This window comes from Candidatus Omnitrophota bacterium (genome assembly GCA_021735655.1).
Taxonomy (GTDB): domain Bacteria; phylum Omnitrophota; class Gorgyraeia; order Duberdicusellales; family 4484-171; genus JAHKAJ01.
Genome location: JAIPGM010000007.1, coordinates 1 through 57671 on the forward strand (window position 1 = coordinate 1; position 57671 = coordinate 57671).

Genomic DNA, 57671 nt, shown 5'->3' on the forward strand with positions numbered 1-57671 from the left:
TCCTTTACGGGGTCAATTAAGCCCCAGAAAAACAATACAACCTATAACCTATCTACTCTGTGACTATCTATTTATTCTACTGATAATCCAGAGTTTTCACCAACTATCATTGAACAATTATCGTATCATCTCCTTATTTTGTTTCTTTTTTAGAATTTGCTGTTCGATCCACGGATAAGTCTTTTTTAAACCCTCTTCTAATCTAGTTGAGGGAGCCCAACCCAGTATTTTTTTAATTAAGGTGTTGTCGGAATTACGCCCTCTAACACCTTGAGGTTTTGAAATGTCATATTCTTTCATAATCTTCTTACCAGAAATTCTAATAACCATATCAGTTAACTCATCAATGGTAACCAATTCATCAGAACCAACATTCAAAGGGTGTATATAATCTGATTCCATTAGTCGGCAAACACCTTCTAAACAATCATCAATATAGCAAAAAGACCGCGTTTGCTTACCATCGCCCCAAATATCAATGGTGCCCAAATTTTCAGCCATGATGATTTTTCGACACAAAGCAGCCGGTGCCTTCTCTCTGCCACCATCCCAAGTTCCATAAGGGCCAAATATATTGTGGAATCGTACAACCCGCGTATCCAGTTTATAATCTTTACGATAAGCTTCGCAAAGTATCTCGGAAAATAACTTCTCCCAGCCATAAAATTGATCAGGTTGAGCCGGGTAGGCGTCTTCTTCCTTTAAAGCGGTAACTTTTGAATCGAGTTGTTTGTATTCCGGATAAATACAAGCTGAAGAACTAAACATGAAGCGTTCAATCTTATTCTCTACAGAAGCCTGAAGCATATTTATATTAATTAAACCACTATTATGCATAATATCAGCACCAACAGTCCCGATATAGCCAATACCACCCATGTCAGCCGCAAAATTAAAAACATACTCAATATCCTTAGTGGCCTTAAGGCAACTATCGAGATCCCTTAGATCCAAAGTTAATTTTTCTGAATAATACCTATCGGGCATATAATCATCCCACTTAATATCAACTACTCTTACAAAGACACCTTCTTCGTAGAGACGCTTAGCTAGATGAGATCCAATAAACCCCCCAGCTCCGGTTACTAAGACTTTTTTATTTTGCACCACTTTTTTCTCCTTTTACTTGATAGAATAACTCATTTTTATTTTCTAAATTAACTTCTGTTTTTTCGCCATTGTTTTTTAGTTGGTCTTGAAGTTCAACCCACTCATTTCGGATATGGTTATATTCAATTTCTTTTTTCTTTAGAAAATGATACATAAGGTGCACTTTTTCCTCTAGGCCTTTTTTAGTGAGGATATACCTTACCTTTCCTAACTTTCCGGGATTTTTGGAAAAGTTCATCGCTTTTATCAGATTTTTTTTGATCAGGGATTTTAAAAGATAATTGGTTTTACCCAAAGAAATATCTAAATAAGAAGATACATCTCTCTGAGTCAAATTATCTCCTGAGGATAGAAGACGAAGGACATTGAAAATGTCCTCTTTCAAGGTGTGTTTATCTATCTTTTCCATTAATTATATAACCCGTTAAGAAAACTGAATAAGTATAAGTAAAACAGGACTTATTCTATGTTCATCAATTGAACATATTATAAACCTTGGCCTATATATGTCAACAGCTTTTATGGGAATTGAATGACTAAAGATATCTGGGGCTTAGATGCATAAACCCTTGTCAATAAACTAGTTAGATATTTAAATTTAAATTAGCAAAATTACACTTGTCTATTTAAGGCTTAATTAGTCGTGTTGCTCTTAGCTTTTTTTCGATAAAGATAGCCTAAAGGACCACGGTCATGAAAGCGACTTTTAAAATGAAGGGCTGAAATAATCTTCGGTATTATTGTTTTTTCCAAATCAGAATTAAACTCATAAACTAACCGTGAAATCTTAGACAAAGCATATATCATCGTTCTTTTGATTCGCCCCGGAGAGGTAGATAGTAAATTACGCTTTCCAATTAGAAAAGCCATAGTACCTACTTTTTTCTTGTACGCTCTAGTATAAGGGAAAAAAACTTCTTCCCAAATTAAGGTATCATCATAAAGCATACGTTGATAAAAAGTGCTATGTTTATAAGGATTATCGGCGTTCTGATGAATCTGTAAACCGTAGTTTTGATAGTCTTCTTTTAGCCACCAATCTTTAAAACCATATTGCTCTTTATAGGTCTCATAAATTATAGTGCCAGGATAAGGTACGATAGCACCGGAAACCTGATAAATATGAACTTGATCAAAATGCCTTTTAATATATTTAATATTATTAACAACTGCCAATTCATCTTCCCAAGGAAAGCCAGTCATCAGATTGACATAAATACGAAATCCTAATTCAGCTGAACAATCAACTGCCTTATGGGCTTGCCCCAAAGTAATACCTTTACGAATTCTTTTTAAAGTTTCAGAATCTCCACTTTCAATCCCATAGCTAACCATATAACAACCAGCTTCCTTCATCGTTGATAACATTTCAGAATCAACGATATTGGCTCGAGTTGAACAACACCAAGCTATATCCAACTTGTTATCCTTTAAGGACTGGCAGAAATCTCGGACATATTTTTTATTAAAAGTAAAGGTATCATCAGCAATAACAAAAGACTTAATATTATGAGCGTCTTTTCGATGTTTAATCTCTCTAATTACCTCATCGACCGGATGATACCTAATTTTTTGACCAAAGATAGCCCGATCACAAAAAGTACAGCCGGCCGGACAACCCCTTGAACAATAAATACGATGAAAACCTTTTAGCAATCCCATGGAAGTACGAAAACGCTCTTGATCAAAACAACTAAAATCCAATTTTGGTAAGTCGTTGAGATTAGCTATATACTCGCGTGAAGGATTATGCACTACACATCCTTTAGGATCTTTAAAACTAATTCCTTTTATTGATTCTAAAGATAGGCCTCTAGCCCCGCTCCAAAAATCACATAATTCTGAAAGGGTTATCTCGCCTTCGTTACGGACTACAATATCTACTCCATTATCGAGTGCCTCATCAGGGCATGAAGTAGCATGCGGACCACCAGCAATTACAGTTAACCCTGGTTTCTTAATTCGTTTAATAGTTTTATAAACATCTGGGACGCGATAAGTAGAAAGGTGAAAACCGACAAAGGTTGGTTGATAAACCTCAGTTGCCTCTGCCAAATCGTCCCATCCCAAAAAATTATTAAAAGAATTAACAATAGCTTTGACCTCATAACCTTTTTCTTTCAGAACTGATGATAGGTAGGCAAAACCAGTTGGCATTTCCGAAATCGGATTGGGAAAAATTAAAATGAACTTCTTAGCTTTAGTTAACATATATCTTTTCTCTCATTTAAAAGTTTATATTTTAAAATCATAACAGGGCTGGTTCCAAAAGTCAATTAGCTTTCTTAAGCGAAAGACTCACCCTCATCATTAATAAGTTTAAATATTTTTTGCCCTTAACTAAAATTGACCCTCATCTCAAAGTAGGATGCTTTTTACTTAATTGAGGCTGAAAAAATTATCCATAGGTTAAAACAAGGTATAAATAAAGGGCGTCACGGCTGAACTTTCAGTAAAAACAACTAAAACCCCTAATAATAGTAAGATAATAACTATTGGCAGAAGCCACCACTTCTTACGAAGTCTTATAAAACTCCAAAACTCCTTTAAAATTGTCAACTTACTCATGTTTGTCTCCTTTAAAACTGATTCTCATAGTATTTTTTATCTAAATCAGCCTCAGGCTTAAGAATCCAATAGCTATCTCTTTTTTGGTTAAATTCTGAATCCAAAAACTTTTTACCGAATAATCGAGAAAAAACCGCAATCGGAGTAACCACCAAATAAAATAAAATAGATAAAATTAATCCGGTCAAAGCCCAACTGACAATAATGAATAGAGCTCTTAAAATCTTATGTAATGGTTTCAAAGCTAAAGGAAAAATAAACGAGAATCCAAAAAGAAAAAACGAAACTACAAAAAACTGAGGGTAAAAAATTCCTTTGCGCCATAAAAATAATAAACCCCACAAAATAAAAACTACGCTTAAAGTTAAGCCAAACCTAGCGAGTTCCCTTTTGTCGCTTTTTATGCCTTTTATTTCTTCAATCATAATTAGTCCAACCCAAACTCTCTAAGCCAAGTAATATCTTTATCTAAAGGCTTTTGTTCTTTTTTCTCCAACAAATAGTTTCCGACAATAAGATAGTCCATATTAGTACACATAAAACACAAATAGGCATCTTCGGGGGTGCAAACTATCGGCTCACCACGCACATTAAAGGAAGTATTAATGATAACTGGACAACCATACTTTTGATCCATTTTCCTTAATAACCGGTAATACAAAGGATTATCCTCCTCTTCCACGGTCTGAACCCTTGCTGAATAATCCACATGAGTAACTGCCGGAATTTCTGAACGCTCAATTTGCAATTGATCCAAACCAGAAAGACTCTCTTGCTCTTTAGTTATTGATTTTCGAACTCTCTGGCTAACCGGAGCAACCAAAAGCATATAGGGACTTTCGACTTCCAGCTCAAAGTAATCAGAAGCCTTCTCTTTAGTTACTGAAGGCGCAAAAGACCTAAAAGGCTCCCGAAACTTTATTTTAAGGTTTATTATCTCCTGCATCTTGGCTGAACGAGCATCGCCAAGAATAGAGCGGTTGCCCAAAGCCCGGGGTCCAAACTCCATTCTCCCTTGAAACCAACCGATTACTTTACCAGCGGCAATTAAATCAGCTACTTTTTCGGGAATTTCATCATCATTCAAAAAAGTGTAAGGGACATTATTGCTCTTTAAATACTCTTCAATACAATCCCTATCAAAGCTAGGCCCCAAATAAGAACCTTGCTGAAAGTCTTTTTTCCGATCAACTTCTCTTTTATTTCCTAGACATTGATACCAGGCAAACAAGGCTGCCCCCAAGGCGCCTCCGGCGTCTCCGGCAGCCGGCTGGATCCAAATATTTTTAAAGTTGCTTTCGCGTAAAATTCGACCGTTAGCAACACAATTTAAAGCTACACCTCCGGCTAAACAAAGATTTTCCTGATTAGTCTGTTGATATAGATGATTGACCATGCGTAACATTACCTCTTCAGTTACCGCCTGAATAGATGCTGCTAAATCCATATGTTCTTGACTAAATTTAGACTCTGGTTTACGAGGCTCTTGGCCAAATAACCTATGAAAACGGCGGTTAGTCATAGTCAAACCAAAGCAATAGTTAAAATAGTTCATATTTAATTTAAAGGAACCATCTTCCTTTAAATCGATCAATTCACGAAATATCAACTCCTTATATTTAGGCTCACCATAGGGAGCTAAGCCCATAAGTTTATACTCTCCGGAATTAACTTTAAACCCAAGATAGTAAGTAAAAGCTGAATAAAGTAATCCTAAAGAATGCGGGAAATGAATTTCAGCTAAAATCTTTATCTGGTTATCTTTACCAACTCCATAACTAGCCGTAGCCCACTCACCTACCCCATCAATGGTTAAAAAAGCAGCTTTCGAAAAAGGTGAAGCGAAAAATGCCGAAGCAGCATGTGACTGATGATGTTCAGTAAAAATAATTTTTCCTTTATATTTAAGTTGACTACCGATAAAGTCCTTTATCCAAAGCTTTTGTTTTATCCATAAAGGCATTGCTTTTAAAAAAGAGCTAATCCCTCTCGGAGCATAGGCTAAGTAGGTTTCTAAAATACGCTCAAATTTAATAAAAGGTTTATCGTAGAAAGCAACTAAATCTAATTCCTTAGAAGTAAGCCCACTATTCTCTAGGCAGTAATTAATGGCATTTTTAGGAAAGGAAGAATCATGTTTTTTGCGGCTGAATCTTTCTTCTTGGACAGCTGAAACTATTTGCCCGTCTTGGATGAGACAGGCGGCACTATCATGATAAAAGGCAGAAATTCCTAGAATATTCATAAATAATTCATCTAGCGACTCTGTTCAATTGATGAACAATATTATAGATTCTTACCTATATATGTCAACCCTTTTAATAGCAGTTATAGAATCAAAAACGAAGGGTTATTCCTGAGCCGAAATAGAGGTCTTGATGAGTTTTCTTGATTTGAATAAAATACTCTAACTCGTTTTCAGTAAACAGCTTATGATTAAAAGTAAGGGCTAAGCCCAATGATTTATCCTGAACGTCACGGAGACTAAAAACTAAATCCTTATTTTTAGCTATTTTAACCTTTGCTCCAAGATAGACTTTTTTTAACTGACCAGACCCATAGTCAACAATGAAGCTTAAACCCAATTTACGGCTAAAGTTCCAGCGGCCGTATAGACTAATAATCTTTTCCCTTTTTAAATCACCCACCCCAATCCCTAAACGGTATTTTATGGCTCCCTTTTTAGGATAAATGTTAGGCGATTCAACCTGAACTTTAAAATTAAAAACACTCCCTCGGCCTCCCGATAAAATATACTTAAGTCTATTACGTTCGTTAATCTGCCAAAATCCATCAAAAACAATAGACTCTTTTACCCTCTTTTTTGTCTTAAGTTTTGCCTTCTCATAAGAGTAAACTATTTTCTGCTGCTTGTTTAACTGCCAAATACCACCGAAAGTAAGCGTCTCGGGATTTCGCTTTCTTTTAACTTCAAAGCTAAGACGATTAAATTTATCAGCCCGCCACAAGCCCTTCAACTTCAAAAAAGAAACTATCTGCTTATTCTTCTCTGACTTGGTTTTAACTTCAAAGGTTATAAAATCAGCTCCGGCCTCAGTAATCTTTCCCTTTAGAGTTAGCTTATTATCTATGGAACTCTTATCTTCCTCGGCCTTAAAAACTAATTCATGGTTTGAAGTTAGCTTCCAACGACCATCAAAAGCAGAATTTCCAATAAACAAAAGATTATCCTTATCTAAAGAAAGTTTTGATTTAGTTTTACTCATCTTAGCTAACTAAAATACCTTAATCTAACTAAATTTGGTTTGATTTAATTAATTGACTATAACTTACTATTTTCCAATAGGTTATGTAAAAGGGTCCTATTGGAGGCGCAGATAAATCCGGGGTTTTTCAAGCTTTCCTTGTTGTAACTAAAAGGAGTCCCGTCTAGGTTAGCAACAACTGCTCCTGAAGCCTCAGCTATCGCTTGTCCAGCAGCCGTATCCCACTCCATAGTTGGACCACTACGCAAATATAAATCAGCTTGGCCTTCGGCAACTCGGCAAAATTTTAGTGAACTTCCAGCATGAATAACAACAGGATTAGTAAATGAAGAAATCATTCTATCCTCTTCCTTGCTACTATGCGAACGGCTTCTAACCACGGTTATTTTATCAAGCAAAGGTTTCCTGGTTCTGATTGGTTTAGATTTACCGCCCTTATCTTGCCTAAAAGCTCCTTTGGATTTTAAGCCAAAATATAGTTGATCATAAGCCGGTAGAACAACTACCCCAAAAACAGGAATGGTTTTTTCAATTAAAGCAATATTAACCGTAAACTCGCCGTTTTTTTGGATAAACTCTTTAGTCCCGTCCAAAGGATCAACCAACCAAAAACTATCCCAACCGCTTCTTTGAGAAAAAGGTATTTCTTTAGCCTCTTCTGAAATAATCGGAATCTCAGGAAAAGCTTCTTTTAAACCAGCGGCGATTACTTCTTGAGCTAGTCGGTCAGCTAAAGTTAAAGGGCTATTATCTTTTTTTAAATTAACTTCGAAATCTGAAGATTTGTATACTTCTACTACTCTTTGTGAGGCAAGTGAGGCTATCTCGAGGATTTTTTCAATCTGAGAATCAGAAAAGTTCATGCTTTTAGATATAACCTTTTTGAGATAAATAATTTAAAATGCTCTTTGCTGCTTCTTCCTTGGTTAGCTTACCAGTATCAATAACTATTTCAGCCTGCTCTGGTTCTTCATAGGGAGCAGAAACCCCGGTAAACTGCTTAATTTCACCACTGCGAGCCTTTTTATAAAGCCCCTTAGGGTCTCTTTGTTCGCAAATTGCAAGATCAGCCTTAACAAAAACTTCAATAAAATCACCTTGCTTCATAAGGCTCCGGGCCTTATCTCTGTCTTTTCTGTAAGGAGAAATAAAAGCAGTTATAGCTAAAGTTCCGGCTTCAGAAAATAATTTTGCCACCTCACTAATTCTTCGAATATTTTCTTGGCGATCTTCCGGAGAAAAACCCAAGTTACTATTTAAGCCGTGGCGAACATTGTCACCATCTAGAAGATAAACCTGGTGTTCCTTCTCAAAAAGCATTGCCTGAAGCTCAACAGCAACTGTAGATTTACCGCTTGAAGGTAAACCCGTAAACCAAATAACTGCCCCCTTGTGCTTATTGCGCTTTTCTCTGTCCTGTTTAGATATCCCTGATTCATGCCATGTAATATTTGTGCTCTTTCTTTGTTCTTGATTCATTTTTTACCTCTTACTATAATATTTAGCTAATATTTCAGAAACTGGTTTACGCATTACTCGCTCGTCAACTACTTCTTGATTTTGTAATTTTTTTCTTAATTCTTTTCCGGAAATTAAAATCTGTTTATATCCTTTACCTTTAGACTCTTCAACTAAACCAACTCGACCTAACTCTTGAAAGTAAGCAGCAAATCCAACCTTAATCGGCTCTATTATCAGTGCTCCGTTTAGGTTGGAGAATTTCTCTTGGGCGTCGAAATCACCCCAAGCCGGAGCTCCATCATCGAAAGGAGCGTCAGCGTGCTTGCGACCAATAATAATATTACTAAAGCCATAGTTCTGACGATAGATAGCATGCATTATTGCTTCTTTTGGTCCGGCATAAAACATCTTCATATCCAGACCAATCAGCATAAGTTGCTGACCTAAATCATAACCCTTGCTCTTCCAAAGTTCTGAATCCTTATCACCCTGGCCTAGAAGTTTATTCTCGATTAAAACCTCATAAGTTTTCATTCTTATGTCCGCTGGAACATCATCAGATTTAGTAGCGCCAACCAAAGGATTCAAAACAACTCCGGTAAAAAACCCTTCTCGAGTAAGTTCCTCAGCTCCGTGGACCAAGGCATATTCGTGAGCCCGGTGTAAAGCATTCCTGGTTTGAAAAGCAACTATTTTTTGCCAGCCCTTCTTTTTAAATATTTCTCTGGTTTCAGAAGGAGTAAGCATGTATTTTCCATATTCAGGATGTAATTTCTGAGGTAAGGCTAAAATCTTGCCGCCTAAAAGATAATCACGCTGATCATCGCTAAATATACGCGGACCAGGATGATCAATGCGTTCAGTTCCATATACTGACTTATTGTAAGCGGTTTTGTCAAAAGGATAAATATCAGATATCTCTAGAGACCCAATTATTTCCTGAGACTCATTCCTAACTACTACTGTCTCACCAACTTCTAAATTATCAGCCTCGGACTTAGATATTGCAAAAGCTAAAGGTATAGTCCAGGCATAAGGCTTACCATTTCTTTCTATATATTCATCAGCTAAAACTTTATTGAACTCAAGCCTAGCCATCGGACCTTCAAGCGGAGATAGACCACCGTCAGCAATTCGATAAAATATTGATAAATCAGCATTAGAAATATTATAAACTTTTAATCTAGATATCTTATCGAGAAAAACTTCTCTCTCTAATTTAGGAATAAATCGATCAATTAAGCCGCAACCACCATGAGCTAAAATACTATTGCCATCCATTATTTTCTTCCCCCTCAATTCGCCTATTCTTTCTTAAGATATAGTCAAATTGGTTGTTCTTTTAACTTAAAAATTTATTAACTTCTAAATATTTTATTATTTTCTTTGCTGCTTCCTCAGGTGAAATATCTTTGGTGCTAAGAGTAATTTCGGGGTTTTGAGGCGGCTCATAAGGATCATCAATACCAGTAAAAAGTTTCAATAATCCCTGCCTTGCTTTTTTATAAAGACCGCGAGGATCTCTCTTTTCACACTCCTCAAGCGGTGTATCAACATATACTTCAATAAAATTATTACACATTTTCCTCACAAAACTTCTTGATTCTTGATAAGGTGAAATAAAAGAAGCTATAACAATAACTTTATTTTTCTCAAGCAAGCTAGCTAATAACCCTACTCGCTTGATATGTCTATCTCTCTCAGACTTAGTAAAACCGATCTTAGGAAATATTGCTCTGATTTTTTCACCGTCTAAGCGTTCAACATTAAAAGACTTAGCCGTAAGTATCCGATAAAGATTCTCAGCAATGGCTTTTTTCCCTGCGGCAGAAAGTCCGGTTAACCAAATCACACAAGGAATCGCCTCTCTACGACCAAAAGAAATTTTATCCCAAATTCGTTCATGAAAAAAATAAATCGCCATCTTGCTAACAAATTCCAAAAAACCAACCGTAAAGGCTAAACTTATTTTTCTTGTAAAAATAAATACAATGATTGATGTGGCTATAGTGCCGGCTGATCTCCAAGTAATAGCCTTAAGTATCGAACGTGCCTTTGTCTCTCTAAACATAAGTTATTTATTAAAAAACCTTCTAGTTGTTGATATTACATAGTTTATTTGCCGGTCAGTTAGCCAAGGATGGATCGGAAGGCTCAAAATTCTAGTAGCCATACTTTCGGCAACTTTAAGCTTACCACTTATCTTTACCCTCTTAAAAGCCTTCATCTTATGAAGACAAACCGGATAATAAATTCGTGAATGTATACCCTTGGAATTCAAGTAGTTAAGAAGTTTATCTCTTTTTGCCGAAATTCTCAAGGTATAAAGATGGTAAACATGTCTACAAGCCTTAGATTCACTGGGAATTTTAAGCTCTTTAATATCTTTAAAAGCATTGTTATATTTTTGAGCGACACTTCTTCTTAAATCATTAAACTTATTAATATGTTTTAACTTAGCTAAAAGTACTGCTGCCTGCATTGAATCAAGGCGCGAGTTATAGCCGATATAAGCAGCTCTATACTGGCTAGTTTGACCGTGATTGCGCAAGATAGTTAAAAAAGAAAACAACTTGCTATCATTAGTTGCAATCAAGCCACCGTCACCAAAAGCACCGAGATTTTTAGAAGGAAAAAAACTAAAAGCTCCACAATCGCCCAGAGAACCTGCTTGTTTGCCATTAAACTTTGCACCAAAACTTTGAGCCGTATCTTCAACCACAAATAAGCCACGGCTTTTCGCTAATTTTGTAATTTCGCTCATATTAGCTGCCAAACCATATAAATGCACCGGGATAATACCTACTGTATTCTTATTAATCGCTTTTTTTATTTTTAAAGGATCAATATTGTAACTTTCCGAATCAATATCAACAAATACCGGCGTGGCCCCTGAGTGTACAATACTTTCAGCAGTAGCAATAAATGTAAAAGGCGTAGTGATAATCTCGTCTTTCTTATCGAAATGCTCCTTACCTTTTATCTTTAAAGCCAAAGCCTTTAAAGATAAAATTAAAGCATCGGTTCCTGAAGCAACACCAAGGGCATGCTTTGTTCCTAAATAGTCTTCGGCCTTAGCTTCAAAATCCGAAACTGCCTTGCCTAAAATCCATTGCTGAGACTTAAGGCACTGTTTAATATTCTGATCAATCTCTTTTTTTAAAAAAGAATACTCTTTCTTTAAGTCTAGGAGTGGTATATTAAAATTTTTCTTCATTTGCTATCCTATGTAATTGTCTTAAAATAAGCTATTGTTTTTTCTAAGCCCTCTCTTAAGCTGACTTTGGGCTTCCAAGCCAGTATCCTCTTTGCCTTATCTATATTCGGTTGCCTCTGCTTAGGATCATCTTCAGGAAGCGGTAAATATTTTAACTGCGCCTTTGAACCAGTCAACTTTAAGACTAAACTAGCTAGCTTTTTAATTGTAAACTCAGAAGAATTACCTAAATTCAAAGGAAGCTTATAATCTGTCTGCATGAACTTTACGATACCTTCAACTAAATCGTCAACATAGCAAAAAGAACGAGTCTGGTTACCCTTTCCGTAAATCGTTAAATCATTACCTTTTAGGGCCTGAACGATAAAATTAGAAACTACCCGGCCATCATCGGGTTGCATCCGCGGCCCATAGGTATTAAAAATGCGCACTGTTCTTGTATCAATATTGTGCTTGCGCAGATAGGCAAAAGTTAAGCTTTCGGCGGCTCGTTTACTTTCATCATAACAGCTGCGGACGCCGATTGGATTAACATTGCCCCAATAACTTTCTGACTGAGGATGTATTTTAGGATCCCCGTAGACCTCTGAGGTTGAAGCTAAAAGAAACTTAGCGCGCTTGGCCTTAGCTATGCCCAAACAATTATGAGTGCCGAGAAGCCCGGACTTAAGTGTCTTTATCGGGTAATTAAGATAGTATTTAGGTGAAGCTAAAGATGCCAAATGTAACACCCAATCAATATCTTCTTTTAAATACAACGGATTAGAAATATCCTGCTCAATTAATTTAAACTTCGGATTATTAAAAAGCTCGACTATATTTTCCTTTGAGCCAGTAATAAAATTATCAACACAAACCAAAGAATTACCATCGTTAAGCAGCCTTCGGCATAAATGCGAACCAATGAACCCTGCCCCACCGGTTACTAAAATTTTCATTTCGAGTATCTCTCTTTCTTATACCAATCAATTACCTGTTTAAGACCCTGGTTAAATTTAACTTTCGCTTTAAATCCAAATTCACGTTTGGCTTTGCTAACATCTAGAGTTCTCTTTGGCTGACCATTGGGTTTTGAAACATCCCAAATTATTTTACCTTTAAACCCGGTCAGCTTAACAATTAAATTAACTAAATCTTTAATCGAAATTTCAAAACCTGAACCTAAGTTTATCGGTTCCGAACCATTGTATTTCTCAGCTGCCAAGACAATTCCTCTAGCAGCATCTTCAGCATATAAAAACTCTCGAGTGGGCTTACCAGTACCCCAGACAGCTATCTCTTGATGATTGTTATCAATAGCATCAAAACACTTTTTTATTAAGGCCGGGATAACATGTGAAGTTTTAGGGTCAAAATTATCGCGCGGTCCATATAGATTAACCGGTAAAAGGAATATTGAATTAAATCCGTACTGTTTGCGATAGCTTTGTGATTGAACCAAAAGCATTTTCTTTGCTAAGCCATAAGGAGCGTTGGTTTCTTCGGGGTAACCATTCCAGAGGTCCTCTTCTTTAAATGGAGTTGGTGTAAATTTAGGATAACAACAAATAGTGCCAATAGCCACAAACTTTTCTATTCCTAAGTTTTTTGCCTCATCAATTAGCTGAACCCCCATCATCAAATTATCATAGAAAAATTCACCGGGCCTTTCCTGATTAGCGCCAATGCCTCCTACCTTAGCCGCAAGATGTATAACTATATTTGGTTGGACATCTTGATAAACTCTTTTTACTGCCTCACTCTTAACTAAATTATAATCCTTAACGTCAGGAACAAATACATTTTTAGCGCCTTTAGCTTTTAATTCACTAACAACGTAGGAACCAAGAAATCCCTTGCCGCCAGTTACCAGCACCCTTTTACTAGGCCAAAATTGCTTACTTTTATCCATTAAATTAATCGATATTCCACCATTTATTAGAAAATTTTTGCTGCAAAATTCTATCGCCTTCACCAATTGCCTTGAGACCAATTGCTCGCATATCAGCATCAACCATTATCTTAACTAAATCACTAAAGTTAACTTTTGGCTTCCAATTTAAGGTTAACTTAGCTTTGGTTGTATCAGCAAGTAAATCCTCAACCTCAGTAGGACGAAAATAACGCTTATCAATTTTAACGTGTTTTTTCCAATCTAGGCCAGCATAAGAAAAAGCCTCTTTAACAAACTCCTCTACTGAATGATGCTCGGATGCACCAATTACAAAATCGTCAGGCTTTTTTTGCTGTAAAATTTTCCACATTACCTCAACATATTCAGGGGTATAACCCCAATCTCGTTTAGCCGCTAGGTTACCTAAATATGTATAGTCCTGCCGTTTAGCTAAAATATTAGCTATTGCTCGAGTAATCTTACGAGTAACAAAAGTTTCACCACGCCGAGGGCTTTCGTGATTAAAAACTATCCCATTCGAAGCAAAAATACCATAGCCATCGCGATAGTTTTTAGACATCCAATAACCATAAACTTTAGCTACAGCATAGGGACTGCGTGGCATAAATGGAGTATTTTCATTCTGGGGACTTTGAGCTGCTCCAAACATTTCGCTTGAAGAAGCTTGGTAAAACTTTATTTTAAGATTGCTTCTACGTATAGTCTCTAAAAGACGGGCCGTACCTAAAGCGGTTATGTTGCCGGTATATTCTGGAATATCAAAACTTACCCGCACATGACTTTGAGCTCCTAGATGATAGACCTCATCCGGCTTAATATTATAAATTATATTTGAAATTGCTTCGTTATCAGAAAGATCCCCATAATGAAGAAAAAAATTATTCCTGTTTAAATGAGCATCTTGATAAATATGATCAACACGACTAGTATTGAAAGTGCTGGCCCGGCGGATAAGCCCGTGCACTTGATAGCCTTTTGAAAGTAAAAATTCAGCTAGATAAGAGCCATCTTGACCAGTAATTCCAGTAATGAATGCTTTTTTCATTTATAAGCCTCCCTAAACCAATCTACTGTCTTCTTTAGACCTTGGGCAAAATCGACCTTTGGAGAAAACCCTAATAATTCTTTTGCCTTTTGTATATCAGCATGGGTCTTCCTCACATCTCCAAGTCGAATAGGACAATAGTTAGGCTCTAACTTGCTTCCGATAATCTCCTTTAAATTATTAAATAAATTATTCACCGAATTAGGTATTCCTAAGCCAACGTTAAATGCTTCCGAACCAACGTTATCCTTCTCAAGACACCGAATATTCATATCAACCACATCGCTAATAAAAGTAAAGTCCCTCTCCTGATTTCCGTCTCCATATATCGGAGGACTCTTCCCTTCGAATAAACAATTTATGAACTTCGGAATAACAACTGCGTATTCATCCTCTAGAGATTGACGCGGACCATATACATTAAAATACCTTAAATTTAAAATTTTCATATTATAAATTTTACTAAAAACATAGGAATATTGTTCAACGATCAACTTTGTGGCAGCGTAAGGTGAAATTGGTTTTGCAATCTCATTTTCTTTCTCTGGAAAATCATCCCTCTCTCCGTATATAGAGCTTGAAGAAGCACAAACTATCCTTTTTATACCAGCTTCTTTAGCCGCTAAAAAAAGATTTAAAGTTCCGCTAACATTAACTTTATGATAATCAAGTGGAGCCTCTACTGACTTCGGAACACTGCGTAAGGCTGCCTGGTGAGAAATAAGCTCTACTCCCGGTAAAACCTGATCCAATATTTTTTGATCGGCAAAGTCACTTTTAATAAACTTTATTTTACTAAAACTTTGTTCCAAATTGTCAAGATTACCAGTTATAAGGTTATCTACTACAGTGACCTCAGCGCCTAATTTTACAAGTTTATCAACTATATGTGAACCAATAAAGCCAGCACCACCAGTAACTAAAACTTTTCTATCCTTAAGGCTATTAGACATATTTAAAGCACCTCCAAATTAAGATATTTTCTTTTATATACGTTGCGAGTATCAAAAACAAACTTTGAGTTCTTTCTAATAAGTTCATAGTCTAGATAAGAGTGATCAGTAACAATAACCACACAATTATATTTTTGCAAATTACTCTTACTAAGAGCTACCGCTTTTAAATTAATTCCGTTTATCTTTAAGTATGGTATCAACGGATCATAAAAGCTCACCTTGGATTTTTTGCTTAGCTTTTCAATAATATCTAAAGCCGGAGACTCTCTTAAATCTTTAACATCTTTTTTATAAGTAACCCCAACAATCAAAATCTTAGCTTTTCTTAAAGAAACGCCCCTAATTTTAAGTGATTTCTCAAGCCGCTCAACTACATATCTAGGCATAAAGTGATCAATGTAAGCAGCTGAATCAATCATCTTGGTCTTAAAACCCATCTTTTTTGCCTTCCAGGAAAGATACATTGGATCAGCCGGAATGCAATGGCCGCCAACGCCTGGCCCAGGATAAAAAGGCATAAAACCAAAAGGCTTTGTCTTTGCAGCCTCAATTACCTCCCAAATACTTATCCCTAGCTTATGAGCTACAATAGCAAACTCATTAACCAGGGCAATATTTACCAAACGAAAGGTATTTTCGAGAAGTTTTGCGCTTTCAGCTACCTCAGGACTAGATACTGAAAATACCTGTTTAATAATCTTAGAGTACAAAGCTTTGGCTAGACTGGTCGATTTAGGGGATAACCCACCAACGACTTTTGGTATTTTTGCCAAAGTATGTTTTTTATCTCCCGGGTTTATTCTTTCAGGAGAAAAACAAAGAAAAAAATCTTTTTCGCTCTCCAAACCAGACTTCTCAAGAATTGGTAAAACTACCTCTCGAGTAGTTGTCGGATAAGAGGTGCTCTCCAAAACGATTAGCTGAGACTTCCGTAAATACTTCTTAATTAACTTACTAGCTGCAACTACATAAGAAATATCCGGTATCTTTACCTTACGCAAAGGCGTTGGCACGCAAATAATTAAAATATCAGAATCAGCCAAAACTCGCCTTTCAGTGGTCGGTAAAAACTTCTTAGCTTTAATCAACGCTTTAATCGTCTTTGGGTCAATATCAACGATATACTGCTTTGCCTCTTTCAATTTGTTTACCCGTAAAAGATTATTATCGAAACCGTAAACAAAAAAACCTCGCTTTGCAAAATCTACCGCCAAAGGTAAGCCAACATAGCCCAGGCCGATAATACAAATTTTAGCCTTTTTTTTAATTATTTTTTCTTTAAGTACCTGGTAGTTACTCATCTTGATTTTAAAAAGCAATCTATCTTCCGATTCCGATATATTCAAATCCTAGGTCACGAACCTTATCGCGATCAAACATATTTCTTCCGTCAACGATCAACGGATAACGCATCAACTTCTTAATCTTTTTTAAATCTAGCTTCTTAAACTCTTCCCATTCGGTCAACAAGCAAAGACAATCACTGCCCTTTACGGCCGCATAAGGATCTTTAGCAAACTTTAACTTAGCTGTTTTAAAGATATCCTTTGCCTCAGAATAGGCTTGGGGATCATAGGCTGAAATTATTGCTCCTTGTTTTAAGAATGAATTTACGATATCAACCGAGGGAGCAAAACGCATATCATCGGTATCGGGTTTAAACGATAAGCCTAAAATTGCAATTTTCTTATTTTTTATAATCCAAAGCCGATCTTTTACCTTCTCGATGAAATTATGACGTTGACCTTGATTAATATTTTTAATCTCTTTCAATAAATTAAATTCATAACCTAACTTCTTAGAAATATAAAAAAATGCTTCGATATCCTTAGGGAAACAAAAACCACCATAGCCTAAGCCAGCATCCAGAAAGTCTCTACCAATTCTCTTATCCATACCCATGGCTTGGGCTATTTTTTCAATATCGGCTCCGGCTAAATCGCAAACTCGCGAAACCGCATTAATAAACGATACCTTGGTAGCTAAAAATGAATTGCAGGCATGCTTTATTAGCTCAGCCGTATTAATATCAGTAACTATAATCGGGACCTTAATTTTGGCATAGATATCTTTTAATATATTTTCAGCCTTCGTTGACTCAACCCCGATAACTATTCTGTCCGGAGAGAAAAAATCATAGATTGCCTTACCTTCCCTTAAAAATTCAGGGTTAGAGGCAATATCAAAGTCTCGGCTATTTTTTTTGTAGCGAGAAATAATATCCTTTATCTTCTTTCCGGTCTGAACCGGAACAGTTGATTTTCCAACAATTAACTTATAAGAATTAAGATTATTAGCAACTACCCGAGCAACATTCTCTATGGCGCTAAGATCAGCTGAACCATCTTTCTGCGGTGGAGTACCGACAGCAATAAAAATCACTTGGCTCTTTCTAATTGCCTCAGTTAACGAGGCTGAAAAAACCAAGCCACCACTCTTAATACCTTTTTTAACCAAAGGCTCTAGATCCGGCTCAAAGAACGGTACTTTTTTGGCTTTTAAACTCTGGATTTTTTTCTTATCTTTATCAACACAAATTACCTTATGCCCTAATTCACAAAAACAAGCTGCAGCGACTAAGCCAACGTGACCAGCCCCAACCACACAAAGATTATACTTTTTAACTGTTTTATTCTTTTGCTTGTTTGACTTTACTTTCATTAATACCTTTCTTTTAATAAGTAGTATAATATTGAGATTTAGCCCCCTCATGCGTCTTATCAAAAGTTATGCTCAAACTGGGAAAGGCCTTTAAAACAAATTCAAACCAAACAGTATAGTTTTTTCCGCCAACTGAGGCCCTCTTAACATCTAAACCGAGGTCAAGCCACCAACAATGCAAATCAGTTCTTACTTTATATTGCTGTTCAAATAAGTCGCCACGATTATATTCATAACGCAAATAACTTCCTAACTTTACCTTCGGGGTTAACTGATAGGAAAAATCAAAAGTTCCCTGAGTGTCAGTTACCCGGGTATAGCGATGGCCATAGGTAAAAGAGTACCTTTCCTTCTCTACTTCTTCACCAGCTTCAAACACCTTATATTTACCTTTGGTAGTAAAATCAAGATTAAAAGAAGTTATTCTTCCTAGCTTGTTACCGTCTGAATTAGCATCATAAGTAACGTTAGAGGTAAGTGATAAGCCCTCCTTAGGATAGATCTCTAAATCAGCGGTTATAGTAGTAATTCGACTATTAGCACCTTCAGGATTAATCGTATAGTTAAGAGCCGGGCTAAAATAAACAAAGTCCCACTTCTCATTTTCCTTATTTTTAACCTGCAACTTATTGCTTAGAACAAAACTAACTGTCTCGGACCGACTTAAGCTATCAATTCCATCAAATTGAAAAACATTAGCGTTAGCTACAGTTGGCTCATGAGCGTAACTATAAGTTATCTCAGGAGTTATAAGGTGGCGCACCTTATCTATCTCCTCGCCAAAAATATCCCAATCCACATCAAAAACCTTATAAAGTCTGCTACTTAAAGATGTTCCGCTGGTAAAGCCAATTCGCCAAATATCCTCATCGCCAAAAGCATTCTTAGAGTAATATATTGAATTTAAACCAATGTTAGGTGAAATACTAAGCCACTTTATCTTATCCGAGTAGCTTAAGGTATTTTTACCGTAAAATCTAAAAGCATCATCATCCAAATCAGAATTAGCATTCTTTTTAGCTAGATTAGATATCTTTTCACTAGAGTTAAAGTAAAGCTTACTGTTTCCTAACTGTTGACTGAAAAAATCATAGCTAAGCTCTGGAAGGTACTCACTCATGCTTTCGTAACGATTAAACCTTTTCTGAGTTAATAAAGATAAAGAAGAATTCTGAAAAGGATAACGCATGAGAAGGTAACTCTTGGGGTTAGGGTTAAGCTCATACTCTTCCTCAAAGAAATCTTTAACAAAAAACTCATCGGAAAATTTATGAAACTCAGCAATTATCGATAAGTTCTTTATCGGTTCACCGTCATAAGATAATTCTGCCTTGTAGCGATCGTCTTCTAAATATTTATCAGCCTTTCCTGAGCGATCACCGTGAACTTTAAAAAGACTATTTCGCTTGCCGATTTGATAAAGCTTATCTTGAATCATATAGTAACGAGCCAAGGCTTTACCCATTTTTTTGCTCTCCATCTTATGGGTTAAACCAAACCCCCAGCCTCTTTCCTCATACCAATCAATATTAAACCAATCCGTATGCTCTTCATTGAGTTGATAGCGCCAGCGAGTCAGTAAAAAGTAACCCAGCTCATCATTGTGCCCCGGAACTATCTCAGCCGGAAAAGAGGTATCCTTTAAAGACTGGGAAAAATAAGGAATATAGAATACCGGAACTTTCCCCACCTTTAAAGTTACTTTTCTGGCTACTACTTTATCGCCGGGATAAATGGTTACCTCTTTTGACACCATCCGGTAGTGCGGCTCAGCTAAATCACAAGTTGTCATGTAGCCGTTTCTCATTACCAATTTGTTTTTACCTATTTTTTCTCCTTCCGGAGCCTCTCCATAAAAAGGAGTACTCTCAAAACGAATATTATTTATATCAGCATTATAAGTATTAAAATCATAAACTGCTGTTTCACCATAGAGAACTGTTCCCTCTCTGATTACTTTAATATTTCCAGTAATATTAGCGATATTAGTATTAACGTCAAAGATTCCCTCGTCACAGTAAAGCTCAACATCTTTCTGGACCATCTTCACATTGCCTTTAGCATAAATTTTACCCACACCGCGCTGAAAATCTATTTCATCAGCATCAACAATTACCGGTATTTTTTCACTACCAGAAGTGGCTTTTTGATCAGGCTTAGAGCTATCATCGGTCTTTTTGTCAGTTTTAGCTTCTTTAGCTTTTTCATCTTGTTTAACTTCTTGAACTAGAGCCTTATCTTCTAAAGGAGATACCTTTTCCTCTCTAGTTAAAGAAACCGCATCAAGAGTAGACTTAACTGTAGTCAATTTACTAACCAATATCCCTTTGTTTTTGGAAGCAGAAGATAGCGGCGTGGTTTCACTATTAGAAAAAGCAACCAGCGGTAAGAAAAAAACAACCAGTACAATCAGTTTTTTCATATTACTGTTTCTCAAGCTGCTCCTTAACCAGCAAGGCGGCTCCGACTATCCCCGGCTGTTTTAACTGAGCCTTGAGAACTTTTAAATTCTTCACTTGAGGCCACATGGCCTGTTGTCTTATCACCTGTAAAAGATATGGTCTAAACAAACCTAAGGCTCCAGACACCCCTCCACCTAGGATAATCGCCTCGGGGTTAAATACATTAACCATGCCCGATAAAAACTTACCTAAATTATATGAAAATTCCTTCCAAAGCATAATAGCCTGTTTTTCACCTTTTAGGCCCCTTTGAAATATCTCACTTACTTCCTTAATCTTAGTTTTATTTCCTTTGAGTTGCCTATAGCGCTTTAAGAGATAACCATTACCAGTATAAGTCTCAATACAGCCTCTGGCTCCACAGCCACAAAGGTTTCCCTTTAAAGTTAAAGGTACATGACCTAACTCAGCAGCGCTGGTTCTCCCAGTTAGAAGCTTGCCATCAATTAATACTGCTCCGCCTAAGCCAGTGCCGAGAGTTAAAAAAATAGCTTGTTTAAACCCCCGACCAGCACCACAGCGAGCCTCAGCAAGACCAAAAAGATTAGCATCATTACCTATAGCTACCGGAAGCTTGAGCTGTTTGATAAGCACCTCTTTTAAGGGAAAGTTCTTCCAACCAGGAATGTTGGGAAGATAATAGATGAATCCTTTTTTTGTATCGATTATGCCGGGGGCACCAATACCAAGGCCTTTAATTGAAAAACCTTTAAAATCCTTTAATAAAGATTTAAGGTTCTGGATAAAAACGGTTTTTTTTCTTAAGTCAGCCGATTGGTAAATTCTTTCTTTAACTACTACCCCCTTGGGGCTTACCAACCCAGCTTTTATATAAGTACCACCCCAATCAATGCCTAAAAAGACTGCCACTCCTACCTCTGATTTTTACTGATTTTATATATAAATATTATTAAATTATTTATATACCTAGTATATACTATAGCTGTTATTTTTCAATCAAAAAATGCCTAATTAACAAGGAATTTAAGGGTTAGATTAATTTTGAATGGGATTATTAAATATGGTCGGGAGAGTGGGATTTGAACCCACGGCCTCAACGTCCCGAACGTTGCGCGCTAGCCAAGCTGCGCTACCTCCCGAATCTTAATTCTTATTTTGCTTAAGTAAATAATCAAACTCTACATTAAGTTGGGCTCCCGGTTTCTTATCCTGTAGAGTCGTATCACGATAAGTAAAAGGAATAATATCTAAAGTAAAATACTTTGGGTAGATCTTCTTTACAGTTAAAGAAATTCCCTCAACAGCAATAGAGCCATTTTCTAAAACTTTTGACTTAAACCGGGATGGCAAATCTATCTCTACCTGCCAATAATCACCTTTTTTAATTATTCGTCTTAATTTTAGTTCGGTGTCGACATGACCTAAAACAAAATGACCACCAAGTTTGTCTCCGGCTTTTAATGCTGGCTCCAAATTAACTAGATCACCTACTTTGAGACGCTTAAGATTAGTATTAGCCAAGGTTGAGGCAACAGCCTCAAAAAAAAGATCATTCTTAGATTTCTTAGTCAAAGTAAGACAAACTCCGTTAATTGCCATACTGTCAGAAACCTCAGCTTCCGAGGCTAATTTTTTTGAACTAACCGCAATTACACTTAGCGAACTCTTTTTGCTAAATGCAGTAACCTTAACAACTTCTTTTATTATTCCAGTAAACATAATATTTTAGTTTAAATATTTTTAAGTTAAAGCGATTATATCACATATTTTTAAGTTACCCAAAAGAGAAAATAACTTAGTCGGGCTTTAAAAAATAGCTTCTCTAACTACCTGCTATATAGGCATTTATGAGTACAATCTTTGCAAAAAAATAACCCCGCGCCTATTGAAGCGCGGGGTCGAAATTTCATCGATGTTTTTATTCGTAAGAAGTTAAACAAAGGTTCTATTACCTTCGTCTATCACTTATTTCTTTTTTTTCTTTGCTGCTTTTTTCTTTGCAGGTTTTTTCTTCTTTGCTGCTTTCTTCTTTGCCATGAAAATCACCCCCCTTTTTTATTCTCAACACTTTGTTAAGAAATACCTTATAATTCAATTTAACAAACTTATCACTCAATGTCAACACATTTTCGTGTTTTTTTTGATTTTTTAATGCGACTTAAATTTTTTGAAATTGCTATTCCGAAAAATTATTAGTTGAATTATTTTTCAAAGTCATTAAAAATGACTAAAAAAATATTAGTGGGGTTTTTTAGGCTGGGCTTTTATCTTTCGAGGAATTTTAACGGTAACTTTTTTTGCTTTATCCCATAACCGTTCAAGATTGTAATATTCTCTAGCTTCATCGGTAAATATATGCAAGATGATATCGAAAAAATCAACCAAAACCCAATACGATGACTCATTAGCTTCAGAATGCTGAGCTCTCATATCACCTTCTTTGCAACTCCTGATAGTTTCTTCATGTATTGCCTTTACTTGCCGGGTTGAATCTCCGGAACAGATAATAAAATAATCACAAAGACCGCTAAAATTGTGCACATCTAGAATAACTATATCTTTAGCCTTTTTTTCACTAATAATTTCAACGATTCTAGCAAGCTTTTCTTTAATTTTTAAAGTAGTCATAACTAACTAATCAGCCTCCTTATTTGACTATCTAAGCCTTCTTTGATATTGCCGACGCAAGAAACACAAACCCGATCAAAGCTAAATAAATCTTTAACTAGCTGCCTTATTTGACTGGCACTAACAGCTTCAATCTTCTTTTTTAAAGCTAGAAAACTATCAATTTCTCCAAGATTAATATAACTCTGAGCAGCGTAGCCCATCCGCCCTTGCGACGTCTCAAGAGCCATGGCAATCTGGCCCAACAAATAATCTTTAGCTCGTGACAACTCTTTAGCCGGCACCTCTTTTTGCTTTAAACGATTAAGCTGGGCTAAAATCACTTTAATTGCTAACTCTACCTTACTGGCGTCTAGACCTAGATGAATTAAAAAACCACCACTATCCTTATAAGACCTAGCTTCAGTAGAAATATCGTAGCAAAGTGATCTTTTTTCACGTAATTCTTCAAACAAGCGACTACTCATGTTGGCACCTAAAATAACATTAAGCAAACGCAAAACCATCCGCTCCCGACTCATATAAGGAACCCCTCTAAAGCCCAAATAAAGATGAGCTTGCTCATAAGGTTTTTTCTCAATAGCAATGCGTACACCGCTTAAAGGCTTAGGTTTAGGGCTGGCTAAATTAACCTTAGCCTTTGAGCCCTTAGCTCTTGCCTTAATGATGTCTAAAACTTCCCGCCGGGGAAAAGCCCCAGAAAGCGATATAACTGTATTACTCGGAGCATAGTATTTATTTCTAAAAGCCTTCAGATCGCTCTCTAGAACATTGTTAACTGTCTGGGTAGTACCAATAACATCTTCACCTAAAGCATGCCCCTTCCAAAGTAAACTTTCAACAAGCATCCCTGCTCGAGCCGAAGGAAGATCGTTATACATCTTTATCTCTTGTAAAATTACTTTTCGTTCTTTCTGAATATCAAAAGGCCTAAATAGTGGGTTTTGCACCATATCTAAAAGAATATCTAAGGTCTGAGTAAAGTTTTTCTTAAGAAAATTAGCATGATAAGCAGTTAACTCTTGGGAAGTAAAAGCATTCAGCAACCCGCCGCGACCCTCGATTTCCTGTTTTATCTTACGATGAGTATAGTTTTTAGTCCCCTTAAAAACCATATGTTCTAGAAAGTGGGCAATACCTTTAAGCCTCTTTTCTTCAAAACGCGAACCAATACGTAAAAAAATCCCCAAAGATGCTGTCTCCATATTGTCTAAAGGGGAAAATACAAAGGTTAGGTTATTGACTGGAATTATTTCATACATAGGCTTGCTGTGTAACGCTCAAGACGCCTCAAAAAGTCTTTCTTGTCATAGTTTCCTTCGATAAACTTAACTATACTACTGCCAACAATTGCTCCGTCTGAAAACTTATTAACTTCGGCAACCTGTTTTGCTGAATGTATCCCAAAACCAACACAAACCGGCAAGTTTGACAATTTCTTTATGCCCTTTATCTGTTTAGTAATTGCACCATAAGCGATATCCTTAGGCCCGGTTATTCCAGTTATTGAAATATAATAAATAAATCCTTTAGTTGAACGAACTATTCTTTTTATCCGTTCTTTATCGGTCGTCGGGGTAATAAAAAAGATCGTATCGATATCATACTTCCTGGCTTGCTTTAGGTATTCATCCGACTCTTCAAGCGGTAAATCTACAACCAATACCGCTGAAACCTTATATTTTTTTAGTTGTTTAAAAAACTGACTTATTCCGAACTTAAAAATAGGATTATAATAAGTCATAACCGCAACCGGTATGGTCAAAACCTTATCTAGACTTCCTAGGCAGCTAAAAAACTTATCGATATTTGCACCGTTAGCTAAAGCCTTAGTAGTTGCAGCCTGAATTATTGGGCCATCAGCCAAAGGATCAGAAAAAGGAATACCTAGCTCAATTACATCAGCACCACCACGCTCCAAGCTAAGACAGATATTCTTGGTTGCCGAAGGATTAGGAAAACCGAAAGGGACATAAGCAATGAAAGCTCCCCGGTTTTCTTTTTTTAGTTGTTTAAATTTATCTTTTAGTCGCATTACTTGCGCTGCTTTTTTTGATTATATTCTTTAATAATATCTAAATCCTTATCGCCGCGGCCAGAAAGGCAAACAATCACTGTTTTTCCCTTATTTTTTTTAGCCAAAGGCTTTAAGTAATAAATAGCATGTGCGCTTTCAAGAGCTGGGATTATCCCCTCTAGTTCAGAAAGAAACCTAAAGCCCTCAACGGCCTGATCATCAGAAACAGCTTCATACTTAGCACGCTTACTTACCTTATAGTAAGAGTGCTCTGGGCCAACCCCGGGATAATCTAAACCAGGGGCTACTGAATGAGCATTTTTAATCTGGCCAAACTCATCTTGCAAGACATAAGAAAGTGACCCTTGAAAAACTCCCGGTTCACCTTTAACTAGTGATGCTGAATGATACCCCCCCAAGCCAAAGCCAGCAGCTTCAACGCCAATAAACTTAACCTGTTTATCAGCAAAAAAAGGATAGAAAAGTCCGATTGAGTTGCTACCGCCGCCAACACAGGCAAGCAGATAATCAGGAAGCCTACCCTCTTTTTTCAATATCTGGCTTCTAGCTTCAATACCAATCGGAGCCTGGAAATCTCTAACCATCATCGGATAGGGATGTGGACCAACTGCTGAACCTAAGAGATAATAAGTTGTTCGCACATTAGTTACCCAATCACGAAAAGCTTCATTGCAGGCATCTTTTAAGGTCTTTGAGCCGCTTTCAACCGGAATAACATTTGCTCCCAAAACCTTCATCCTCAAAACATTCATCTGCTGTCGCTTAACATCCTCAGCGCCCATATAAATATCACAATCCAAAGATAAAAGCGAACAAACTGTAGCTACGGCAACGCCATGTTGACCAGCGCCAGTTTCAGCAATTACCCGATGCTTACCCATATGTTTTGCTAATAAAGCCTGACCGAGAGCATTATTAATCTTATGCGCTCCAGTATGTAAAAGATCCTCTCGTTTCAAATATACCTTAAGGCCCAGCTGTTTACTGATCCGCTGAGCAAAATATAAAGGCGTTGGTCTTCCGGCATATTCATTCAAGTAAAAGCTTAAGCTCTGCTTAAATTTGCTATCTCGCTTATAGCTATTGTAGGCATTCTCAAGTTCCTTTAAACAAACCGAAAGCGTCTCGGGAATATATTTTCCACCAAAAGCTCCAAAATATCCTTTCTTGTTCGGTAAGCTCATCTTTTAACCTTCTCAATAAATTCTTTAATTAGCTGTTCATCCTTTTTACCAACCAACTTCTCAATGCCGCTAGCAACATCTATAGCATAAGGTTTAAGTTTTTTTATTTTAATAACATTATTAACATTAAGGCCGCCGGAAATTATCACCGGTTCACCCCTTTTAATAAGCTTTGAAATGCCGGCTAAAATGCTTTCTGAAAGAAAGTTGACCCCACTCTTTTTTTGTTCATATTTTACATCAAACATATTAGCATCTACCTTATAGCCTGATATTTTCTTCAAGTCAGCTGAATTTTGCGGAAAAAATACCTTTACCAATTTAAACTTTTTAGCGAAAAAACGACAGTAACTGGCTGATTCTGAACCATGGAACTGTAAAACATCCAGATTAAGCTTAGTGGCAATATCAAAAACTGCTTTTGGTTCCTGATCAAGAAATACCCCAACCTTGGTTAAGAAAGGATCAAGTCGAGTTATAATCTTCTTTGCTGCTGACTCACTTATATAGCGTGGGCTTTTCTTAGAAAAAATAAACCCCAAAGCATCAGCTCCTAAACTTGAAGCCAACAGCGCATCTTCTAAATTAGTAATTCCGCAAATTTTTACTTTAACCATCTTCGGCGTCAATATGCAGTTCTTTTAACTTCTCTTGGATATTTTCAGCACGCATTAAAGCTTCCCCAACCAAAACAGCATTAACCCCTAAGCCCTTAAGCACCAACATATCTTTTAAGGTTTTTATGCCGCTTTCACTAACCTTTACGATCCCTTCAGGAACAAACGGTATGAGTTTTTTAGGCCGCTCAATATTAACTTCAAAAGTATGTAAGTTTCGACTATTTATTCCGATAATATCCACCCCTAGATTAAGGGCCTTCTTTAATTCTTTCTCGCTATGGACCTCAACTATAACATCCATATTCAGCTCTTTGGCTAAATCATACAGCTCTTTTACTTTCACCTCATCGAGAATCGCCATAATTAATAAAATAGCGTCTGCACCGACTGTTCGTGACTCTAAAATCTGTACCTCTTCAATTATAAAATCTTTGCGCAAAATCGGCAGGCTAATTTGCTTTCTGATTTCTTCGATATAGTTGATCTTTCCCAAAAAGAAATCCTCTTCAGTAACTACTGAAAGCGCATTAGCACCCCCATCCTTAAATATCTTGGCTAGTTCTAAAGCTGAAAAGTCTTTACGCAATATTCCGGCTGAAGGAGAAGCTTGTTTGATTTCAGCAATAAACGAAACCTTATCTTTACGATTTATTGCATCTTTGAACGATAGCGGCTGAGGAGCTTTTTTAATTAAAGACTCAAAAACCTCACGGTTTTTGCGTAAAACTTGGACCCTTCTTTTTTTGGCCTCTAAGATAAGTGATAATGTCTTATGCATTGGTTTCTAAAAAATTCTTAAATTCAAGATATTTAGCCTTAGCTTTACCTTGATCTATCAATTGAGCAGCCTGGGCTACGCCCTGCTTAAAGTTATCTACCTTAGCTAAGATATAAAGACAAGCTGAAGCATTAGCTAAAACAATATCCCGAGAAGCCCCCTTTTTTCCAGCCAAAACATCCCTAATCATTTGGGCTGAGATGTCAGGCCGATCAGCTAGAATATCAGAAACTCTGATCTTCTTTAAGCCAAAGCTAGCCGGTGATAAGGTTAATTTAGTTATTTTTTTATTATTCAAAAAAGCACTTTCAGTTTTTCCGGTAAGCGATATCTCATCTTTTAAATCTTTACCATAAACTACCATTGCTCTTTTTGAACCCAACTGTCTCAACACTTTAGCCAAAGGTACAACTAAATCCGGGCTGTAAACTCCGAGCAATTGATGGTTAGCTTGAGCCGGATTACAAAGCGGACCCAAAATGTTAAAAATCGTCCGAATCCCCATTTCTCTTCTTATCTTAGCTACCTCACCTAGGGCCGGATGATATAAAGGTGCATACAAAAATGCAATTCCACATTTTTTTAAAGCCTGCTCCATCACTTCCGCTTTAGCAGAAATATTGATACCTAAGGCCTCTAGAACATCGGCACTGCCGCAAGATGAAGACATTGCCCTATTACCATGTTTAGCCACGATTGTGCCCGATGAAGCTATCACAAAGCTAACCGCAGTCGAAATATTAAACTTATTAAGGCCAGAGCCTCCAGTTCCACAAGTATCGATTATCGGCTGGCTATTTATGTCTTGGCCAATGAGATCTTTTCCGATATTTATCTTATTGGCATGACTTCGGACAACAGTCGCAGCTGCTGATATCTCCGATTCTTTCTCACCCTTTATCTTTAAGGCTGTTAAAAAAGCCGCTATCTGTGAGCTCTCAGCCTTATGGTTAAATATCTGCTCAAAAACAGCCTTGGTTTGATCAAAACTTAAATCTTGGCCATTAACTAAAGCATTGATTGCTTCTTTAATCATAGCTTTAAGAAGTTTTTAAGTATTTTTTTACCTTCTTTAGTTAAAATAGACTCAGGATGAAACTGAACTCCATAAAGAGGAAAATCATCCATCTTAACTCCCATTATTATACCATCTTTAGTTTGAGCGGTAATAGTTAAATTTTCTGGCAAAGTCTTTTTATCAATCAAAAGCGAATGATAACGAGTAGCTAAAAAGGGATTCTTAACTGCCTTAAAAATCCCCTTTTTGTTGTGATAAACTAATGAGGTTTTACCATGCATTATTTTTCTAGCTCTGACTATCTTAGCACCAAAACAAGAACCAATACATTGATGCCCCAAGCAAACTCCTAAAATTGGCACTTTTTTATAAAAATAGCTAATTAATTCACAACTTATTCCGGCATCTTTGGGCTGGCCCGGACCGGGAGAAATAACTATTCGGTCGAATTTCAACCTTTTTAACTTTGACAAGCTAACAGCATCATTTCGAAACACCTGGGTATCAGCGCCAAGTTCTTGTAAATATTGAACCAAGTTATAGGTAAAAGAATCATAATTATCTATGATCAGCACTTTCATTGTTTTTCTCGCTTTATCTTTGCTCCAGCCTTTCTTAATTTATGCTCTATCTGCTCATAACCGCGATCAATATGATAAACTCTTGAAACTTCGGTCTTACCTTTGGCTGCTAAACCAGCAATTACCAAGGCTGCCGAAGCCCTTAAATCAGAAGCCATAATTTCTGCCCCGTAAAGGCTGCCTTTGCCTTCAATAATGGCATAAGGTCCACTCCGCTGGATCGCCGCACCCATCCGATTTAATTCAGCCACGTGCATAAATCGATCAGGATAAATCTTCTCATTGATTAAGGATGTTCCCTTGGCTAAGCAAAGACAAGCCATAAACTGAGCCTGAAGATCAGTGGGGAATCCCGGGTAAGCAAGGGTTGTTATATTTACCGGCTCTAGCCTTGCCTTAGGTTTAACCACTAGCGAAGAACCATCACAAATTGTAATCTGAGACCCAATACTTCTAGCTGTATCAATAACCGAAGTCAAATGAGTTGGGTTTACTCCCTCTATTTTAAGCTCAGAACCAGTTGCTAAGCTCGCAGCAATAAAAGTTCCAGCTTCAATTCTATCCGGAATAACTCTAAATTTACAGCCACCAAGCTCCTTAACTCCTTTTATTCTTATTAAAGGCGATCCTTCTCCTTTAATCTCTGCTCCCATTTTCCTTAAAAATGAAGCTAAGCACTCTATCTCTGGCTCGCAAGCCGCATACTCAATTATGGTTTCACCATCGGCCAAGGTAGCGGCCATTAATACATTTGCGGTAGCTAAAACTGAAGATCCAAAAGCTCCACCCAAATAAATATGCTCACCGTTTAACTTCTTAGCCTTAGCCTGACAATAGCCCTGTTCAATAAAAATATCAGCCCCGAGCTGTTTTAATCCTTTTATATGTAAATCTACCGGTCTTGGTCCAATAACGCAACCACCGGGCAAGGCTACTTTTGCCTTTTTGCGTTTAGCTAAAAGCGGCCCTAGACAACAAAAAGAAGCCCGCATTGTCCGAACCAAACGATAAGGAGCCACAAAAGACTTATTCGGCTTAGCCTTAATAACTAAATTACTATTTTCAAAGCTTATTTTTTTGCCCAAGCCTTCAAGAATTCCAATCATGGTTCGAATATCCCGAAGCTCGGGCACATTCTCGATTAGGCAATCTTGATCGGTAAGAATAGTTGCGGCCATTATCGGCAAAGCTGCATTCTTGGAACCGCTCACCTTTATACTTCCTGAAAGTTGGGATTGATGAATTACAAACTTATCCATCGGTTATATTTTGACTACCTATTCTTTAAAACGATCCCTCGAAAATGACCAGAATAATCTTTGATTGATTCAACTATTTCGTATGAGTTAAGCCGGTTAATATACTCATCAAGAATATTCTTATGTTTATAACCAATCTCAATGATCAGATAACCTTCATTCCTTAGGCAACCTTTAGCTTGCTTGAGAATCTTTTTAATAACCCCTAATCCGTCACTGCCGCCGGATAAAGCCGCACGAGGCTCATAGTTAAGTGTACCTCCTATGGCTTCATCTTCAACATAGGGAGGGTTGCTGACGATTAAATCAAAACTGTTTCGCTCAAAACCAGTTAATAAGTCTGTCTGAATGAAATTAATATTAACCTTATGCTTCTTAGCATTTAACTCGGCTACTTTAAGGGCCTCAAGGCTACAATCAGAAGCAACGATTGATAAATCCCTAGAAAGTGAATTCTTGATAGCTATTGCAATATTTCCCGAACCACAGCATAAATCTAGCACTGAGCTTAAATCTTGAGTATTAACTAATTCTATTGCCTTCTCAACAATTAGCTCAGTTTCCGGCCGAGGAATTAAAACATCCGGCGATATATCAAACTCATAGCCAAAAAACTCTTCTTTACCTAAAATATAAGCCAAGGGCATGCCTTGGGCGTAAGCCTTACATATTCTTTCCAATTCGGAATCATCTTTCCCCAAGCTATGCTTTAGGAGAAAGCGTAAGTCCCGATCATTGAAATCAGCCCGATACTCTTTAAGCCAATCCTTTAGCTTCATAAATTTTTTTTCTTTCCTCAGCAATTAAGCGATCAGTAACTTCATCGAGATTTCCCTCTAAGACAGCTTCAAGTTTATAAAGAGTAAAATTTATCCGATGATCAGTGACTCTTCTCTCAGGAAAATTATAAGTACGTATTTTTTCACTACGATCACCAGTGCCAACTTGGGTACGACGAGCCTCGGTCATCTTATTAGTTTCATCACGCATCATCTTTTCCATTATTCGAGCCTTAATAACTCGCAAAGCTTTGGCTCGGTTTTTAATTTGCGATCGTTCATCCTGACAAGTTACTATAACTCCACTCGGAATATGGGTCATACGTACTGCTGAGTCAGTAACGTTTACGTGCTGACCGCCGGCACCAGAAGCCCGATAAGTATCTACTTTTAAATCTTCAGGGTTTATCTTCAACTCAACCTCTTTTGGCTCAACTAAAACTGCTACCGTAGCGGTTGAAGTATGGATTCTACCTCCGCTTTCAGTAGTTGGGACTCGCTGAACCCGATGTACGCCGCTTTCAAATTTAAGATGCTGCCAAGCTCCTTTTCCTTTTAGCGAAAAGTAAATTTCTTTAAGCCCGCCGATTCCGGTAAGATGCGAACTTAGAATCTCTTGTTTCCATCCTTTAGACTCAGCATACCTAGAATACATATTAAACAAAGTTGCGCCAAAAAGAGCAGCTTCATCTCCTCCAGCAGCCGAGCGTATCTCAATAATTACGTCACGGTCGGGCTGATCGGCTTCAAAAATCTTATCTTCAATTTCCCGATCAAGCTCAACTAGCTTTTGCTTTAACTCTTTTAACTCTTCACTAGCCATAGCTCTCATCTCTTCAGATTCCGAACTATCAGAAGAAATCTGGGAAAGATGTTCCTTCTCTTTAAGATGCTTGTCTCGAGTTTCCGAAAGCTTGATGATTTTTTCTAGGTAGGAAAATCTCTTAGCCAATTTAGTGTACTCTTCTCTCTTTTTCAGCAAATCCTGAGAAGAAAGTTCTTTAGCAATTTTCTTATGCTCTTCTTTTAATTTATCAAAGTTAATCATTCGAAATTTCGACGCCTTATTTCTTTTTACCGTATTTCTTCAAAAACTTATCGACTCTTCCTTCAGAATCAACAAACTTTTGCTTTCCGGTGAAAAAAGGATGGCAATTTGAACAAATCTCCACATTGATTGATTTCCTGGTCGAACGAGTATGCACCACATTGCCACAAGCGCACATTACCGTTGCCTGCTCATACTTAGGATGTGTCTTTTCCTTCATTGCTTACCTCCGTTTTACTTAGATTTTACTTAAAATAATCACCATTTCAACCTCTCCTGGCCCCCTAAGGTCTTTGGGCTAAAAAGAGCTGTATTATATCATTATTTATTAAGAGTCAACAGAAATTCCACGTTGTTCTGAGTTTTGGCTAATCTCTGAAGCAAAAGCTCAAGAGCCTCTACTGAGCTTAGCTCATTTAAGGCCTTTCTCAGTATCCATATCCTTGGCAACTCATCAGGATGTATCAAAAGCTCCTCTCTACGAGTATTGGAACGCTTAATGTCAATTGCCGGATAAATTCTCTTCTGAAAGATGCTACGATCAAGGGTAATTTCCATATTACCAGTTCCCTTAAACTCTTCAAAAATTACATCATCCATTCGCGATCCAGTATCAATAAGCGCTGTTGCAATTATAGTCAAAGAACCGCCCTCTTCCTGAGCCCGAGCTGCACCAAAAAATCTTTTCGGCTTATGCAAAGCTCCCGAATCAATACCTCCCGAAAGAATCCTTCCCGAATGAGGCTCAACAAGGTTATAAGCCCGAGCTAAACGAGTGATACTGTCTAGAAGTATAACCACGTCTTTCTTGTGCTCAACTAACTTCTTCGCCTTCTCGATAACCATCTCGGCGACTTGAACATGGCGCTGAGCCGGCTCATCAAAGGTCGAGCTAATAACCTCACCCCTAACCATCTTTTTCATTTCAGTTACTTCTTCCGGTCGTTCATCAATAAGCAGAACCATCAAAATAACCTCTGGATAGTTCTTAGCAATAGAATTCGCTACCTTCTGAAGCAGGACTGTTTTTCCGCTGTAAGGCGGAGCAACAATCAAACCGCGCTGGCCCTTACCAATCGGACAAAGAATATCCAATATCCGAGTCGAAGGTTCCTTAGGTTCAGTCTCTAAAATAAATCTGTCCTTAGGGTAAATCGGGGTAAGGTTGTCAAAAAGAATTCTATTTCGTGACTCATCAGGATGCTCAAGATTAACTGCTTCAACCTTAAGCAAAGCAAAATACTTTTCATTATCCTTGGGCGGCCTAATTTGACCGCTAACCGTATCTCCGGTCCGAAGAGAAAATTTTCTAATCTGAGAAGGAGAAACATAGATATCATCAGGTGAAGGTAAATAATTATAGTTTGTTGCCCTCAAGAACCCAAACCCTTCCGGCAGAACTTCTAATACTCCATCCCCAAACATTAACCCTTGTTTTTCAGCCTGAGCTTGCAGTATCTTAAAAATCAAATCCTGCTTTTTTACTCCACTCATGCCATTAACATTAAGCTTTTTGGAAATTTTATTCAATTCAGAGACCTTCATCTCCTTAAGCGTGCCGATGTCAATGGTGCCATCTGTTTGAGCTTCTTTAGCCTTTACTTTTGTTTTAGGTTTTTCCACAGTAAATCAACCTCCTTGGTTAATTCTTTAATCTTACCACTATTATCAATAACAAAATCTGCCCGTTTTATTTTTTCTCTCAAGGGGCAATAAAAAGACAACCGCTTGAGAGCTAACCCTTTAGAAAATCCATATATTTCATTAAGCCGCTTAAGACTGACTTTTAGTTTCAGTTTAACCAAAACAACTAAATCAAACCTGGCGGTTAGTTTTTTCTCGAAAAGAAGTGGGACTTCGGCGATGGCGATTTTCGACCTAGCCTGCCTACGACATTTCTTAATCCAATTAGTCAAATCTTTAATGACTAACGGATGAACCACTCTTTCAAGTTTTTTCAACTTAACAGGATCGGAAAAAACAATCTCAGAAAGCAACTTCCGATTAATCCGGCCACGGCTTAAAACTTCCGGAAACAAAGCTACTAACTTTTTATAAACTAAACCTTTACGATTACGATAATACTTATGAATCTGTTGATCACAATTAAAAGTAGGGGCTCCTTTAGCCTTGAGCAACTTAAGAACCGTTGTTTTTCCGCTTCCAATATTTCCGGTTAAACCAACAACTAGCATAAACTTAATTATTGAGTCAATAAAGACTCATAAACCTCATAATAATGCTTAGCGGCTACTTCCCAGGAAAAATTATAGGTAACTATCTCATCTAAAATTTTCTGCCATTGATCTTTATGATCAAATACCTTCTTAGCTCGATCTAAGGTTAAAAGTAAGTCCTCGGCAGCATAATTTTTAAAAACAAATCCGCCACCGCCGCAAGAAGCATCGACAACCGTATCAACCAAGCCTCCAGTATGATTAACTATTGGTACAGTTGCATACTTATAACTGATCATCTGGGAAAGCCCGCAAGGCTCAAAACGTGAAGGCAATAAAAAAGCATCACAACCAGCATAAATTTTATGAGCTAAACTCTCATTAAAAGTTAAATTAAGCGAAAAAGAATTTTTGAATTGTTCACTCTTAGCCTTAAGCATCTGATGATACTGCTCATCACCTAAACCAAGAATAACCAGCTGATATTTACCAAGCATTTCATCTAAAGCCTGATGAAGAATATCAACTCCCTTTTGTTCGGCTAAACGGCTAACCATCCCAAGCAAAAAAATATCTTCATCAACCTTAAAACCAAGCTCTTTTTGGAGACCCTTCTTATTTATTTTCTTATCCGAAAGGGACTTTGGACTATATTTCTTATCGATAAGGTTATCTATTGCCGGGTCCCAAATATGATAATCAATAGCATTAAGAATACCAATTACCTTATCGCCTCTTTCGGCTAGCACGCCCTCTAGGCCACAGCCAAATTCAGGAGTTTTAATCTGTTTAGCATAGGTAGGGCTTACCGTATTCACTAGGTCGGAAAAAATAATCCCCCCTTTAAGTAAATTGATCTTATCGTAAAACTCCAAGTATTCAGGACGAAAATATTTTTCAGCTATCCCTAAAAGAGAAAATTTATCCTTATCAAAAATACCCTGATAAGCAACATTATGAATTGTTAAAACCGTCTTGGTTTTAGCATAAAAAGGATCGTCGCCGTGTTTTAGCTTAAGCGCAATATTAACCCAAGAAGTCTGCCAATCATTGCAATTAATTATATCGGGCTGGAAATCTATTTCCTTTAGAACTTTCAATACTTGATTACTAAAAAAAGTAAACCGTTCTAAATTATCAGGATAGTCTCCAGAAGGAGTGCCATAGATTCCGGAACGAAGGTAAAATTCGTCATTCTTGATAAAGAAAAACTCTAACTTACCCTTTCGGCTAATCCCAAAACCATCACCCATTTGCTCAGGTTTTATGTTTTTATAAAGCGGTAGGAAAACTTTTACTTCACACCCAGACTCAACTAAGGCCGCCGGTAAAGCTGCAACGACATCAGCCAATCCACCAGTCTTAGCAAAAGGGAAAACCTCAGATGAACAAAAAGCTATTTTCATTGAATATTCTCCAAATCACCCCAATTATTACCAGCCTTTAAGTTAACTTTAACCGGAATTTCTAAATCAACCGCTCCCTCCATCTGCTTTCGGACTAAAGCCGAAACCCGACTTAGTTCACTCTTAGGAAGATCAAAGATTAATTCATCATGAATTTGAATAGTAAGTTTTGCCTGTAATTTTTCCTGCTTTAATTGATTGTAAATTTTAATCATCGCGACCTTAATAATATCAGCGCAAGAGCCTTGAATCGGAGCATTAACTGCTTGACGAAGGGCAAACTCTCGTAACTTAAGATTAGGACTCTTTACCTCTGGTATCCTTCTTTGGCGACCCAAAATTGTCGTAACAAAGCCTTGTTTGTTGGCTTGAGCTTTAACCTCTTCTGAATAAGCCTTAACTCCGGGGTAACGCTTGAAATAATCATCAATAAAATTTTGAGCTTCAATATTGCTAATTTTTAATTCACGAACTAGGCCGTATGAGCTCATACCATAAATAATCCCAAAATTTACTGTCTTGGCAACATTGCGTTCTAACTCCGAAACCTTATCATTCTTCTTACCAAAAAGTAATGACGCAGTATAAGTATGAATATCTAAGTTATCTCTAAAAGCCTTAATTAGCTCTTTATCTTTAGAAAGATGAGCCAAAATCCGCAACTCAATTTGTGAATAGTCTCCAGAAAGAATACAACCATCAGGGCTCTTTGGAACAAAGGCTCTTCTCAAGGCATTTGAAAACTCGCCCTTAACCGGAATGCTTTGCAAGTTAGGTCCTGAGCTTGAAAGTCGGCCAGTTTGAGCCTTGGTTTGATGAAATTGAGTATGTAACATTCCTTTATTGGCCTTAACTTCTTGAATCAACGGCATAATATAGGTATTTTTAAGCTTATTTAAATGCCGGTGCTCAATAATGTCCTTGGCTATTGAATGATCTAAAGAAAGTTTTTCTAAAACTTCTTCATTGGTTGAATACCCGGTCTTAGTTTTTTTTACTGGCGGTATGCCCAACTCCTGAAAAAGGACTAAACTCAGCTGTTTAGGAGAGTTTAAGTTAAACTCATGCCCAGCTGCTTTAAAAACCGCTGCCTGATGGGACATGACTTTTGCTTCAACCTCCTCTAATAACTTAGTTAACACCTTAGCCTGGACCTTAACTCCTTGAGCTTGCATCTGGCTTAAAACTTCAATTAGCGGCACTTCTACTTCAAAAAAAAGTTTATCCAAAGACTGTTTTTTTAATGTCTCTAAGAATAACTGATAAAGTTTATAGATAAAATAAGGTTTAAGCTCATCAGGTATTTGATTAGTATGCTCTCCTAAATAGTGATTAACAACTGCCTCTAGCTCATAATCAATGAGACTTGAATCTAAGAGATAAGCGGCTATTTTGGTATCAAACCAGACCCCTTGAAGTTTACTGATCGCCGACGCAGAATCAGCCATCTTTTCCCTAAAACCATGAGATAACTTCTTAATTTTCTGATCAGTAAGAATATCTTCCGCTTCACTTAAAGCCAGTTTATAAATACAGTTTTTAAATTGATCAAAAATAAAAATATCATTACCGCTAACCACTAAAGGCAACGGCTCTTTAACCAAATTTTCTTTTGCCTTTTTATCTAAACTAGTTTTTACCGCTAAATCTATTTCCAGCTTTGGCGCCGGAAGATCTTTTAAAAATGCCTTAAATTCAAATTCGCTAAACATATCATACAAACCTTTAGTATCAATCTGATCTATTTTCAAATCATCACAACTCAATTCAAGCGCCGGCGTCTCTAGGGTCACCAACTCTTTGCTTAAGAAAACAGTTTCTTTACTTTCTTTCAATATAGTTTGCATTTTTGGTGAAACTTTATCTAAATTATTAAAAATATTCTCAACGGTTTTAAATTCTTTTACTAATTTGCTAGCGCCGACTTTTCCAATGCCTCTAGCCCCAGGAATATTGTCGCTGGCATCTCCGGCCAAAGCGAGATAGTCAATAATTTCTTCTGGCTTAAAACCATTTTCTTTAATAAAATCGCTACGGTTAGTAAACTTGTCTTTGTGGTAACTATAAATACTTACCTCATCGTTCTCAAGAAGTTGATAAAGATCCTTATCAGAAGAAACAATTACAACTTGTTTTTTACGACTGGTTGCCTGTTTACAAAGAGTAGCAATAACATCGTCGGCTTCAAAATTTTTCTTTTCGACTATTTTAATACCCAAATAAGAAATTAGTTTTTTCACCAAAGGGATTTGAGTCCCTAGGTCATCGGGCATCGGCGGACGCTGAATCTTATATTCTTTAAACTTATCCTGCCGAAAGGTTTTTCGGGAAACATCAAAACAAACTCCCAAATATGACGGATTATACTTTGAGATTATCTTTTTTAAAGTTTGATACACTCCGTATACTGAACCGGTAGGCACTCCTTGTGAGTTTGAAAGTTTAATTGCAAAGAAAGAACGATAACATAAGGACGTCCCATCAACGAGATAAACTGTTTCCTTGGGCATTGAAGTTAGTTTCTTTTAATCGCTAAAGAGGTTAAACGGCTGGTACAATGAGCTTCTTATTCGTTACCGGGAAACACGAAAAACAGCGTCGAGAGCATCTTTGAGCCTCTCACCTGCAGACAAATAATCATTATTCTTTATATACTCTAAAGCACTCTTGGTGTTATTTAAAGCTTCCTGTTCTAAATAAAGCCTCTCTGCTTGTTGATAAAGCTTACGAGCGTGCTCTTTTAACTCTTGATCAGGAGGATTCAAGGCAAGAACTGTCTTAAATTCTCCTAGGGCCACTTCGGCATTGCCTTCTTTTAAAGCTCGATTACCAATATCAAAGTGAAGTTTTGCTTCCTCAGTAAGCATCAAGCGTTCCTGCTCACGCTTATAGATAAACTCTCTCGATAGACGGGCAGCTTTTTCTTCTAATAGCTCCTTACGTACCTCAGGATAAGTTCCTAACTTAAGTAAGTGCTGTCGGGAAACTTCCCACCAATAGTCGCCTTGCTGACCTAAGGTATATCTTTTCTTCCAATAAGTAGTAGCATTCCTTATATCGCCTTTTTTCTCATAAAGAAATGCTAAATTAGTATAAGCCGCTAAGTAGCTCGGATCAATCTTCAATACTTCCTTATAAGCTAGTAGAGCCTGATCTTCTTCGCCGATAGCCTCATAAATTACACCCAGGTCATTTTGAACCTCAGCATAATGAGGATCCATCTGAGCAGCCTTCTGATAATACATAAGCGCCGACTTTAAATCCCCCATCGACTGTAACCGATAGCCCTCTTCTCGATAATTACGGGCCTCTTGGTTAAGCGCACCAATTTTATCAAGATTCTCGGCCTGGGAAGTAAATAAAGGGAAGAGTAATAAAAGAGTGACTAGAAAAATCTTCATCAGTTTTAACTTTAACATAAATAGATATATCTGTCAAGAAAATTCATACTCGGCTTTGTATTTTAGCTATTCCTTAGAAGCCAAAGGATCGGGAATTTCCTTAGAAGATGACTTAACAGGTTGATCTAGCTTCTCTTTATCCACGTCACCACCGCCTGCATTTTCTGTACTCTCTTGGGAAAATAAAGATTTCCCCTGCTGCTTGGAAATATAGGCTAAAGAAATTGAAGTAACAAAGAAAAGAATTGCTAAAACAACCGTCAGTTTAACAAAGAATGAACTGGTTTTTGTACCAAAAATAGACTCAACCCCACCTAAAGCCTCAACTAATCCGCCGCTTCTTCCCCGCTGGATAAGAATAGCTCCAATTAAACCAATCGCGATAATTACATGTAAAACTAATACTAAATTATACATTTTACCTCACTCCGTTTATTTATAGAGAATTCTTAACTATTTGGGCAAATGAACTACTATCTAAAGATGCTCCTCCGACCAAAGCTCCATCAATATCAGCTTCTTGCATCAGCTCTTTAATGTTTGATGGCTTAACGCTTCCTCCGTAAATAATTCTCAAATTAGCCGCTAGCTGATCAGAGTACTGTTTAGCTAACCAGTTCCGAATAAACTTATGGACTTCTTCAGCCTGTTGAGGGGTCGCTGTCTTTCCAGTGCCAATAGCCCATACTGGCTCATAAGCAAGAACTAACCTTTCGACACTTTCAGCTTCTAAGCCTTTAAGGCCTCCAGAAAGCTGCTCCTCGATCACCGAGATAGTCTTATTTGCTTCACGCTCCTCTAAGGTCTCACCAACACAAACAATTGGAATTAGATTTTCAGCTTGTGTGGCCTTTATTCGTTTATTAACCATCTCATCGGTCTCAAAAAAATATTTCCTTCGCTCTGAGTGACCAATGATAGCATAAAAACAACCAGCATCTTTAAGCATTGCTGCTGAAATTTCGCCGGTGAAAGCTCCGGAATTTTCCCAATATACGTTTTGGGCCCCTAACTTAATATTAGAATTTTGCAAAATATCAGAAACTTCTGAAAGGGCTACGTAAGTCGGACATACTGCTACATCAATTGTGTCCACATCAACCAACTCCCGTTTTAAACTATTAACTAATTCTAAAGCTTCGGGAATGGTTTTCTGCATTTTCCAGTTTCCGGCTATAAATGGCTTTCTCATAATTAAATCTCCTTAATGAAACTTAGCTTTTTTGAAACCAAAGGCTCAAAAAAGCATTAGTTGAATTATTTATCACTTAAGGCGGCTATTCCCGGCAAAACCTTTCCTTCTAAATACTCTAAGGATGCTCCGCCTCCGGTTGAAATGTGAGACATCTTATCACTTAAATTAAATTTAGCCACAGCTGCAGCAGTATCTCCACCGCCAATAACTGAGGTAACTTGGCTCTCGGCCGTTGCCTTAGCTACTGCTAAAGCTAATTCTTTTGTGCCTTGAGCAAACTTTTCATTTTCAAAGATTCCTGCTGGACCATTCCAAACAACTGTTTTACTTTGAGCTATTTTATCACAAAATAATTTAATTGTCTTTGGGCCGATATCAACACCGATCCAGCCTTCAGCTATTGTTTGATCAGCAGTAACCTTTACATTTAAAGACTCTTTAATGTTGTCAGTAATTACGTGATCTAAGGGCAAGACTAATTCGACTTTACTTTCTTTTGCCTTAGCCAGTATCTTCTCAACAATCGGGATACTATCAAGCTCAACCCTTGAAGAACCAATTTCAACACCCTTTACCTTCATAAAGGTATAGGCCATGGCTCCGCCGATTATAATACAGTCAGCGCGTTCAAGCATATTCTCAATAACCGGGATCTTATCAGCAACCTTAGCCCCACCAAGAATGAACAAGAAAGGCTTCTCAGCTTGAGTTAAAACTTTCTGAAAATACTCTATCTCTTTTTGCACTAAAAAGCCTGAAACTGATTCAAGGTAATGAGTTACCCCTTCCGTTGAGGCGTGAGCCCGATGACAAGTTCCAAAAGCATCATTAACAAATACATCACCCAAAGAGGCTAACTGCTTAGCAAAATCAGGATCATTCAGTGTTTCTTGCTCATAGAATCTTAAATTTTCAAGCAAGACAACTTCGCCGACAGCTAAACTTTTAACCTTGGCTTTTACATCCTCACCAATACAATCTGAAAGCATCTCAACTGGCTTAGCTAACAATTCACTAAGACGTTCAGCTACTGGTTTAAGGCTATACTCTGGTTTTTTCTGACCCTTTGGTCTTCCCAAGTGGCTCATTAAGACTAATTTTGCCTGCTTGGATAAACAATAGTTTATTGTCTCAAGAGCTGCCTTAATTCTTGAATCGTCAGTGATCTTCTGATGCTCATCTAGCGGCACATTAAAGTCTACTCGCATCAAAACAGTCTTGCCCTCTAGATTAATATCGGTTACTGATTTCTTATTCATATTTTCCTTTTAAGTTAACTTCTTACTTAATCATATAGGGAATTAGATCAACCACTCGACATGAATATCCCCATTCATTGTCATACCAAGAAAGAAGCTTAAAAAATCCCTGACCTAACTTAATTATACTCAAAGAATCATAAACTGAAGAATGAGTATTCCCGATTACGTCTGCTGAAACTATTGGATCTTGGCAATACTCTAAAATTCCCTTCATCGGGCCATCAGCGGCTTTTTTCATGGCACTGTTAACCTCTTCTATCGAAGGATCTTTAACTAGCTTTACAGTTAAATCAACAATCGAACCGGTTGGAACCGGAACTCGCATAGCCAGCCCATTAAGCTTTCCGTCTAATTCAGGAATTACTAAGCCAACTGCCTTAGCTGCCCCGGTAGTAGTCGGAATAATTGAAAGACCGGCTGAACGAGCTCGTCTTAAATCCGAATGCGGAAAATCAAGAATTCTTTGATCATTAGTATAAGCATGTACGGTTGTCATCAAACCTTCGACGATTCCAAAATTATCCTGCAAAACTTTCGCTATTGGTGCAAGGCAATTAGTAGTACAAGATGCATTAGAAACGATCAAATCTTCATCTTTTAAGCTTTCGGTATTAACACCCAAAACGATTGTGTTGTCAACTTTATCTTTAGCCGGCACCGTGAGGATAGCCTTTTTCGCTCCGGCTTCAATATGCATAGCAACCTGATCACGCTTTCTGAAAACTCCAGTTGATTCAACAACTAAATCTACCCCTAATTCTTTCCAAGGAAGATTCTTAGGATCTCTTTCAGAAAGTATCTTTATTTCCTTGCCATCAACTACAATTGCCCCTTCTTTTGCGCTCACTGATTTAGAAAACTTTCCATATACTGAGTCATACTTTAAAAGATGGGCTAAAGTTTTCGCATCAGTTAAATCATTGATAGCGACTACTTCAATATCTTTTCTTTCACTAATTACCTTAAAAACATTTCTACCAATTCTGCCAAAACCATTAATTGCTACTTTTACCATCTCAAAACCTCCTTTAATGAGACTGCCCCTTTAGGGGTCTAGTCAAATTACAACTTATTTTATCTCTACTTTCTTCAAATAACTACTGGCTACCTCTGGCGAGGTAGGATTTATATAGAAACCAGTTCCCCATTCAAAACCAGCAATCTTACTCAATTTAGGCATAACTTCAACATGCCAATGATACCATTCTTGACTTTCAGCTTTGTCAACGGGGTTGGTATGAATAATAAAGTTATAGGGTGGATTCCCTAAAACTAGTTTAATTCTAGTAAGCACCTCTTTCAAAATACGGGCAAAATTATCTATGGCTGCTTCGGAAATATCGGTAAAATCAGCCTGATGCTGTTTAGGCATAATAACTATCTCAAAAGGAGAACGCGAGGCAAAAGGACAAAAAGCAATAAAATCTTTGTTCTCACAAACCTCCCGATGTCGATGTTCAATTTCCTGTAAGATCATATCGCAGAATATACAGCGCTCCTTATAGTCAAAGTGACGATGAGAGCATTTAAGTTCTTCATCTACCCTCCGGGGAACAATTGGCAATGAAATAAGCTGAGTGTGGCTATGCTCAAGTGATGCTCCGGCGACTAGACCGTAATTTTTAAAAATAAGAACATATTTAAATCGCTCATCTTTACTTAGAGCAATGCTTCGACGCTTATAAACTCCGATTACTTTTTTAATCTGCTCAATAGTTAGGTCAGCTAACTGCTTAGAGTGATCAGTTCCCTCAATAATAACTTCATGCTTTCCTACGCCGTTCATCATATCAAAAATGCCTACGCCAGTTTTACCTAGGTTGTCTTCATCAGCTAAGGCCGGATATTTATTAGGTACGGTGCGTGTCTGCCAACCAGTAGTGTCGGGCTTGCTACCTTTCGGACGATCAGCGTCAACCTCAGGCGGAGTCATTTTTTCCTTTCCTTCACAAAAAGGACACATCCCTTCTTTAATATCAAGCTTCTCTACCTCATAATTATCAGGGCCAAAGTTCTTTTCGGTGCTGATAATAACCCAACGAGCCGTAATCGGATCTAATCTTAATTCACCCATTTTAGAGTTTAACCTCGCGTAAAAATTTAGCAGCCTCCTCCGGAGAGGTAGGATTAATATAAAAACCGGTTCCCCATTCAAAGCCAGCGACTTGAGTCAAACGAGGAATAATTTCAATGTGCCAATGGTAATCTTGTTCTATTGTACCCCAATAACCTACCTTAGCCCGTCGATAGGGTGCTATATGCAACATATAGTTATAGGGCGGATCTGAAAGGGCAACCTTAATTCTATGTAAAACTTCCTTAAGTGTTTTCGCTAGGCTAGAAATATCTTTATCGCTTATTTTGCTAAAATCAGCACAATGCTCTTTAGGTAAAACCCAAGTCTCAAAAGGAAACCGTGAAGCATAGGGAGCAATTGCTACAAATCCGTCTTTATCTAAAATTAACCTTTGTTTATCGTTAACTTCCTGAGCAATAATGTCACAATAAACGCACCGATCTTTGTAGTCAAAATAACGTTTAGCTCCTTCTAGCTCCCCCTTTACGCTCTTGGGACAAGCCGGAAGAGCAATCAACTGACTGCGAGAATGTCCCGAGCCAATAGCACCAGCAGCAAGTTTATGATTTTTGAATATTAATACATATTTAAAACGAGGATCTTTTTCAAGATCTAAAATCCTGGCCCGGTACATCTGTAAACTCTCAGCGATTTCATCCGGACTTAATTCATCTAAAGAACTTACATGTCTTGGGCTCTCGACAATAACCTCATGAGCCCCAACTCCATTCATCATATCGTAAATGCCGTGTGGCCGCTTGTCTAGCTCTTCGGCACTGTGCAAAAGCGGTACAATACTTGGGATAACTCTTGACTGCCAACCAGGTTTATTTGGTTTACTATTTTTTTCTCTGCTAGCAGCTACTTCTTCAGGAGTATATTCTTCATGGCCTTCACAAAAAGGACAACTCTCAGAAAAAGCATCAACTTGATCGTTAACCTTAAACTCTTTGGGACGTTTGGCTCGCTCGGTAGCAATAATAACCCAACGGCCGATGATCGGATCTTTTCTTAATTGAGGCATAATTTTTAAACTTTACTTAATCTAATTATAAAACAACCTTAAGAAACTTTTTCTTACCAACTTTTAAAATAAGCTCTGGAGAAGACATCTCTAAAATTTGCTCACTCAAAACATGGTGTTTTTTAGAATCAGCGCCATCAACAACAGAGATAGCTCCTTGCTGCAATAGACGACGAACTTCATTCTTAGAAACAATCAACCCACTTTTCTGTAAAACTTCGGCAATATCAATCTTTGAATCTTTAACTCTGTAGGTCGGTATCTCCTCCGGTAAGCCGCCTTTTGAAAAAACTTTTTCAAACCCTAAGCGGGCCTTCTTAGCCAAAGACTCTGAATGATAAAACGAAACAATCGACTCAGCCAGAGTTAACTTTGCTTCCTTGGGATGCATTACTTTTAAAGCCTCCCGATCACCATCATAAAGTAACTTTACATATTCAGCCATCAGCTCATCAGAGATGCTCATTACTTTTCCGAATATTGAATCAGGACTCTCGGTTATACCTATATAGTTACCTAAAGACTTAGACATCTTATTCTTACCGTCAGTACCAACTAAAAGCGGCATAGTTACTAAGCATTGAGGCGCCTGATTAAAATTTTCCTGAAGGTGCCGTCCAACGATTAAATTAAACTTCTGGTCAGTACCGCCAAATTCAATATCAGCCTCTAGTTTATAAGAATCATAGCCTTGAATCAAGGGGTAGATTATCTCTAAAAGAGTTAGTGGCTTTCCTTGGCTCATTCTTTTTGAAAAATCATCCCGCTCAAGGACTCTAGCAATCGTATAGGACCCCAACAGTTCTAGAAACTTCGAAAGATCCATCTTCTTGTACCAAATACTATTATAAATTATAGTAGTTTTCTTCTTATCAAGAATCTTGAAAGCTTGCTTAGTATAAGTTAAAGCATTAATCTTAATCTGTTTATCAGTTAAAACTGGACGAGTGGTTGTTTTTCCAGAAGGATCGCCGATTTTTGCCGTAAAATCACCGATAATAAAATAAACCTGATGTCCTAAATCTTGTAATTTGCGAAGTTTTTTAAGTAAAACTGTGTGTCCTAGATGAATATCGCAAGCCGTAGGATCGAAACCAATTTTTAGTTTAAGCGGTTTATTTTCTTTGAGCGAATTTTTCAGCTTAGTAATCAGTTCACTTTCAGCAATTAGTTCAGCTGCGTTTTCCTTAATAATCTTGAGATGGTCTGATATGGTAGGATCCACTTAATTTATCCTCACTAATTAAACCTTCTGCTGCGCTCTCTGAGTTATCCACAAAGACAATCCTCCTGATACCCTTAAAGGAGGGGTCTTATTCCGCGGAGGGTTCTTCGGTATTAGCTGACAAACCAATCTTAGCTGCCCCGGGGTCAATCTTTATTATTTTAACTTTAAGCTTATCCCCAGCCTTTAGATTCGTCATCAAATCCTTGTCTACTTCGCCTGAAAAAACCAAACCTTCTAACTCTTCGTCTATCTTGACGAATACGCCAAAATTGGTCACTTTGACAACTTGGCCTTCAACTACCGTATCTACTGGAAACTTCTCAAGAATCTGAGGCCAAGGATCTTGCTCTAACTGCTTTAGACCCAAAATAACCTTTTTATTGCCGCGATCAATTCCTAAAATTTTCCACTCATAACCGTGTGAACGTTTTAGTATTTCTTGAGCTCGAGATATCCTCTTAGTCCAAGAGATATCTTCGTTGTAAATCACCCCTTCTAGACCGTTCTCAAGCTCAACAAAGGCACAACCTTCGCCAAACCCGGAAACCTTACCTTTAATTGTATTATCAATTGTAATTAAGGTCTCAATATCTTCCCAAGGATCTTTCTCTAGCTGTTTAATACTCAAAGATATCTTTCTTTCGGCAGGATCAACACTTATTACCTTTATTTCTATTGCATCGCCATGAGCAAAAGTATCCTGTAGGTTAATGAAACGTCTAGTCCAAGAAACCTCACTTATGTGCACTAACCCCTCAATACCTTTCTCCAACTCAACAAATATTCCGTAGTTCTGGATATTGGTAATTCTTCCCTTAATTACCGAACCAGGAGGAAATTTTTTACCAATTTCCATCCAAGGGTCAGGTGTAGTCTGCTTTAACCCTAGAGAAATCTTACCTTTTTCTTTATCAAAACCGACAACCATAACTTGGATATCGTCACCAACCGCCACAATCTCCGAAGGATGAGTAATCTTTTTCCAGCTCATATCAGCGATATGCAGCAATCCGTCAACTCCGCCAAGATCAATAAAAGCTCCGAAGTTAGTTATACTCTTAACTCTCCCCTTCATCATCGTGTTCTTTTTTATTGTTTCCCAAACTTTCTTTCGAGAAACTTCTCTCTCAGCTCTAAGTGCATCCCGACGCGAGATGATAAAGCTACTTTTAATCTTGTTCATCTTAACTATCTGGAATTTAAAAGTACCAGACATAACCTCATCTTCACTCGAATTCCTAAAAGAAGATAAACTTTGAGGTAAAAATCCTTCGACGCCAAAAACATTCACTATGTAACCACCCTTTACCTTACGGATAACTCTACCTTCGACTAAATCGCCCTCTTTGTAACTATTAGCTAAGGTTAGCCAACCTCTGGCTTCACGAGCCCGCCGGTAAGAAAGTACAATCTTTCCATCTTCATCTTCTACGGTCTCAACATAGACATCAATCTCATCCTGTTCTTTGACATCCGAACCCTTAAACTCATCACTCAAAATTATCCCTTCAGACTTATAGCCAACATCAATGATTACCTCACTAGGATTGATGCTGATAATCTTACCCTTGATAATCTCGCCTTCGGCTATCTCCTTAATAGAAGCATAATAGGCATTCGCCAATTCTGTTGTATCAATAGTCATTTTTCTGGATCCTCCTTGAAAAAGCAGGCAATTTACGGCCTCCAAAAAGGCTATAAACTGTGTTCTGATATTCAGAACGTCTACAAATTTCTCGCAATTATCTCCTAAATCCCTATTTTTGTCAACAAAAAACAGACTAATTATCGAACGATAATAAACCGTCAATTAGCCCTAATCTCGACTATCTCAATCTATAAACTTTCTATCGTAGCCATAACTTTTTGAGTAATGGCCTGATAGTCATCGCCTTCTTTTACGGTATTGACCTTTGCAAAAATAACCTTTATTTTGCCCCGACGAAAAAACTTTGCCCGCTTAGGAAGGACTTTGTCAGTTCCATAAATTCTTGCCGCAATTACCGGAACCTTTGCTTTTCTAGAAAGAAAACCAACCCCTGAATTAGCTTCATTAAAACTGCGCCCTCGAGTTCCTTGAGGAAAAATAAGTAAGGCCTTAGTTTTAAGCGTCTTTAAGGCCAACCGCATAATCCTTATATCAGATTTTCCCCGTTTTATTGGAATTGCCCCTACGTCTTTTAAATACAAAGAAAGCAATTTATTAGTAAACAACTCCTCTTTAGCCATAAAAGCTATTCGCTTAGGACAAGAAACAGCCAAAACCGGCGGGTCTAAATTACTTAAATGGTTAGCAGCTAGAATGAAAGGTTGAGCGGCCGGGAAAACATCTTTTCCTTTTATCTCTAAAGCAAAAAATGTTTTAAAAAAACAACCAGCTAAAATAACTGAAACTCTATAGAGCATAGATCATTTTTGTACCAAAACTCATCAGCTTGTCAGATTGTTTTTTACTTTTACTTTCAGCGTAAACTCTCACAATTGGTTCAGTACCTGACTTCCTGAACATAAGCCAACAGTCGCCGGCGATAAGTTTTATACCATCAAGAGTATTTACCCGTTCCACCTTCTTACCACAAATAGCCGTTGGCAACTTCATGTCGCTTAAACTTTTTTTAACGCTCTTTAAAGGAATTGATGCTCGACTATAGTAATAATGTCCGTATTGAGCGTAGAACTTAGACAGAAGCGTGTTAAATTTTTTCTTTTCAACAGCGAGCATCTCTAAAAGTAATAAAAAAGCTGCGGAGCCATCTCGCTCCGGGACGTATCCCTTGACGCCGATTCCACCGGCTTCCTCTCCGCCAATAGCAATAAGGTTCTGCTCGAATAAACTAGATATATATTTAAATCCAACTGGAGTCTCATAGCAAGCTACCCCTAAAGAAACAGCTACTTTATCGATGACATTACTGCCAACAACAGTTTTCCCAATTGCCCCTTGAGCTTTTCGGTTCTTGACCATATGTATCGCCAAAAGCGGTAAGATAACTTGAGCATTAATGTAATTACCGTGGCCGTCAAACATGGCAATTCTGTCAGCATCACCGTCAAGGACTAAACCCAAATCATACTTCCCTTTTTTCATTATCTTAGTCATTTCAACCAAATTACTCTCAATCGGCTCAGGGTTAATTACGCCGAAAGAAGGATTATATTCATTATGTAAATAGTCTATCTTTATTTTACTCGGATCTAACACTTGTTCAGCGAAGGTACCGGCGGAACCATACATATTGTCGACTAAAACTTTTAGTTTGAGATTCCTGATCTTATTTAAACCTACAAATTTTTTCAAAAAAGCTATGCAGTCTTTAGTTAAGTCTTTTATCTCTAACAACTTATTTTTTCTAGCTATCGCTTCATCAAGAAAGCGTACCTTTTTCTTAAACATCAATCGCTCAACGCTATCGGTTAAAGACTTATCGGCTGAACCGCCACGAGGTGTCTTTATTTTTAAACCATTAAACTTAGCCGGATTATGAGATGCCGTAATCATTATTCCTAAATCATATTTCTTATGTAGACAATGAAAACTTACTACTGGAGTGGGCACATCTTTATCGGAAAGTACAACTTTTATCTTATTTGCCCCTAAAACTAAACCTACTGTTTTGGCAAATTCGGCTGAAAGAAATCTACGATCATAACCGATTACAACCTTTTTCTTGCCTTTTTTAGTTTTATTTAAATAGTCAGCTATTGCCTGTGAGACAACTTTTAGATTTTCAAAAGTAAAATCTTGGGCAATAACTGCTCTCCATCCATCGGTACCGAATTTAATCATTAGTTACTCCTTTTTCCTGAGACTTCCTCTAACATCTAAGATGTCTTAGGTCAGTCAAGTTGATATAAATTATGTTTTTTTATGTACTCAAACACTCTGTCTTTGACTAAATGCTCTATGCAGTGCCCCTCTTTAAATAGCTGTCTTATCTGTGAAGAAGATATGTACAATTGAGCAATATCTAAAAGAATAAAATCGTCTTTTTCCTTTAAAGGATAGTTATTACGACAAGCAACCGCTATCTTTATCAACTTTTTAACTTCTTGATAATCCTTCCAGCTGGAAAAATCATTAGCCAGGTCTGAGCCAATAATAAGATAAAACTGATCATCAGGATATTTATCTTTCAACTCTTTAATCGTATCTATGGTGTAGGAAGTGCCACCTCTTTTGATTTCACAATCTTCGATTTTAAAACGCTTATCTTGTGAGAAGGCTAAGCTTATCATATCCAGACGCCTTGCAACTTCAACCTTATCGTTTTGTTTATGAGGAGCTATATTAGTTGGAACCAAAAGAACCTTGTCGAGCTTAAGCTGTTCCATAGCTTCGATAGCTAAAACACTATGCCCTAGATGCGGAGGATTAAATGTACCGCCAAGAATTCCTATTTTCATGTACGTATTTGCCCTGTACCTTTAACTATCCATTTGTAGGTCGTTAGTTCCTCTAACCCCATTGGTCCGCGAGCATGTAACTTATCAGTCGAAATACCGATCTCAGCACCAAGACCAAACTGATAGCCATCGCTGAAACGGGTTGAGATATTTAAAAAACAACAAGCAGAATCAACTTCTTTCAGAAACTTATTAGCATTTACCTTATTTCTAGTAAGAATACTCTCAGTATGTCGAGAACCATAGGTATTTATATGCTCAATCGCCTGGTCAACGCTCTTAACAACTTTTATTGCTACGATTAAATCTAGGTATTCAGCACTCCAGTCACTCTTATTGGCCAGTTTTGAATTCTTAAGTAACTTATGCGTTTTATTATCTCCCCGAATCTGAACACCGTAGATATCGAATACTTTTTCAAGCAAAGGTAAGAATTTTGAAGCAACCTCTTCATGAACCAGAATAGTCTCAACAGCATTGCAAACTGAAGGCCGCTGGACTTTAGCATTAATACATATCTTTAATGCTTTTTTTAAATCTGCCGTGCTATCAACAAAAATATGGCATACCCCTTTATAATGTTTTATTACCGGAATAGTTGAGCTTTTTACTACCTTTCTGATTAAGGATTCTCCGCCACGCGGAATTACAATATCAATATAGGCATCTTGCTTTAGAAGTTCAGCTACTGTACGGTGGTCTAACTTGTCAACTAGAAAGAAAGGCTTAAAATCAATACCACTGTCTCTTAAGGCCCGATAAAGAACAGTAGTAATTGCGCTATTTGAATTATAGGCGTCTCTGCCGCCACGTAAAATACCCAAGTTAGAAGTTTTAAACAGTAGGGCAATGCAATCACTGGTAACATTCGGCCGAGCCTCATAAACTATTAAAACAACCCCCAAAGGAACCCTTACCTTCTGGACCTTAGCTCCATTGGCCATAGTATTCTCATAAAAAACTCCACCAACTGGGTCAACTAATTGGGCTACCTGTTTTAAAGAGACACTCATTTCTTTAATCCGGGCGTCATTAAGAGTAAGTCGATCAATAAAACTTTGCTTTTTGTTATTCTTTCTAGCTAAAAGAATATCTTTCTGATTCTCTTTCAAGATAAACTCACGTCCATCTAATAAAGCTTTGGCCATGGCTTTAAGTACCTTATTCTTTTGAACCGTGCTCAAATTAGCCAGCTTAAAACTGTTCTCTTTTGCCTGGGCTACTAGCTTTTTTACATAAACACTCATAATTTATACTTTATTTATTAGGCTCAGAAGATATCGTACAGGAATGATAAGAAAAACCCTTAAGACTTTTAGTAAAATTGTCCCGATGAATTACTGCTTTGGCTAATTTCTTTTTTGTTTTATTCTTTAACTCCTCAATAGGATAATGAGTTAAACCGAAACCCAAAAGTTTGCCTTGTTCATCAACCACAGCTACCGCATCGTCCTTTTTAAAGCAACCCTCAACAGAAGCTATCCCTACATTTAAAAGACTCTTTCCTTTATTAAGCAAAGCATCTTTTGCTCCCTGATCAATAAAAATCTTGCCCCTTATTTTCTTGCTCACAATCCATTTCTTGCGTTCTCGCTCTGTGCTTTGAGAAGGACAAAATAGAGTGCCCAGAGTTTCACCGTTAATAATCTTTGAAATAACACTTTTAATCGAACCTTTAGCAATAATTGTCCTGATCCCCGAAGATGTTGCCATTTCGGCTGCCTGAAGCTTAGTAATCATTCCGCCGGAAGTATGAGTTTTATCCTCTTTCTTAGCCAAAGATGTAATATCAGAAGTAACCTGAGAAACTTCTTTTATAAGTTTAGTTTTATCAAACAAGCCTTCGACATCTGAAAGCATAATTAACTTTTGAGCCCCAACCAATACTGCTACCCGAGCCGAAAGACTATCATTATCGCCAAACCTAATCTCCTCACAGGAAACTGCATCATTTTCATTAATTATCGGAACTATATCCATGGCTAGTAACTTATCAATAGTAGTTCGGATATTTACAAAGCGGGAACGTATATCAAAATCATCCCAACTAAGAAGAATCTGAGCACAACGTCGCTTATATTTTTTAAACTTACTGTTGAAAGTATCCATCAACACAATCTGGCCATATGAAGCTATGGCCATAAGCGAATGGATATCGGCAGGCTTGCGCTTCAAACCCAAAGCATTCACCCCAGAGGCAATTGCCCCTGAACTAACTAAGACAACCTTATAGCCTAAACTTTCAGACTCAAGGATATCTCTAACAATTTGGTTGACTAAAGCTGGGTTCAACTTACCCTTGGGAGCTATGACGCTGCTTCCTATTTTTACAACTATCTTTTTCATGATCGTTAAATTACTCTAATCTGTCTCACTTAGAGGCTTTTTAGGATTATTTTCTTCAAAGCTTGGAGCTTTAACTTTTCTTTTGTTCCGATTAATAAGAATTCATCGTTGCCTGCTTTCTTATCTATTGTATCAATTTTAGCCAACAAGTAAAAAATTTTTTTTCCTTTTAATAATAACGAATCGTAACGCTCAACCTCTCGACGAATATCCTGAAAGTCGTTCTCATAATCACTTTGATTATCGCTTAAAAAAATAACTACCTTGCTACGCAGAATTTGTCCGAGGAAGTTATTTTTCGCCTCCTGACTAGGTTTCTCAATCCTAGTAAGCGGCGGCGTATCTAATACCGTAAAATAATCAAACTCATAATCGCAGGGCGCCCAAACGCAAGAAGTGGTAGTAAAAGGATAATCGGCAACTTTTTGATTTTGGCCGCACAAACTATTAAAAAGACTAGTTTTTCCGCAATTAGGAAATCCAAGGATTGCTACATCATGAGGAATTCGGTAGTCAAGGACCACCTCACGAACCTGACCTTCCTTGGCTTGAGTTATATAATTTCGTTTATGATTACCTAAGCCACCGCTTCCTCCCCGGCATAATAAAATCTGATCATCTTCCTTAATCAAATCAAATACTACCTTGCCTTGCTCGATGACTCTCGTGCCAAGAGGTACTCCAACTATTAAGTCTTCAGCATCCGGGCCTTTTTTATTTTTTTTTGATCCGGGTTCACCATTAAGAGCGCGAAACTTTTTATTGCCTTTAAAAGTTTTTAGATCATAAAGATGGAGGTTAACCTTTAGGATAACACTTCCGCCTTTTCCACCATCGCCGCCAATGCCAACACTTTTGCCTGAAGAAAGTTTAATAACTCCTCGGCTTCCTTGGCCACCGGAACCTGATTGAAAAACTACTCTTGCTTTTGAAAAAATCACTTTGCTGAGCTTTGGCTCTGTGAAGAAGTTGCAACAATGCGGGTAATAGTAAGATTGGTAAGGATTTGACGATGCCCTTGTTTTTTACGATATTTCTTTCGGCGTTTGCTCTTGTAAATGATAACCTTTTTGCTCTTTACTTCAGCATCAATCTGAGCCTCAACCTTTGCCTTATCTACATAGGGAGTGCCTACTTTAATCTTTTTATCATCAGCCAAAAGCAATATCTTATCAAAAACAATCTTGCCCTCTTTTTCCTTAAGGCGCTGGACCTTTATCCGATCCCCTTTTTTGACCAAATACTGCTTTTTGCTTATTTCTACTACTGCTAACATAGGCTAAATATTAACATAGGCCCTAAATTACGTCAAGCGAAAAAGAAATTACCCCTCAAATGGCTGATTTTTTTAAATGTGACGGGGTCAAGTCAATTACTTCGCCAACCTTCATCTCAATAAGGTATTTAAACTTAGGAAAACGCGACTCAGGATGCAATGAAGAACCTTTATCTTTCTGAATATTCTTAACTACCCGCTTGGACATCCGATCAATTAATCGCTTCTCCCATTTCTTGATAACCGCTTCTTTTACATTTTTGCGTTCTACCATATAAGCAAGGCCTTTTAAAGCAAAACCAATAAATTGATGTTCGTCTATAGCGGTTATGGTTATGGTCGGGTTTTTTTCTAAATTAGAAAAAGTTTTCGCTTCGTATAGGTCAATCAAATATACCCTACTATGATCAACCCCGACGATTCCCTTGGCTGAAGAATGTATCTTATTATTTTGATCAAGAGTAGAGACAATAACAAAATCTTGATTATGGAAAAAATTAATTATCGAATCTGATAGCTTTTCCATAGTTAATGAGTAGAAATATATTTAAAGGCCGAAAGACAAGCTTTTGAGCCCTCGCCACAAGCAATAATAATCTGCTTCTCAGGAACATCAGTTACATCTCCAGCAGCAAACACACCTTCGATATTAGTCTTATTATTCTGATCAACAATAATCTCACCTTTCTGATTTTTTTTCAAAATTCCGGCAAAGCCAACATTAGGCGCTAGCCCAACTTCAATGAATACTCCCTCTAACTCTAGATTAACTACCCTTCCCTGCTGCTCAAATTCGATCCCCTTAACAAAGGTTTCACCATATATTTTTTTCATCTGAGCATTATTATGAATCTCGACCAATTGAGACTGATCTAGCTTCTCAATCATTATTGGATCACCGGTAAGCTTTGGCCCAATATTAACTATGTGCACTTTTGGTGAAATTTTAATCATTTGTAAAGCTGCCTCTAGTGCTGAATTGCCACCACCGATTATGGCAACCGATTTATCCTTAAAAACTGGGCCATCGCAAGTCGCACAATAGGTAACACCCTTATTCTTATACTCCTCTTCACCAGGAACATTAAGCATCCGTGGTTTTTTCCCGGTTGCAACAATGATCATTCTTGAGATATACTCCGCTTTATCAGTAATTACCCTTAGCCGATCTCCCTCTTTCTTTAAATCCTTTACCGTTTCAGGTATATTTGTCTTAGTACCGAATGATTCCATATGTTTTTGAAATTTTAAAGTGAGCTCCGGACCAGTAATAAATTGATAACCGGTGTAATTTTCGATATCCCCGCTCCAAGCAGTTTGGCCGCCAATATCAAAACTAATTATTAAAAAATTTAGGCGCTTTCTCACTGCGTAAACCGCTGCAGTTATCCCTGCTGGACCAGCACCAAGAATTATTAAATCGTAAATTTTACTCACTTTTTATCCAAAAAGGTATATTTAGGTATGTTTATAGGAAAGAATCAATCTTATCTTTATCAAAACCAATAATAATTTTACCGTCGATAGAGATAACCGGAACTCCCATTTGCCCTGAAATCTTTACCATTTCTTCACGAGCAGCAGCATCTTGAGAAACATCAAAATTTTGGTAAGCTATGCTCTTGGAAGTCAGGTAATCTTTCACCATCACGCAATAGGGACAAGTTTTGGTAGAGTATACTTTTACTTCCATTGTAATTCACTCCATCAGTTTCTTTTTAACAAGATTGAGTTTGGAAAGATGTTTCTTCTCATCGCCGACAATCTTATTAAAAATATCCAACTTTAAAGGTGTGATCTGATCTTTTAAAGTTGAATAGACCAGTATTACTTTAATCGTTATATATATCGCGAACTCAACCGCATCGAGATCCTTCTCAAATAACTCTCTGGTTTTTTTCTCAATCATCTCCTGGGCATAAAGAAAACTTGGAATAATGTCTTTCAAGTAAGGATCATACTCTCCCGAAACAAGTTCATAAACCACATAACCCTCAGGGTCATCCCGCATCTCACTAAGTACCTTGCTGTACATTAAATTGTCCTGTTCAAGATCAGCCCAAAGATCTCGTAATTCGCTATTTATTGTTTTCTGACCCAAAGCCTCATAAAGTTTTGCTAAATTATATTTAACCTTAAAAGCTATTTCTAAAATTTTTTGAGGATTAAACTGTTCGGACATGGAATTCTTAGTTCTAAGTAAGTATGTGTTTTAGGTTTTTCAACTGTACAAGATGCTTCTCTTCTTCCTTAATGATCTTATCTAAAACAGCCAGCTTATCTTTTTTTATATATTCTCTTAAGGCAGTATAAGTAAGAATTGATATTTTTTCAACTGAGATGCCGAAGTCTATAGCCTGATTGCTGTTTTCAAAGCGCTGGCTAATAAACTTTTTAATTAAACCCTGGGTAAAAATATACTCAGAAGCAATCGCGCCAAGATAGGCTTGATGTTCTCCAGGAGAAAACTCAAATATTAAATAATCTTTCTGATTATCAAGCATCTTCTGAAATAGCTCTCGGTGAATCTCTTCCTGTTCTTTTAGATAAGACCAAAGCTGTTCAGTTTTTTCATCCTGGCTTTCTGAAGCCAAGGCTTCATACAAATCTTTACCGTTTTTTTCAACTTCAACGGCTATTTTTAAAATTTCACCAGGGCTATACTGCTGCAACATAGATTAATCATCCTTTATTTTATCCAGTATTTTTGGAATTATTTCTGAAAGCGAAGCTAATTCTTTCTCATCAGGAATATATTGAAAATACTTACCTTCGGCTATTAATTCTATGCCCGAAGCCTTTAAGCCTTCTTCTAAATCCTTAAAGCCAGCCTTAGACCATCCGTAAGAACCGAAGCTAAAGCCAAACTTGGCTTTCGGCTTTAGCCCTTTTAAATAGGTAAATAAAGCCCCTAGCGAGGGAAGGATTCCATTGTTCAGTATCGGACTACCGACGATAACCGCCCTAGCAGAAAGAATATCGGCTACGACATCAGAAGTATCCTTTGTCTGCAAATTAACTAGATCCACCGGAACATTTTCTTTATCAATCAACTCATAAATTCTTCTCGCCATCTTCTCGGTAGAATGCCACATACTATCATAAATGATAACTGCCCGTTCTTCGCTCTTGGCATTAGCCCACTTATCATAAAGATCTATAATCGTTTCGATATTCTGCTTTTGTCGCCAAATTAAACCATGAGAGGGGCAAATTGCCTCTAAATTTAAAGACTGTAAAGTCTCTAAGGCTTTTACCACTTGAACTCCATAAGGCATAACAATGTTGGCGTAATATTTAGCTGCTTCACGAAAAATAATATCAGCACCTATCTCGTCGACAAACCGCTCACTGCTGGCATAATGTTGCCCAAAAGCATC

60 protein-coding genes and 1 tRNA gene (1 of these 61 running past the window's edge) are annotated in these 57671 nt (G+C 37.4%); all 61 read right to left on the reverse strand.

All coding sequences use genetic code 11. The features are described from left to right. Positions 1–117: 117 nt before the first annotated feature. The gene (locus K9L86_06045; GenBank protein ID MCF7908412.1) at positions 118–1107 is read right to left on the reverse strand and encodes an NAD-dependent epimerase/dehydratase family protein; all 990 of its coding nucleotides are present in this window, start codon (positions 1105–1107) and stop codon (positions 118–120) included. Continuing rightward, on the reverse strand, positions 1097–1519 hold the full coding sequence (locus tag K9L86_06050; protein MCF7908413.1) for a MarR family EPS-associated transcriptional regulator: 423 nt from the start codon (positions 1517–1519) through the stop codon (positions 1097–1099). Before K9L86_06050 ends, K9L86_06045 begins: the two co-directional genes overlap by 11 nt. Positions 1520–1743: 224 nt before the next feature. Then, entirely contained in the window at positions 1744–3321 is a 1578-nt protein-coding gene (locus K9L86_06055) for a B12-binding domain-containing radical SAM protein (protein ID MCF7908414.1), read from the reverse strand. Between the two features lie 198 nt (positions 3322–3519). Then, entirely contained in the window at positions 3520–3678 is a 159-nt protein-coding gene (locus K9L86_06060) for a DUF5989 family protein (protein MCF7908415.1), read from the reverse strand. 11 nt (positions 3679–3689) lie between these two features. Continuing rightward, positions 3690–4103: a hypothetical protein gene (locus tag K9L86_06065; GenBank protein ID MCF7908416.1), complete on the reverse strand. Its 414-nt coding sequence runs from the start codon at positions 4101–4103 to the stop codon at positions 3690–3692. A 2-nt stretch (positions 4104–4105) separates the two neighbouring features. Beyond that, positions 4106–5923, reverse strand: a complete 1818-nt coding sequence (locus tag K9L86_06070) for a carbamoyltransferase (GenBank protein MCF7908417.1) — start codon at positions 5921–5923, stop codon at positions 4106–4108. A 91-nt stretch (positions 5924–6014) separates the two neighbouring features. Further along, the gene (locus tag K9L86_06075) at positions 6015–6905 is read right to left on the reverse strand and encodes a hypothetical protein (GenBank protein ID MCF7908418.1); all 891 of its coding nucleotides are present in this window, start codon (positions 6903–6905) and stop codon (positions 6015–6017) included. Between the two features lie 56 nt (positions 6906–6961). Further along, on the reverse strand, positions 6962–7768 hold the full coding sequence (gene cysQ / locus K9L86_06080; GenBank protein MCF7908419.1) for a 3'(2'),5'-bisphosphate nucleotidase CysQ: 807 nt from the start codon (positions 7766–7768) through the stop codon (positions 6962–6964). A gap of 4 nt (positions 7769–7772) precedes the next feature. Beyond that, complete coding sequence (gene cysC / locus K9L86_06085) at positions 7773–8384, reverse strand: adenylyl-sulfate kinase (GenBank protein MCF7908420.1); 612 nt, start codon at positions 8382–8384, stop codon at positions 7773–7775. A gap of 3 nt (positions 8385–8387) precedes the next feature. Beyond that, positions 8388–9647: a sulfate adenylyltransferase gene (locus K9L86_06090; protein ID MCF7908421.1), complete on the reverse strand. Its 1260-nt coding sequence runs from the start codon at positions 9645–9647 to the stop codon at positions 8388–8390. Between the two features lie 61 nt (positions 9648–9708). Beyond that, positions 9709–10437, reverse strand: coding sequence for an adenylyl-sulfate kinase (cysC, locus tag K9L86_06095; GenBank protein ID MCF7908422.1), 729 nt, complete (start codon positions 10435–10437; stop codon positions 9709–9711). A 3-nt stretch (positions 10438–10440) separates the two neighbouring features. Further along, positions 10441–11583, reverse strand: a complete 1143-nt coding sequence (locus K9L86_06100) for a DegT/DnrJ/EryC1/StrS family aminotransferase (protein MCF7908423.1) — start codon at positions 11581–11583, stop codon at positions 10441–10443. Between the two features lie 8 nt (positions 11584–11591). Then, positions 11592–12521 carry an SDR family oxidoreductase gene (locus K9L86_06105; protein ID MCF7908424.1) on the reverse strand — a complete coding sequence of 310 codons (930 nt, stop codon included), beginning with the start codon at positions 12519–12521 and terminating at the stop codon, positions 11592–11594. Then, positions 12518–13474, reverse strand: coding sequence for a GDP-L-fucose synthase (locus tag K9L86_06110; protein ID MCF7908425.1), 957 nt, complete (start codon positions 13472–13474; stop codon positions 12518–12520). The genes K9L86_06105 and K9L86_06110 overlap by 4 nt, the downstream gene beginning before the upstream one ends. Before the next feature lie 4 nt (positions 13475–13478). After that, the gene (gene gmd, locus K9L86_06115; GenBank protein MCF7908426.1) at positions 13479–14522 is read right to left on the reverse strand and encodes a GDP-mannose 4,6-dehydratase; all 1044 of its coding nucleotides are present in this window, start codon (positions 14520–14522) and stop codon (positions 13479–13481) included. Beyond that, positions 14519–15475: an SDR family oxidoreductase gene (locus K9L86_06120; GenBank protein MCF7908427.1), complete on the reverse strand. Its 957-nt coding sequence runs from the start codon at positions 15473–15475 to the stop codon at positions 14519–14521. The genes gmd and K9L86_06120 overlap by 4 nt, the downstream gene beginning before the upstream one ends. A gap of 2 nt (positions 15476–15477) precedes the next feature. After that, positions 15478–16779 (reverse strand): nucleotide sugar dehydrogenase, encoded by a 1302-nt coding sequence (locus K9L86_06125; protein ID MCF7908428.1) that lies wholly within the window; start codon positions 16777–16779, stop codon positions 15478–15480. Positions 16780–16798: 19 nt separating this feature from the next. After that, positions 16799–18139 carry a UDP-glucose/GDP-mannose dehydrogenase family protein gene (locus K9L86_06130; GenBank protein MCF7908429.1) on the reverse strand — a complete coding sequence of 447 codons (1341 nt, stop codon included), beginning with the start codon at positions 18137–18139 and terminating at the stop codon, positions 16799–16801. 13 nt (positions 18140–18152) lie between these two features. Next, on the reverse strand, positions 18153–20561 hold the full coding sequence (locus K9L86_06135) for a hypothetical protein (GenBank protein MCF7908430.1): 2409 nt from the start codon (positions 20559–20561) through the stop codon (positions 18153–18155). Between the two features lies 1 nt (position 20562). Further along, positions 20563–21471 carry an ROK family protein gene (locus K9L86_06140; protein MCF7908431.1) on the reverse strand — a complete coding sequence of 303 codons (909 nt, stop codon included), beginning with the start codon at positions 21469–21471 and terminating at the stop codon, positions 20563–20565. 152 nt (positions 21472–21623) lie between these two features. Continuing rightward, a tRNA-Pro gene (locus K9L86_06145) sits at positions 21624–21701 on the reverse strand. 4 nt (positions 21702–21705) lie between these two features. Beyond that, positions 21706–22281 carry a riboflavin synthase gene (locus K9L86_06150; GenBank protein MCF7908432.1) on the reverse strand — a complete coding sequence of 192 codons (576 nt, stop codon included), beginning with the start codon at positions 22279–22281 and terminating at the stop codon, positions 21706–21708. Between the two features lie 229 nt (positions 22282–22510). After that, positions 22511–22678 (reverse strand): hypothetical protein, encoded by a 168-nt coding sequence (locus tag K9L86_06155; GenBank protein MCF7908433.1) that lies wholly within the window; start codon positions 22676–22678, stop codon positions 22511–22513. Positions 22679–22800: 122 nt separating this feature from the next. Further along, complete coding sequence (gene rsfS, locus K9L86_06160) at positions 22801–23190, reverse strand: ribosome silencing factor (protein ID MCF7908434.1); 390 nt, start codon at positions 23188–23190, stop codon at positions 22801–22803. A 2-nt stretch (positions 23191–23192) separates the two neighbouring features. Beyond that, positions 23193–24452, reverse strand: a complete 1260-nt coding sequence (locus K9L86_06165; protein ID MCF7908435.1) for an insulinase family protein — start codon at positions 24450–24452, stop codon at positions 23193–23195. Next, complete coding sequence (gene trpA / locus K9L86_06170; protein MCF7908436.1) at positions 24440–25225, reverse strand: tryptophan synthase subunit alpha; 786 nt, start codon at positions 25223–25225, stop codon at positions 24440–24442. Before trpA ends, K9L86_06165 begins: the two co-directional genes overlap by 13 nt. Continuing rightward, entirely contained in the window at positions 25225–26412 is a 1188-nt protein-coding gene (trpB, locus tag K9L86_06175; GenBank protein ID MCF7908437.1) for a tryptophan synthase subunit beta, read from the reverse strand. Before trpB ends, trpA begins: the two co-directional genes overlap by 1 nt. Next, the gene (locus K9L86_06180; protein ID MCF7908438.1) at positions 26409–27029 is read right to left on the reverse strand and encodes a phosphoribosylanthranilate isomerase; all 621 of its coding nucleotides are present in this window, start codon (positions 27027–27029) and stop codon (positions 26409–26411) included. The genes trpB and K9L86_06180 overlap by 4 nt, the downstream gene beginning before the upstream one ends. Beyond that, complete coding sequence (trpC, locus tag K9L86_06185) at positions 27022–27810, reverse strand: indole-3-glycerol phosphate synthase TrpC (GenBank protein ID MCF7908439.1); 789 nt, start codon at positions 27808–27810, stop codon at positions 27022–27024. Before trpC ends, K9L86_06180 begins: the two co-directional genes overlap by 8 nt. After that, entirely contained in the window at positions 27803–28846 is a 1044-nt protein-coding gene (gene trpD / locus K9L86_06190) for an anthranilate phosphoribosyltransferase (protein MCF7908440.1), read from the reverse strand. Before trpD ends, trpC begins: the two co-directional genes overlap by 8 nt. Further along, positions 28843–29409, reverse strand: coding sequence for an aminodeoxychorismate/anthranilate synthase component II (locus K9L86_06195; GenBank protein MCF7908441.1), 567 nt, complete (start codon positions 29407–29409; stop codon positions 28843–28845). The genes trpD and K9L86_06195 overlap by 4 nt, the downstream gene beginning before the upstream one ends. Then, positions 29406–30668 carry a UDP-N-acetylglucosamine 1-carboxyvinyltransferase gene (gene murA, locus K9L86_06200; protein MCF7908442.1) on the reverse strand — a complete coding sequence of 421 codons (1263 nt, stop codon included), beginning with the start codon at positions 30666–30668 and terminating at the stop codon, positions 29406–29408. Before murA ends, K9L86_06195 begins: the two co-directional genes overlap by 4 nt. Positions 30669–30682: 14 nt before the next feature. Next, entirely contained in the window at positions 30683–31447 is a 765-nt protein-coding gene (prmC, locus tag K9L86_06205) for a peptide chain release factor N(5)-glutamine methyltransferase (protein MCF7908443.1), read from the reverse strand. Continuing rightward, on the reverse strand, positions 31425–32495 hold the full coding sequence (prfA, locus tag K9L86_06210) for a peptide chain release factor 1 (protein MCF7908444.1): 1071 nt from the start codon (positions 32493–32495) through the stop codon (positions 31425–31427). The genes prmC and prfA overlap by 23 nt, the downstream gene beginning before the upstream one ends. A 16-nt stretch (positions 32496–32511) precedes the next feature. Further along, positions 32512–32715 carry a 50S ribosomal protein L31 gene (gene rpmE / locus K9L86_06215; GenBank protein MCF7908445.1) on the reverse strand — a complete coding sequence of 68 codons (204 nt, stop codon included), beginning with the start codon at positions 32713–32715 and terminating at the stop codon, positions 32512–32514. 101 nt (positions 32716–32816) lie between these two features. After that, positions 32817–34064 carry a transcription termination factor Rho gene (gene rho, locus K9L86_06220; protein ID MCF7908446.1) on the reverse strand — a complete coding sequence of 416 codons (1248 nt, stop codon included), beginning with the start codon at positions 34062–34064 and terminating at the stop codon, positions 32817–32819. A 29-nt stretch (positions 34065–34093) separates the two neighbouring features. Continuing rightward, on the reverse strand, positions 34094–34690 hold the full coding sequence (gene coaE, locus K9L86_06225) for a dephospho-CoA kinase (protein ID MCF7908447.1): 597 nt from the start codon (positions 34688–34690) through the stop codon (positions 34094–34096). Positions 34691–34698: 8 nt separating this feature from the next. Next, complete coding sequence (locus K9L86_06230) at positions 34699–36078, reverse strand: glycogen synthase (protein ID MCF7908448.1); 1380 nt, start codon at positions 36076–36078, stop codon at positions 34699–34701. Next, complete coding sequence (gene polA, locus K9L86_06235) at positions 36075–38588, reverse strand: DNA polymerase I (GenBank protein ID MCF7908449.1); 2514 nt, start codon at positions 38586–38588, stop codon at positions 36075–36077. The genes K9L86_06230 and polA overlap by 4 nt, the downstream gene beginning before the upstream one ends. Positions 38589–38651: 63 nt before the next feature. Beyond that, positions 38652–39497, reverse strand: a complete 846-nt coding sequence (locus tag K9L86_06240; protein MCF7908450.1) for a tetratricopeptide repeat protein — start codon at positions 39495–39497, stop codon at positions 38652–38654. Positions 39498–39545: 48 nt separating this feature from the next. Continuing rightward, complete coding sequence (gene secG, locus K9L86_06245) at positions 39546–39896, reverse strand: preprotein translocase subunit SecG (GenBank protein MCF7908451.1); 351 nt, start codon at positions 39894–39896, stop codon at positions 39546–39548. 19 nt (positions 39897–39915) lie between these two features. Then, positions 39916–40671, reverse strand: a complete 756-nt coding sequence (tpiA, locus tag K9L86_06250; protein ID MCF7908452.1) for a triose-phosphate isomerase — start codon at positions 40669–40671, stop codon at positions 39916–39918. Positions 40672–40736: 65 nt separating this feature from the next. Then, positions 40737–41933: a phosphoglycerate kinase gene (locus K9L86_06255; GenBank protein ID MCF7908453.1), complete on the reverse strand. Its 1197-nt coding sequence runs from the start codon at positions 41931–41933 to the stop codon at positions 40737–40739. A gap of 22 nt (positions 41934–41955) precedes the next feature. Next, entirely contained in the window at positions 41956–42951 is a 996-nt protein-coding gene (gap, locus tag K9L86_06260) for a type I glyceraldehyde-3-phosphate dehydrogenase (GenBank protein MCF7908454.1), read from the reverse strand. Positions 42952–43005: 54 nt separating this feature from the next. Then, positions 43006–44010: a galactose-1-phosphate uridylyltransferase gene (gene galT / locus K9L86_06265; protein MCF7908455.1), complete on the reverse strand. Its 1005-nt coding sequence runs from the start codon at positions 44008–44010 to the stop codon at positions 43006–43008. A 1-nt stretch (position 44011) separates the two neighbouring features. Continuing rightward, positions 44012–45037: a galactose-1-phosphate uridylyltransferase gene (gene galT, locus K9L86_06270; GenBank protein MCF7908456.1), complete on the reverse strand. Its 1026-nt coding sequence runs from the start codon at positions 45035–45037 to the stop codon at positions 44012–44014. 25 nt (positions 45038–45062) lie between these two features. After that, positions 45063–46262 (reverse strand): tyrosine--tRNA ligase, encoded by a 1200-nt coding sequence (tyrS, locus tag K9L86_06275; GenBank protein MCF7908457.1) that lies wholly within the window; start codon positions 46260–46262, stop codon positions 45063–45065. An 88-nt stretch (positions 46263–46350) separates the two neighbouring features. Continuing rightward, entirely contained in the window at positions 46351–47910 is a 1560-nt protein-coding gene (locus K9L86_06280; GenBank protein MCF7908458.1) for a S1 RNA-binding domain-containing protein, read from the reverse strand. Positions 47911–48101: 191 nt separating this feature from the next. Beyond that, positions 48102–48671, reverse strand: coding sequence for a 1-acyl-sn-glycerol-3-phosphate acyltransferase (locus K9L86_06285; protein ID MCF7908459.1), 570 nt, complete (start codon positions 48669–48671; stop codon positions 48102–48104). Further along, a complete protein-coding gene (locus tag K9L86_06290) occupies positions 48661–50052 on the reverse strand; it encodes a phosphoglucomutase/phosphomannomutase family protein (protein ID MCF7908460.1) in 1392 nt (463 codons plus the stop codon). The genes K9L86_06285 and K9L86_06290 overlap by 11 nt, the downstream gene beginning before the upstream one ends. Before the next feature lie 50 nt (positions 50053–50102). After that, positions 50103–50669 (reverse strand): nicotinate (nicotinamide) nucleotide adenylyltransferase, encoded by a 567-nt coding sequence (gene nadD, locus K9L86_06295; GenBank protein MCF7908461.1) that lies wholly within the window; start codon positions 50667–50669, stop codon positions 50103–50105. After that, positions 50666–51916: a glutamate-5-semialdehyde dehydrogenase gene (locus K9L86_06300; protein MCF7908462.1), complete on the reverse strand. Its 1251-nt coding sequence runs from the start codon at positions 51914–51916 to the stop codon at positions 50666–50668. The genes nadD and K9L86_06300 overlap by 4 nt, the downstream gene beginning before the upstream one ends. A gap of 10 nt (positions 51917–51926) precedes the next feature. Next, on the reverse strand, positions 51927–53015 hold the full coding sequence (proB, locus tag K9L86_06305; protein ID MCF7908463.1) for a glutamate 5-kinase: 1089 nt from the start codon (positions 53013–53015) through the stop codon (positions 51927–51929). A 29-nt stretch (positions 53016–53044) separates the two neighbouring features. After that, complete coding sequence (locus tag K9L86_06310; GenBank protein MCF7908464.1) at positions 53045–53956, reverse strand: 50S ribosome-binding GTPase; 912 nt, start codon at positions 53954–53956, stop codon at positions 53045–53047. Next, positions 53953–54291: a 50S ribosomal protein L21 gene (gene rplU / locus K9L86_06315; GenBank protein MCF7908465.1), complete on the reverse strand. Its 339-nt coding sequence runs from the start codon at positions 54289–54291 to the stop codon at positions 53953–53955. Before rplU ends, K9L86_06310 begins: the two co-directional genes overlap by 4 nt. A 55-nt stretch (positions 54292–54346) precedes the next feature. After that, a complete protein-coding gene (locus K9L86_06320; GenBank protein ID MCF7908466.1) occupies positions 54347–54817 on the reverse strand; it encodes a pyridoxamine 5'-phosphate oxidase family protein in 471 nt (156 codons plus the stop codon). Between the two features lie 2 nt (positions 54818–54819). Then, positions 54820–55728: an FAD-dependent oxidoreductase gene (locus tag K9L86_06325; GenBank protein MCF7908467.1), complete on the reverse strand. Its 909-nt coding sequence runs from the start codon at positions 55726–55728 to the stop codon at positions 54820–54822. 31 nt (positions 55729–55759) lie between these two features. Beyond that, positions 55760–55984: a glutaredoxin family protein gene (locus tag K9L86_06330; protein ID MCF7908468.1), complete on the reverse strand. Its 225-nt coding sequence runs from the start codon at positions 55982–55984 to the stop codon at positions 55760–55762. A gap of 6 nt (positions 55985–55990) precedes the next feature. Further along, positions 55991–56473, reverse strand: coding sequence for a hypothetical protein (locus tag K9L86_06335; protein ID MCF7908469.1), 483 nt, complete (start codon positions 56471–56473; stop codon positions 55991–55993). A gap of 13 nt (positions 56474–56486) precedes the next feature. Continuing rightward, positions 56487–56966: a hypothetical protein gene (locus K9L86_06340; protein MCF7908470.1), complete on the reverse strand. Its 480-nt coding sequence runs from the start codon at positions 56964–56966 to the stop codon at positions 56487–56489. A gap of 3 nt (positions 56967–56969) precedes the next feature. Next, positions 56970–57671, reverse strand: partial view of a flavodoxin domain-containing protein gene (locus K9L86_06345; GenBank protein ID MCF7908471.1) — the 3' portion only. 480 nt of this gene lie beyond the right edge of the window; the window shows 702 of its 1182 coding nt (coding positions 481–1182); its start codon lies off the right edge, out of view — the gene reads right to left on this strand; it ends in the stop codon at positions 56970–56972.

Bases quoted from the DNA above. Each gene is read 5' to 3' on its own strand.
- prmC (MCF7908443.1), bottom strand. From the start codon at position 31,447: ATGAAGCTAAAGGATTGGCTTAAAGAGTATCGGGCTGATTTCAATGAT.
- K9L86_06070 (MCF7908417.1), bottom strand. From the start codon at position 5,923: ATGAATATTCTAGGAATTTCTGCCTTTTATCATGATAGTGCCGCCTGT.
- K9L86_06290 (MCF7908460.1), bottom strand. From the start codon at position 50,052: ATGATTAAATTCGGTACCGATGGATGGAGAGCAGTTATTGCCCAAGAT.
- K9L86_06065 (MCF7908416.1), bottom strand. From the start codon at position 4,103: ATGATTGAAGAAATAAAAGGCATAAAAAGCGACAAAAGGGAACTCGCT.
- K9L86_06330 (MCF7908468.1), bottom strand. From the start codon at position 55,984: ATGGAAGTAAAAGTATACTCTACCAAAACTTGTCCCTATTGCGTGATG.
- coaE (MCF7908447.1), bottom strand. From the start codon at position 34,690: ATGCTAGTTGTTGGTTTAACCGGAAATATTGGAAGCGGAAAAACAACG.
- trpC (MCF7908439.1), bottom strand. From the start codon at position 27,810: ATGCATAAGACATTATCACTTATCTTAGAGGCCAAAAAAAGAAGGGTC.
- trpA (MCF7908436.1), bottom strand. From the start codon at position 25,225: ATGCGACTAAAAGATAAATTTAAACAACTAAAAAAAGAAAACCGGGGA.
- K9L86_06285 (MCF7908459.1), bottom strand. From the start codon at position 48,671: ATGCTCTATAGAGTTTCAGTTATTTTAGCTGGTTGTTTTTTTAAAACA.
- gmd (MCF7908426.1), bottom strand. From the start codon at position 14,522: ATGAAAAAAGCATTCATTACTGGAATTACTGGTCAAGATGGCTCTTAT.
- K9L86_06100 (MCF7908423.1), bottom strand. From the start codon at position 11,583: ATGAAGAAAAATTTTAATATACCACTCCTAGACTTAAAGAAAGAGTAT.
- cysC (MCF7908422.1), bottom strand. From the start codon at position 10,437: ATGTTTAGAGAGACAAAGGCACGTTCGATACTTAAGGCTATTACTTGG.
- K9L86_06125 (MCF7908428.1), bottom strand. From the start codon at position 16,779: ATGAGTAACTACCAGGTACTTAAAGAAAAAATAATTAAAAAAAAGGCT.
- K9L86_06135 (MCF7908430.1), bottom strand. From the start codon at position 20,561: ATGAAAAAACTGATTGTACTGGTTGTTTTTTTCTTACCGCTGGTTGCT.
- murA (MCF7908442.1), bottom strand. From the start codon at position 30,668: ATGGATAAGTTTGTAATTCATCAATCCCAACTTTCAGGAAGTATAAAG.
- galT (MCF7908456.1), bottom strand. From the start codon at position 45,037: ATGCCTCAATTAAGAAAAGATCCGATCATCGGCCGTTGGGTTATTATT.
- K9L86_06110 (MCF7908425.1), bottom strand. From the start codon at position 13,474: ATGGATAAAAGTAAGCAATTTTGGCCTAGTAAAAGGGTGCTGGTAACT.
- K9L86_06105 (MCF7908424.1), bottom strand. From the start codon at position 12,521: ATGAAAATTTTAGTAACCGGTGGGGCAGGGTTCATTGGTTCGCATTTA.
- K9L86_06230 (MCF7908448.1), bottom strand. From the start codon at position 36,078: ATGAAAATAGCTTTTTGTTCATCTGAGGTTTTCCCTTTTGCTAAGACT.
- K9L86_06060 (MCF7908415.1), bottom strand. From the start codon at position 3,678: ATGAGTAAGTTGACAATTTTAAAGGAGTTTTGGAGTTTTATAAGACTT.
- K9L86_06165 (MCF7908435.1), bottom strand. From the start codon at position 24,452: ATGTATGAAATAATTCCAGTCAATAACCTAACCTTTGTATTTTCCCCT.
- trpB (MCF7908437.1), bottom strand. From the start codon at position 26,412: ATGAGCTTACCGAACAAGAAAGGATATTTTGGAGCTTTTGGTGGAAAA.
- rplU (MCF7908465.1), bottom strand. From the start codon at position 54,291: ATGTTAGCAGTAGTAGAAATAAGCAAAAAGCAGTATTTGGTCAAAAAA.
- prfA (MCF7908444.1), bottom strand. From the start codon at position 32,495: ATGATTAACTTTGATAAATTAAAAGAAGAGCATAAGAAAATTGCTAAA.
- K9L86_06255 (MCF7908453.1), bottom strand. From the start codon at position 41,933: ATGAATAAGAAATCAGTAACCGATATTAATCTAGAGGGCAAGACTGTT.
- K9L86_06075 (MCF7908418.1), bottom strand. From the start codon at position 6,905: ATGAGTAAAACTAAATCAAAACTTTCTTTAGATAAGGATAATCTTTTG.
- K9L86_06055 (MCF7908414.1), bottom strand. From the start codon at position 3,321: ATGTTAACTAAAGCTAAGAAGTTCATTTTAATTTTTCCCAATCCGATT.
- K9L86_06050 (MCF7908413.1), bottom strand. From the start codon at position 1,519: ATGGAAAAGATAGATAAACACACCTTGAAAGAGGACATTTTCAATGTC.
- K9L86_06130 (MCF7908429.1), bottom strand. From the start codon at position 18,139: ATGAAAGTAAAGTCAAACAAGCAAAAGAATAAAACAGTTAAAAAGTAT.
- K9L86_06300 (MCF7908462.1), bottom strand. From the start codon at position 51,916: ATGAGTGTTTATGTAAAAAAGCTAGTAGCCCAGGCAAAAGAGAACAGT.
- cysQ (MCF7908419.1), bottom strand. From the start codon at position 7,768: ATGAACTTTTCTGATTCTCAGATTGAAAAAATCCTCGAGATAGCCTCA.
- cysC (MCF7908420.1), bottom strand. From the start codon at position 8,384: ATGAATCAAGAACAAAGAAAGAGCACAAATATTACATGGCATGAATCA.
- trpD (MCF7908440.1), bottom strand. From the start codon at position 28,846: ATGATTAAAGAAGCAATCAATGCTTTAGTTAATGGCCAAGATTTAAGT.
- K9L86_06150 (MCF7908432.1), bottom strand. From the start codon at position 22,281: ATGTTTACTGGAATAATAAAAGAAGTTGTTAAGGTTACTGCATTTAGC.
- K9L86_06240 (MCF7908450.1), bottom strand. From the start codon at position 39,497: ATGTTAAAGTTAAAACTGATGAAGATTTTTCTAGTCACTCTTTTATTA.
- galT (MCF7908455.1), bottom strand. From the start codon at position 44,010: ATGGGTGAATTAAGATTAGATCCGATTACGGCTCGTTGGGTTATTATC.
- gap (MCF7908454.1), bottom strand. From the start codon at position 42,951: ATGGTAAAAGTAGCAATTAATGGTTTTGGCAGAATTGGTAGAAATGTT.
- K9L86_06090 (MCF7908421.1), bottom strand. From the start codon at position 9,647: ATGGATGGCAATAGTATTTTAGCTCATGGTGGTTGCGGCTTAATTGAT.
- K9L86_06180 (MCF7908438.1), bottom strand. From the start codon at position 27,029: ATGGTTAAAGTAAAAATTTGCGGAATTACTAATTTAGAAGATGCGCTG.
- polA (MCF7908449.1), bottom strand. From the start codon at position 38,588: ATGCCCAAGGAAACAGTTTATCTCGTTGATGGGACGTCCTTATGTTAT.
- K9L86_06195 (MCF7908441.1), bottom strand. From the start codon at position 29,409: ATGAAAGTGCTGATCATAGATAATTATGATTCTTTTACCTATAACTTG.
- K9L86_06335 (MCF7908469.1), bottom strand. From the start codon at position 56,473: ATGTCCGAACAGTTTAATCCTCAAAAAATTTTAGAAATAGCTTTTAAG.
- rsfS (MCF7908434.1), bottom strand. From the start codon at position 23,190: ATGACTACTTTAAAAATTAAAGAAAAGCTTGCTAGAATCGTTGAAATT.
- K9L86_06280 (MCF7908458.1), bottom strand. From the start codon at position 47,910: ATGACTATTGATACAACAGAATTGGCGAATGCCTATTATGCTTCTATT.
- secG (MCF7908451.1), bottom strand. From the start codon at position 39,896: ATGTATAATTTAGTATTAGTTTTACATGTAATTATCGCGATTGGTTTA.
- tpiA (MCF7908452.1), bottom strand. From the start codon at position 40,671: ATGAGAAAGCCATTTATAGCCGGAAACTGGAAAATGCAGAAAACCATT.
- nadD (MCF7908461.1), bottom strand. From the start codon at position 50,669: ATGAAAATAGGAATTCTTGGCGGTACATTTAATCCTCCGCATCTAGGG.
- K9L86_06120 (MCF7908427.1), bottom strand. From the start codon at position 15,475: ATGTCTAATAGCCTTAAGGATAGAAAAGTTTTAGTTACTGGTGGTGCT.
- K9L86_06340 (MCF7908470.1), bottom strand. From the start codon at position 56,966: ATGTTGCAGCAGTATAGCCCTGGTGAAATTTTAAAAATAGCCGTTGAA.
- K9L86_06320 (MCF7908466.1), bottom strand. From the start codon at position 54,817: ATGGAAAAGCTATCAGATTCGATAATTAATTTTTTCCATAATCAAGAT.
- proB (MCF7908463.1), bottom strand. From the start codon at position 53,015: ATGAAAAAGATAGTTGTAAAAATAGGAAGCAGCGTCATAGCTCCCAAG.
- rpmE (MCF7908445.1), bottom strand. From the start codon at position 32,715: ATGAAGGAAAAGACACATCCTAAGTATGAGCAGGCAACGGTAATGTGC.